The 57,671-nt window shown below is 36.9% G+C and carries 59 protein-coding genes and 2 pseudogenes (1 of these 61 running past the window's edge); 39 read left to right on the top strand and 22 right to left on the bottom strand.

Annotated elements, in window-relative coordinates; translation table 11 throughout:
- Both AHA02nite_RS05635 and AHA02nite_RS05630 read right to left on the bottom strand, forming a co-directional pair.
- Positions 1–287, bottom strand: the 5' portion of a protein-coding gene (locus AHA02nite_RS05635) for a thiol-disulfide oxidoreductase DCC family protein (RefSeq protein WP_146815233.1). Its footprint begins 103 nt before the window's first position; the window shows 287 of its 390 coding nt (coding positions 1–287); the start codon lies at positions 285–287; the stop codon falls past the left edge of the window.
- Positions 288–302: 15 nt separating this feature from the next.
- Complete coding sequence (locus AHA02nite_RS05630) at positions 303–602, bottom strand: TIGR04104 family putative zinc finger protein (protein ID WP_146815231.1); 300 nt, start codon at positions 600–602, stop codon at positions 303–305.
- A 93-nt stretch (positions 603–695) separates the two neighbouring features.
- Here AHA02nite_RS05630 and AHA02nite_RS05625 point away from each other — a divergent pair, with 93 nt between their 5' ends.
- The 3 genes from AHA02nite_RS05625 to AHA02nite_RS05615 all read left to right on the top strand — a co-directional run bounded on the left by AHA02nite_RS05625 (position 696) and on the right by AHA02nite_RS05615 (position 3,651).
- A complete protein-coding gene (locus AHA02nite_RS05625; protein ID WP_146815229.1) occupies positions 696–1,391 on the top strand; it encodes a response regulator transcription factor in 696 nt (231 codons plus the stop codon).
- Positions 1,375–2,709: a sensor histidine kinase gene (locus tag AHA02nite_RS05620; RefSeq protein WP_170235982.1), complete on the top strand. Its 1,335-nt coding sequence runs from the start codon at positions 1,375–1,377 to the stop codon at positions 2,707–2,709. The genes AHA02nite_RS05625 and AHA02nite_RS05620 overlap by 17 nt, the downstream gene beginning before the upstream one ends.
- Before the next feature lie 102 nt (positions 2,710–2,811).
- Complete coding sequence (locus tag AHA02nite_RS05615) at positions 2,812–3,651, top strand: PepSY domain-containing protein (RefSeq protein WP_170235981.1); 840 nt, start codon at positions 2,812–2,814, stop codon at positions 3,649–3,651.
- Between the two features lies 1 nt (position 3,652).
- Here AHA02nite_RS05615 and AHA02nite_RS05610 read toward each other — a convergent pair whose 3' ends face one another.
- Positions 3,653–4,138, bottom strand: a complete 486-nt coding sequence (locus tag AHA02nite_RS05610; RefSeq protein ID WP_146815223.1) for a hypothetical protein — start codon at positions 4,136–4,138, stop codon at positions 3,653–3,655.
- Between the two features lie 167 nt (positions 4,139–4,305).
- On the opposite strand from AHA02nite_RS05610, the gene AHA02nite_RS05605 reads away from it, so the two are divergent.
- On the top strand, positions 4,306–4,863 hold the full coding sequence (locus AHA02nite_RS05605; protein ID WP_146815221.1) for a PepSY domain-containing protein: 558 nt from the start codon (positions 4,306–4,308) through the stop codon (positions 4,861–4,863).
- A gap of 127 nt (positions 4,864–4,990) precedes the next feature.
- Entirely contained in the window at positions 4,991–5,551 is a 561-nt protein-coding gene (locus AHA02nite_RS05600) for a hypothetical protein (protein WP_146815219.1), read from the top strand.
- Positions 5,552–5,597: 46 nt separating this feature from the next.
- On the opposite strand, the gene AHA02nite_RS15065 is transcribed toward AHA02nite_RS05600, so the two are convergent.
- Positions 5,598–5,741 carry a hypothetical protein gene (locus AHA02nite_RS15065; RefSeq protein WP_170235980.1) on the bottom strand — a complete coding sequence of 48 codons (144 nt, stop codon included), beginning with the start codon at positions 5,739–5,741 and terminating at the stop codon, positions 5,598–5,600.
- A 288-nt stretch (positions 5,742–6,029) separates the two neighbouring features.
- Between AHA02nite_RS15065 and AHA02nite_RS05595 the strand changes: the two genes are divergently transcribed.
- Positions 6,030–6,512 carry a glutathione peroxidase gene (locus AHA02nite_RS05595; RefSeq protein ID WP_146815217.1) on the top strand — a complete coding sequence of 161 codons (483 nt, stop codon included), beginning with the start codon at positions 6,030–6,032 and terminating at the stop codon, positions 6,510–6,512.
- A 265-nt stretch (positions 6,513–6,777) separates the two neighbouring features.
- Here the strand turns inward: AHA02nite_RS05595 and AHA02nite_RS05590 are convergent, their stop codons facing one another.
- Positions 6,778–7,431 carry a hypothetical protein gene (locus AHA02nite_RS05590; RefSeq protein ID WP_146815216.1) on the bottom strand — a complete coding sequence of 218 codons (654 nt, stop codon included), beginning with the start codon at positions 7,429–7,431 and terminating at the stop codon, positions 6,778–6,780.
- Between the two features lie 137 nt (positions 7,432–7,568).
- On the opposite strand from AHA02nite_RS05590, the pseudogene AHA02nite_RS05585 reads away from it, so the two are divergent.
- From AHA02nite_RS05585 to AHA02nite_RS05570, 4 genes and pseudogenes are all read left to right on the top strand, one after another.
- Positions 7,569–9,996: pseudogene (locus AHA02nite_RS05585) on the top strand (penicillin acylase family protein).
- A 118-nt stretch (positions 9,997–10,114) separates the two neighbouring features.
- The gene (locus AHA02nite_RS05580) at positions 10,115–10,612 is read left to right on the top strand and encodes an RNA polymerase sigma factor (protein ID WP_146815215.1); all 498 of its coding nucleotides are present in this window, start codon (positions 10,115–10,117) and stop codon (positions 10,610–10,612) included.
- A complete protein-coding gene (locus tag AHA02nite_RS05575; RefSeq protein WP_146815213.1) occupies positions 10,602–11,915 on the top strand; it encodes a DUF4179 domain-containing protein in 1,314 nt (437 codons plus the stop codon). The genes AHA02nite_RS05580 and AHA02nite_RS05575 overlap by 11 nt, the downstream gene beginning before the upstream one ends.
- Before the next feature lie 94 nt (positions 11,916–12,009).
- Positions 12,010–13,632 (top strand): BCCT family transporter, encoded by a 1,623-nt coding sequence (locus tag AHA02nite_RS05570; protein ID WP_146815211.1) that lies wholly within the window; start codon positions 12,010–12,012, stop codon positions 13,630–13,632.
- Between the two features lie 32 nt (positions 13,633–13,664).
- Here the strand turns inward: AHA02nite_RS05570 and nfsA are convergent, their stop codons facing one another.
- Both nfsA and AHA02nite_RS05560 read right to left on the bottom strand, forming a co-directional pair.
- Positions 13,665–14,402, bottom strand: coding sequence for an oxygen-insensitive NADPH nitroreductase (gene nfsA / locus AHA02nite_RS05565; protein WP_146815209.1), 738 nt, complete (start codon positions 14,400–14,402; stop codon positions 13,665–13,667).
- Positions 14,399–15,880 carry a methyl-accepting chemotaxis protein gene (locus AHA02nite_RS05560; RefSeq protein WP_146815207.1) on the bottom strand — a complete coding sequence of 494 codons (1,482 nt, stop codon included), beginning with the start codon at positions 15,878–15,880 and terminating at the stop codon, positions 14,399–14,401. Before AHA02nite_RS05560 ends, nfsA begins: the two co-directional genes overlap by 4 nt.
- A 151-nt stretch (positions 15,881–16,031) precedes the next feature.
- Here AHA02nite_RS05560 and AHA02nite_RS05555 point away from each other — a divergent pair, with 151 nt between their 5' ends.
- From AHA02nite_RS05555 to AHA02nite_RS05535, 5 genes are all read left to right on the top strand, one after another.
- Entirely contained in the window at positions 16,032–17,408 is a 1,377-nt protein-coding gene (locus tag AHA02nite_RS05555) for an MFS transporter (RefSeq protein WP_246118821.1), read from the top strand.
- Between the two features lie 157 nt (positions 17,409–17,565).
- Positions 17,566–18,099 carry an HD domain-containing protein gene (locus tag AHA02nite_RS05550; protein ID WP_146815205.1) on the top strand — a complete coding sequence of 178 codons (534 nt, stop codon included), beginning with the start codon at positions 17,566–17,568 and terminating at the stop codon, positions 18,097–18,099.
- 63 nt (positions 18,100–18,162) lie between these two features.
- Positions 18,163–18,591: a YwpF family protein gene (locus AHA02nite_RS05545; RefSeq protein ID WP_146815203.1), complete on the top strand. Its 429-nt coding sequence runs from the start codon at positions 18,163–18,165 to the stop codon at positions 18,589–18,591.
- Between the two features lie 198 nt (positions 18,592–18,789).
- Complete coding sequence (locus AHA02nite_RS05540; protein ID WP_146815201.1) at positions 18,790–20,166, top strand: TrkH family potassium uptake protein; 1,377 nt, start codon at positions 18,790–18,792, stop codon at positions 20,164–20,166.
- A 48-nt stretch (positions 20,167–20,214) separates the two neighbouring features.
- Entirely contained in the window at positions 20,215–22,182 is a 1,968-nt protein-coding gene (locus AHA02nite_RS05535; RefSeq protein ID WP_146815199.1) for an EAL domain-containing protein, read from the top strand.
- Between the two features lie 183 nt (positions 22,183–22,365).
- On the opposite strand, the pseudogene AHA02nite_RS05530 reads toward AHA02nite_RS05535, so the two are convergent.
- The 3 genes and pseudogenes from AHA02nite_RS05530 to AHA02nite_RS05520 all read right to left on the bottom strand — a co-directional run.
- Positions 22,366–22,467: pseudogene (locus tag AHA02nite_RS05530) on the bottom strand (YjcZ family sporulation protein); the annotation flags it as partial.
- Positions 22,468–22,560: 93 nt separating this feature from the next.
- On the bottom strand, positions 22,561–23,733 hold the full coding sequence (locus AHA02nite_RS05525) for a S1C family serine protease (RefSeq protein WP_146815197.1): 1,173 nt from the start codon (positions 23,731–23,733) through the stop codon (positions 22,561–22,563).
- Positions 23,734–23,744: 11 nt separating this feature from the next.
- Positions 23,745–24,845, bottom strand: a complete 1,101-nt coding sequence (locus AHA02nite_RS05520; protein ID WP_218025402.1) for a hypothetical protein — start codon at positions 24,843–24,845, stop codon at positions 23,745–23,747.
- A 494-nt stretch (positions 24,846–25,339) separates the two neighbouring features.
- Here AHA02nite_RS05520 and AHA02nite_RS05515 point away from each other — a divergent pair, with 494 nt between their 5' ends.
- The 3 genes from AHA02nite_RS05515 to AHA02nite_RS05505 all read left to right on the top strand — a co-directional run bounded on the left by AHA02nite_RS05515 (position 25,340) and on the right by AHA02nite_RS05505 (position 26,013).
- Positions 25,340–25,564 (top strand): DUF1659 domain-containing protein, encoded by a 225-nt coding sequence (locus tag AHA02nite_RS05515; RefSeq protein ID WP_146815194.1) that lies wholly within the window; start codon positions 25,340–25,342, stop codon positions 25,562–25,564.
- Positions 25,565–25,578: 14 nt separating this feature from the next.
- On the top strand, positions 25,579–25,797 hold the full coding sequence (locus AHA02nite_RS05510) for a DUF2922 domain-containing protein (protein WP_146815192.1): 219 nt from the start codon (positions 25,579–25,581) through the stop codon (positions 25,795–25,797).
- A 75-nt stretch (positions 25,798–25,872) separates the two neighbouring features.
- A complete protein-coding gene (locus AHA02nite_RS05505) occupies positions 25,873–26,013 on the top strand; it encodes a YvrJ family protein (RefSeq protein WP_017187109.1) in 141 nt (46 codons plus the stop codon).
- Positions 26,014–26,049: 36 nt separating this feature from the next.
- Here the strand turns inward: AHA02nite_RS05505 and lepB are convergent, their stop codons facing one another.
- Positions 26,050–26,559, bottom strand: a complete 510-nt coding sequence (lepB, locus tag AHA02nite_RS05500; protein ID WP_146815188.1) for a signal peptidase I — start codon at positions 26,557–26,559, stop codon at positions 26,050–26,052.
- 315 nt (positions 26,560–26,874) lie between these two features.
- Here lepB and AHA02nite_RS05495 point away from each other — a divergent pair, with 315 nt between their 5' ends.
- Positions 26,875–27,042 (top strand): aspartyl-phosphate phosphatase Spo0E family protein, encoded by a 168-nt coding sequence (locus AHA02nite_RS05495; protein ID WP_146815186.1) that lies wholly within the window; start codon positions 26,875–26,877, stop codon positions 27,040–27,042.
- Positions 27,043–27,117: 75 nt separating this feature from the next.
- Here AHA02nite_RS05495 and AHA02nite_RS05490 read toward each other — a convergent pair whose 3' ends face one another.
- The gene (locus AHA02nite_RS05490) at positions 27,118–28,272 is read right to left on the bottom strand and encodes an aminotransferase A (RefSeq protein WP_146815184.1); all 1,155 of its coding nucleotides are present in this window, start codon (positions 28,270–28,272) and stop codon (positions 27,118–27,120) included.
- 76 nt (positions 28,273–28,348) lie between these two features.
- Here AHA02nite_RS05490 and AHA02nite_RS05485 point away from each other — a divergent pair, with 76 nt between their 5' ends.
- Together AHA02nite_RS05485 and AHA02nite_RS05480 are read left to right on the top strand one after the other, a co-directional pair.
- Entirely contained in the window at positions 28,349–28,696 is a 348-nt protein-coding gene (locus AHA02nite_RS05485; RefSeq protein WP_146815182.1) for a hypothetical protein, read from the top strand.
- Positions 28,697–28,773: 77 nt separating this feature from the next.
- On the top strand, positions 28,774–28,965 hold the full coding sequence (locus AHA02nite_RS05480; protein ID WP_017185880.1) for a hypothetical protein: 192 nt from the start codon (positions 28,774–28,776) through the stop codon (positions 28,963–28,965).
- A 38-nt stretch (positions 28,966–29,003) separates the two neighbouring features.
- Here the strand turns inward: AHA02nite_RS05480 and AHA02nite_RS05475 are convergent, their stop codons facing one another.
- Positions 29,004–29,600 carry an SCO family protein gene (locus AHA02nite_RS05475; protein ID WP_146815180.1) on the bottom strand — a complete coding sequence of 199 codons (597 nt, stop codon included), beginning with the start codon at positions 29,598–29,600 and terminating at the stop codon, positions 29,004–29,006.
- A gap of 106 nt (positions 29,601–29,706) precedes the next feature.
- On the bottom strand, positions 29,707–30,573 hold the full coding sequence (locus tag AHA02nite_RS05470; protein WP_246118819.1) for a metallophosphoesterase: 867 nt from the start codon (positions 30,571–30,573) through the stop codon (positions 29,707–29,709).
- Positions 30,574–30,772: 199 nt separating this feature from the next.
- Here AHA02nite_RS05470 and fadH point away from each other — a divergent pair, with 199 nt between their 5' ends.
- A complete protein-coding gene (fadH, locus tag AHA02nite_RS05465; RefSeq protein WP_146815178.1) occupies positions 30,773–31,540 on the top strand; it encodes a 2,4-dienoyl-CoA reductase in 768 nt (255 codons plus the stop codon).
- 48 nt (positions 31,541–31,588) lie between these two features.
- Here the strand turns inward: fadH and trhA are convergent, their stop codons facing one another.
- Positions 31,589–32,227 carry a PAQR family membrane homeostasis protein TrhA gene (trhA, locus tag AHA02nite_RS05460; protein ID WP_146815177.1) on the bottom strand — a complete coding sequence of 213 codons (639 nt, stop codon included), beginning with the start codon at positions 32,225–32,227 and terminating at the stop codon, positions 31,589–31,591.
- 144 nt (positions 32,228–32,371) lie between these two features.
- Between trhA and cbpB the strand changes: the two genes are divergently transcribed.
- The 3 genes from cbpB to AHA02nite_RS05445 all read left to right on the top strand — a co-directional run bounded on the left by cbpB (position 32,372) and on the right by AHA02nite_RS05445 (position 34,840).
- The gene (gene cbpB, locus AHA02nite_RS05455) at positions 32,372–32,821 is read left to right on the top strand and encodes a cyclic-di-AMP-binding protein CbpB (protein ID WP_146815175.1); all 450 of its coding nucleotides are present in this window, start codon (positions 32,372–32,374) and stop codon (positions 32,819–32,821) included.
- A 99-nt stretch (positions 32,822–32,920) separates the two neighbouring features.
- Entirely contained in the window at positions 32,921–33,637 is a 717-nt protein-coding gene (gene dapD, locus AHA02nite_RS05450; protein ID WP_146815173.1) for a 2,3,4,5-tetrahydropyridine-2,6-dicarboxylate N-acetyltransferase, read from the top strand.
- A gap of 90 nt (positions 33,638–33,727) precedes the next feature.
- A complete protein-coding gene (locus AHA02nite_RS05445; RefSeq protein ID WP_146815170.1) occupies positions 33,728–34,840 on the top strand; it encodes an N-acetyldiaminopimelate deacetylase in 1,113 nt (370 codons plus the stop codon).
- A gap of 395 nt (positions 34,841–35,235) precedes the next feature.
- Here the strand turns inward: AHA02nite_RS05445 and AHA02nite_RS05440 are convergent, their stop codons facing one another.
- The 3 genes from AHA02nite_RS05440 to AHA02nite_RS05430 all read right to left on the bottom strand — a co-directional run bounded on the left by AHA02nite_RS05440 (position 35,236) and on the right by AHA02nite_RS05430 (position 38,058).
- Complete coding sequence (locus tag AHA02nite_RS05440; RefSeq protein WP_146815168.1) at positions 35,236–35,436, bottom strand: hypothetical protein; 201 nt, start codon at positions 35,434–35,436, stop codon at positions 35,236–35,238.
- Between the two features lie 389 nt (positions 35,437–35,825).
- Positions 35,826–37,160 carry an FAD-dependent oxidoreductase gene (locus AHA02nite_RS05435; protein ID WP_146815166.1) on the bottom strand — a complete coding sequence of 445 codons (1,335 nt, stop codon included), beginning with the start codon at positions 37,158–37,160 and terminating at the stop codon, positions 35,826–35,828.
- Between the two features lie 73 nt (positions 37,161–37,233).
- Positions 37,234–38,058, bottom strand: a complete 825-nt coding sequence (locus AHA02nite_RS05430) for a mechanosensitive ion channel family protein (RefSeq protein ID WP_146815164.1) — start codon at positions 38,056–38,058, stop codon at positions 37,234–37,236.
- Between the two features lie 213 nt (positions 38,059–38,271).
- On the opposite strand from AHA02nite_RS05430, the gene AHA02nite_RS05425 reads away from it, so the two are divergent.
- The 5 genes from AHA02nite_RS05425 to AHA02nite_RS05405 all read left to right on the top strand — a co-directional run bounded on the left by AHA02nite_RS05425 (position 38,272) and on the right by AHA02nite_RS05405 (position 43,931).
- The gene (locus tag AHA02nite_RS05425; protein WP_146815162.1) at positions 38,272–38,814 is read left to right on the top strand and encodes a peroxiredoxin; all 543 of its coding nucleotides are present in this window, start codon (positions 38,272–38,274) and stop codon (positions 38,812–38,814) included.
- Between the two features lie 88 nt (positions 38,815–38,902).
- Positions 38,903–39,343 (top strand): TlpA family protein disulfide reductase, encoded by a 441-nt coding sequence (locus AHA02nite_RS05420; protein ID WP_146815160.1) that lies wholly within the window; start codon positions 38,903–38,905, stop codon positions 39,341–39,343.
- A gap of 185 nt (positions 39,344–39,528) precedes the next feature.
- Complete coding sequence (locus AHA02nite_RS05415) at positions 39,529–41,280, top strand: ABC transporter ATP-binding protein (protein ID WP_146815158.1); 1,752 nt, start codon at positions 39,529–39,531, stop codon at positions 41,278–41,280.
- A 15-nt stretch (positions 41,281–41,295) separates the two neighbouring features.
- The gene (locus tag AHA02nite_RS05410) at positions 41,296–43,119 is read left to right on the top strand and encodes an ABC transporter ATP-binding protein (RefSeq protein ID WP_146815156.1); all 1,824 of its coding nucleotides are present in this window, start codon (positions 41,296–41,298) and stop codon (positions 43,117–43,119) included.
- Between the two features lie 143 nt (positions 43,120–43,262).
- A complete protein-coding gene (locus tag AHA02nite_RS05405; protein WP_146815154.1) occupies positions 43,263–43,931 on the top strand; it encodes a potassium channel family protein in 669 nt (222 codons plus the stop codon).
- Positions 43,932–44,008: 77 nt separating this feature from the next.
- On the opposite strand, the gene rnjA is transcribed toward AHA02nite_RS05405, so the two are convergent.
- The 3 genes from rnjA to def all read right to left on the bottom strand — a co-directional run bounded on the left by rnjA (position 44,009) and on the right by def (position 46,847).
- On the bottom strand, positions 44,009–45,676 hold the full coding sequence (gene rnjA / locus AHA02nite_RS05400; protein ID WP_146815152.1) for a ribonuclease J1: 1,668 nt from the start codon (positions 45,674–45,676) through the stop codon (positions 44,009–44,011).
- Between the two features lie 4 nt (positions 45,677–45,680).
- On the bottom strand, positions 45,681–45,890 hold the full coding sequence (locus AHA02nite_RS05395; protein ID WP_146815150.1) for a DNA-dependent RNA polymerase subunit epsilon: 210 nt from the start codon (positions 45,888–45,890) through the stop codon (positions 45,681–45,683).
- Between the two features lie 399 nt (positions 45,891–46,289).
- The gene (def, locus tag AHA02nite_RS05390) at positions 46,290–46,847 is read right to left on the bottom strand and encodes a peptide deformylase (protein WP_146815148.1); all 558 of its coding nucleotides are present in this window, start codon (positions 46,845–46,847) and stop codon (positions 46,290–46,292) included.
- 246 nt (positions 46,848–47,093) lie between these two features.
- Here def and AHA02nite_RS05385 point away from each other — a divergent pair, with 246 nt between their 5' ends.
- The 5 genes from AHA02nite_RS05385 (at position 47,094) to lpdA (ending at position 52,997) form a co-directional block, all read left to right on the top strand.
- On the top strand, positions 47,094–47,750 hold the full coding sequence (locus tag AHA02nite_RS05385) for a YkyA family protein (protein WP_170235979.1): 657 nt from the start codon (positions 47,094–47,096) through the stop codon (positions 47,748–47,750).
- A 484-nt stretch (positions 47,751–48,234) separates the two neighbouring features.
- Entirely contained in the window at positions 48,235–49,278 is a 1,044-nt protein-coding gene (gene pdhA / locus AHA02nite_RS05380) for a pyruvate dehydrogenase (acetyl-transferring) E1 component subunit alpha (RefSeq protein WP_146815372.1), read from the top strand.
- 3 nt (positions 49,279–49,281) lie between these two features.
- Positions 49,282–50,259, top strand: coding sequence for an alpha-ketoacid dehydrogenase subunit beta (locus AHA02nite_RS05375; RefSeq protein WP_146815144.1), 978 nt, complete (start codon positions 49,282–49,284; stop codon positions 50,257–50,259).
- 27 nt (positions 50,260–50,286) lie between these two features.
- Entirely contained in the window at positions 50,287–51,582 is a 1,296-nt protein-coding gene (locus AHA02nite_RS05370) for a dihydrolipoamide acetyltransferase family protein (protein ID WP_146815141.1), read from the top strand.
- Positions 51,583–51,587: 5 nt separating this feature from the next.
- Positions 51,588–52,997: a dihydrolipoyl dehydrogenase gene (lpdA, locus tag AHA02nite_RS05365; protein ID WP_146815139.1), complete on the top strand. Its 1,410-nt coding sequence runs from the start codon at positions 51,588–51,590 to the stop codon at positions 52,995–52,997.
- Positions 52,998–53,220: 223 nt separating this feature from the next.
- On the opposite strand, the gene AHA02nite_RS05360 is transcribed toward lpdA, so the two are convergent.
- Positions 53,221–54,759 carry a glycine betaine uptake BCCT transporter gene (locus AHA02nite_RS05360; RefSeq protein ID WP_146815137.1) on the bottom strand — a complete coding sequence of 513 codons (1,539 nt, stop codon included), beginning with the start codon at positions 54,757–54,759 and terminating at the stop codon, positions 53,221–53,223.
- A 180-nt stretch (positions 54,760–54,939) separates the two neighbouring features.
- Here AHA02nite_RS05360 and AHA02nite_RS05355 point away from each other — a divergent pair, with 180 nt between their 5' ends.
- The 4 genes from AHA02nite_RS05355 (at position 54,940) to AHA02nite_RS05340 (ending at position 57,516) form a co-directional block, all read left to right on the top strand.
- Entirely contained in the window at positions 54,940–55,851 is a 912-nt protein-coding gene (locus tag AHA02nite_RS05355) for a polysaccharide deacetylase family protein (RefSeq protein WP_146815135.1), read from the top strand.
- A gap of 172 nt (positions 55,852–56,023) precedes the next feature.
- Complete coding sequence (locus AHA02nite_RS05350) at positions 56,024–56,134, top strand: GapA-binding peptide SR1P (RefSeq protein WP_146815133.1); 111 nt, start codon at positions 56,024–56,026, stop codon at positions 56,132–56,134.
- A gap of 161 nt (positions 56,135–56,295) precedes the next feature.
- The gene (locus AHA02nite_RS05345; protein WP_407642726.1) at positions 56,296–57,231 is read left to right on the top strand and encodes an NAD(P)H-dependent flavin oxidoreductase; all 936 of its coding nucleotides are present in this window, start codon (positions 56,296–56,298) and stop codon (positions 57,229–57,231) included.
- A 12-nt stretch (positions 57,232–57,243) separates the two neighbouring features.
- The gene (locus AHA02nite_RS05340; RefSeq protein ID WP_146815129.1) at positions 57,244–57,516 is read left to right on the top strand and encodes a UPF0223 family protein; all 273 of its coding nucleotides are present in this window, start codon (positions 57,244–57,246) and stop codon (positions 57,514–57,516) included.
- Positions 57,517–57,671: the final 155 nt, after the last annotated feature.

The following is a 57,671-nucleotide window of genomic DNA, read 5'->3' as shown; positions in this document are numbered from 1 at the left end:
TCTCTAATTGGCTTAGGGATAATTCGAAGCACATAAAGGTACTTCCAAGCGCTGTCCATCTTTTTAACAATTTGGAGGGCACCTGAAGACTTTGTGTACATTTTACCGTTTGTCATAACGATAATACTGTCTAAGTCGTGTTGATCTAATTGGCTTGTAACCCGTTCTCCAAAATCACTTTGTAAAGCAGCAAAGCGGAAATTGTCTCCTGAATCGTGCTTAATTAAAAATTGCACAACCCCGTTACAAAGGTTACAAACACCGTCAAAAAAAATAACAACTTTCATAAAATCCCCTTTCAATTACCACATTGGTTCCTCTTCATTCGATAGCTTATAAATAAATGGCGATAATAAGATCATCGCTGCAATAATGATACCTGCAAGAGCAACGATCCACATAAATGGAACGTCAACTGCATTAAGGAAAACAATCACAATAAATGCGACAATCGTAATATTAAAAGAACGTTTACGACTGCTAGCTGTGTAATATTGTGTTTCACCACAGCTTGGACATTGATGACCGACGCGAGATTTCCAACTAAACGGGAGAGCCTCTTTGTATTTGAATTCGTATTGACAATTTGCACAAGTTAACATGTTTGCTAGCACCTCTTTATGTAACGTTTACTTACCTTTATGGTATCATATTTAATAATAAGAGACGTTAAAAAACGTTTAGTAGGTGATTGGATGACACAAATTTTAGTCGTTGAAGACGAAGCGAAAATTGCTCGTGTGTTAGAGCTCGAACTTGATTTTGAAGGGTATGAGGTTACAAAGGCTGAGACAGGCTATGAAGCACTTGAACAGTTCCGTACTCAAAAATGGGATTTAATTTTACTCGATATTATGCTTCCAGAAATGAGTGGGATTGAATTGCTACGTCGGTTGAGAAAAGATGATGACAAGACGCCAGTCATTATGCTCACAGCTAAAGATGCGGTAGAAGATAAAGTAACGGGTCTTGATTCTGGTGCGCAAGATTATGTCACTAAACCGTTTCAAATTGAGGAGTTATTAGCTCGGATCCGTGTTCATTTAAGGAGCAATACTCAAGAAGTAGAGCAGGGCGATTGGTTGGCATTTGATGAGTTAAAGTTGAACCAATCAACTCGTGAAGTTTATCGCGGGGAGCGCTCAATGGAACTAACGCCAAAAGAATTCGATTTGTTAGTGTATTTAATGGAAAATCGTAAACAAGTACTAACGCGCGAACAAATTTTAGACACTGTTTGGGGCTTTGATTATGTAGGCGATACGAATGTAGTTGATGTGTATATTCGTTATCTTAGAAGAAAAGTCGATCTAACTGATGAAAAGCCGCTAATCCATACTGTTCGTGGTGTTGGTTATGTCATGAAGGATGCTTATGAAGCTAAGAAATAAAATATTCGTCTATACGACAGGGTTATTTATATTACTGTTAATTGCATTTGCGGGTGCGATTTATTATTTGTTTGCAGATCACACTTATGAACGTGAGTTAGATCGGCTTGAAGTGGAAGCTTCAAATATGGTTACCAACTTAACAGATGTCGATGCCAATATTCCAGTGGACGATTTGCTTCGTGCTTATGTGCCTTCTAATGGTTCAATTCGCGTGCTTGATTCAGATTATAATATGATGACGTCGGTTACATCAGGGGAACAAATGACGTTATTTGATGTGTCGATGCCAGAGCAGCGTGGGCGTTTCGTTCAACTTTTTCAAGATGATCAAACGTTAGCGATCGTCCAAGAACCGATGATTTGGCAAGATGGACAAGTTGTTTACGTGCAAGTGATCGAGAATTTATCACACATTGAAGAAACGTTAAACAATTTACAGCTCGTCTTATTGTTTGTTGTGTTAATTGGGGTTGTTCCAGTTGTTGTCTCGGGCAAGCTTTTGGCTGATTTAATCTTAGGGCCTATTCAATCACTGATTCAAACGATGAATGATATTAAAGAAAGTCAAACGTTTAAGCAAATTCCGCTTAAGCGTCAGTCGAAAGATGAACTATACACGATGACAGAAACGTTTAACGATATGATCGCGTTACTTCAAGAGCATTATGAAAAACAAGAACAGTTCGTTTCAAATGCTTCTCATGAACTGAGAACACCAATTACTGTGATTGAGTCTTACGCTAATTTAGTTAAGAGACGGGGGCTTGAACGACCAGAAGTTGTTGAAGAGGCAATTGAAGCTATTGCATCTGAGTCTACCCGCATGAAAGATTTAACAGAACAATTGCTGTTACTAGCTAAACGCGATCAAGATTGGCAAATTCGTTCTGATGAGGTTGATTTAAAAGATCTATTACCAACTATTAGCGAACATTTGTCACAAGGCTATCATCGTGAAATTAAAGTCGATGCTAACAAGTCATTTAAAATTCAAACAGATGAACAAAAGTTAACACAACTGTTATACATTTTGTTAGATAATGCGTTGAAGTATAGTGAAGCACCAGTTGATCTCATGTTGTCTGGTGAACAGAAACCTGTAATTACGATTCAAGATTATGGTGTTGGCATACCAGAATCACATCAATCAAGAGTGTTTGAACGTTTTTACCGCGTGGATGAAGCAAGAAATCGACAGACAGGTGGAAGCGGCTTAGGTCTCACACTGGCAAAAGAAATTACTGATGCTTTGAATATTGATTTACGATTAACGAGTATAGAAGGCCAAGGTACGACAATTAAGTTGTATTTTTAAACGTGTTTTAATTAAATTTTAATCTTTATACGGTATAGTGATTGTAACAATTATTCGATTTATAGTTTTTGAAGGTATTTTTACACATTAAGGATGATTAACATGAAACGAAGACAGGTCGTTTGGTTAGTAGGTGGTTTCGTATTAACCATTTTCATATTCGTCATAGCCCAACAATTTATTTTTTCTCCAGCTTCAGCTGAACAACTGTCACGTGAAGAAGCAGAGCAGCATGTAAATGAACGGTTTGCTGGTGAAATTAAAGGCATACGTGAAACGGCGTCACATTATGAATTTGAAGTTGAATTAAAAACGGGTGTTTATCGTGTTGCTGTTGAGAAGCAACGAGGTCACGTTGAACAGTTAACGCGTGAAGAAGCTTACGAATATGAAGATGAAGTAGAGTTACAACCAGAAACAGAAGTAGACGAAAATCAATCTGAAGAAGTCGAAGAAAATGAAATTACAGAGGAAATGGATGAACCTACTGAAGAAGATGAACCAACGATCTTATCTTACGATGAAATAACATCGATCGCATTAAATGAACAAGAAGGTAACGTTACCGAACTTAACTTAATTGATGAAGATGAGCCATATTATCAGTTAATTATTGAAGATGACGAAATGGTATATGAAATGATGATTGATGCGTATGAAGGAACTGTAGTCTCTTTACAATCTGAAGCTAAAACACCAGACACAGTCGTCTCAGAAGAAGAAGCGGTTGAAATTGTCTTAAGTGAAATTGAAGGGGACGTGACCTACGTTGAGCTTCGTGAAATTGAAGGTAGTTTATATTACTTTATGACAGTCATTCTTAATGAAGAAGAGCAAGCAATTGCTCAAGTTAACGCCTTTTCAGGAGAGATTCATTCAGTTGCTTGGGAAGAACGTGAAGAAGAAAATGATGGTGAGGAAAATGAAGAAGAGGAAGAATGATTTATTCTTCCTCTTCTTCTATGTCTTCTTCCATTCCATCTTCAAGATCTTCTAAATCAACTTCTTCCCATTCGAGATCATTTTCAATCGTCTCAAGATGATTAGAGTCGCTAACAATTTCATAAGCAGCAACACCGTCTTCAGTGAAGAACATGACAGCATCCTCAGACATTTCAATAATATAGTTATCAAAAGAAATAATGTAACTTGAGGCGTCAACCCTTGAATCAGTTCGTCTAATCTCAATGTCCGAAAAGTCATCTAAAATTTGTGAAATAACATCAGAATCTTCTACTTGTACTTCTTGTGAACCTTCAGCGCCACTCCCGCTTAAAATATTGATCTCCTCAACATCGTCTAATTGATTTAAGAAGACTTCGTCAAATGATTGAGCTTCAGGCTCTGGTTCTGAGTAAACGACCATAAATAGGACGATTACTAGAAGTCCTGCGATAATCGAAATAATTAATGTCTTTTTAGTATCCAACGATAACTCCCCCTTGTACTAGATCTTTTAGTTAGTTAATCATATTTTATCATAAATTTTCGGACAAATTTTAATCTTTTTTTAATGTTGTTATCTCCTTTTTCTCATGTTCGTTGATTAGACTAGTCATTGTAGAGTTGAAAACGAGTCATCGTTGGAGGAATTATATGCGTAAAAAAATCTTTTATAGCACATTTGCAGGCACATTCGTCTTAGGAAGCTTTTTCGGTTTTTCGACAGTTGAAACGAAAGAACAACCATATTCAGAAGCAAAAACGGATGCGGAGGCGAATGTGATGTTAGATGCGACAAAATTAATCGGACATAATGAATTACAACAAATCGTCTATGAACAAGTTGAAGGGACAATTGAAAACCTAGAGTTAAATGGACAAGAGCAATTTGAGATTACCGTATCACAAGGCAATTATATTTATGATTTAACGGTTGATGGCGTAAGTGGTAAAGTTGTCTCAATTGATAAGCAACGAGTAAATAGTGTGCAGTCTATTAGTATTGAGGAAGCTAAAAAATATGTCCAAACAACAATTGAAAAGTTAGATGCGATCGAACTAGCATTAGAGACAGTAAACGGTAATCCAGTTCAAGCAGACTTAGTAGAAGAGAAGGGTGACTTAATCTACTTAGTAGTAATCGAGTACGGGGGTCATGAGTATGACGTAAGTGTTGATGCTGTTTCTGGTGTTGTTTTAAATGTAAGTTAAACTTGCTTGTGTCATAAGACAGGCAAGTTTTTCTTTTTTAATAGACATGTTTGTACATCTTGTCTCTATTATAATAATATAGTAGATAGAAGATTGAGAATTCTTGTTTAGGTAGAGGGGGATTAGCTTGAAGGATTTTATACATAGATATGAATATTTAGAGAAGAAAAAAGAACTATACGGCAAAGAGAAAGTTTATGTAAAGAGTACAAACGTAGAGCCACGGCATTTGTATCAATATGGTGATCTTAAAGTCGTCATTCGTGATTTTGATTATTTAACAGAAGACGAAATTAAGCAAGCTTTTGACTATGAAGAGAAAAGGTTATACCCTGAACGGTTCATTCCTCAAGGCACGAACTGTTATGATGAAAATGGTACTTGCCCATTTTGGGATATTAACTTTAACGAAGATGCTGATGCTAATGGGTATTGTCACTATTTAACTCAAGGTGACTGGGAAGAAGAAGCTGACTCAATACTTTATAAAAAGTGCAAAGCTTGTGACATCAATACAGAACAACCAGAACCTAAAGAGACAGCAACACTATTTGAGCTATACGTTAATGGTGAAGTGTATGGTAGTGGTGACACAAACGAAGTACACCAGCTATTTAAACAATTTATTGAACGTGAAGATGTTGAGGATGAAGTTGATTTAAAATTAGTCAAAAAGGAAGAAAAATAAACTTGGACTAGCTCATCTAGTCCAAGTTTTAGTTAGGGCTCATATTCTATTTAAATAGCTTACGAAATGCTTTACCTGTTGTACGACCAGCAACACGACGACCGACGCGGCGCCCAACTCGGCCTTTTCGAACGGCACTGACATCGTTCCAGATGCGTAAAAACTTATAGATGCTCGATTTCAGACTCACTATAATCACCTGCCTGAAACAAAATTATTTATAACTATATTATATATGATTGAAGGCAATTTGAAAAACTGTTAATTATTTCGTTTTACTAGTAATGTTTATAGATGTCTGTTATAAGTATTTTATAAAAGAAACTATGAAAGAGTGTTTAAATGGTTGAGTTTGTTGGGTATTGTTCTAAATGTGATCGAAAAGTTTACTGTGATCATGGATTTTTGGACGGTGAACATGTGAACGGACAATTGGTATGTTCATCTTGTAACAAATAATGTTGGGGGAGGTATCTTTTTGAGCGAACTGTATAAGATCGACGTGGAACAAAGTAACGGAAGCCAGCAATCAATGATGGATTATGAAGGGAAAGTCCTTCTAATTGTTAATACGGCTAGCAAATGCGGATTTACATCACAGTTTGAAGGTTTACAACACCTTTATGAAAAATACGAGAATGACGGTTTCGAGATATTAGGGTTTCCATGTGATCAATTTATGAACCAAGAATTTAGTGAACAAGGTGAAATTGAAAGCTTTTGTAAATTGAACTACGGTGTTACATTTCCAATTTATAAAAAAGTTGACGTTAAAGGGGATGATCAGAGCAATTTGTTCCAATTTTTAACGAGTGAGAAAAAAGGCTTTTTAGGTGGCGAAATTAAGTGGAACTTTACGAAGTTTTTAGTTGACCAAGACGGCAAAGTCATACGACGTTACCCACCACAAACAACACCAGCTAAAATTGAAAGTGATCTTATTAATTTAATAAAAAAATGAAAATTATTGAGTGAAGTAGTCTGATTGATTAAAATTAGACTGCTTTTTTTATGTTTTATAAGGCAAAAAAAGACTTCAGCGTTTTAACTTGTGCTGAAGTCCTTAGGTCATTGATTTTTAACAGGGGTGTGTCCGGCAATAACTCAGTCTCGTCCGACAATAAATAGACTTCATCCGACATTAAAGGCGTGTTGTCCGACAAAAAAGCACGTCGTCCGACAATAACTAAGTCTCGTCCGACACTTTTCCAAACTTTGACCTATTATTAAAATTCTTCTCGAATATTTCGATCACTAAAGATTAGAGCGTTATCGTTAAATCCTAGTGTGAAACTGCCGCCTGGAATGTCTAATTCTGAACGCATTAAGCTAATTATTTCTTTCATATGGTCTTCATCGTCTGATTCTTGTCCTCGATCTAATGTTACACGAATAACTGGTTTAGCTGACTGACCTTGTAGTGAAGGGATATCGTTGCGGTCAATATTTAAATGATGACCAATATCTTTCGGGTAAGTAATCCACATATCATAGACCATATCTGTTCCGAAACGTTCCTCTAGTTCAGCCGTTAGAAATTGTTCTAATTCATATTCCCAAGTTTCAGCTACGTAACTATCCATAAATTCATCGTATTGATTATGGTAATATACTAAAAATCTAAAATGATCATGTTCCTCAGTCTCTACAATCGCAGCATAACGAAATTGTTCATATACTCCAGTGTTATCAAACAGCGTATCAACTACTTCAGTTTGCTGATCGAAGTTTTCATCCAGGTATTGTTCAGCTTCTTCTATTACTTGTTCAGCTTCACCTGAATCTTCAGTTAATCCTAAGTAAGATAAATAGAAGACACCTACTAGTAAAAAGAACACAATAATTAGTCCTGCTATTAATGCTTTTTTCTTTGCATCCATAAGTTCACCTCATTCGATTAATCCAACGTTTATTATAAGGCTTTTTCATCCTGTTCGTAAATTAAAAGTTAAAAAGTACATATAAGTGTTAAATTTTTAGAATTTTTATATTATTATAATAAAAAGGAGGTTGTACCATGGGAGAGGCAATTAAAACGAATCGATCTAGAAAAAAGTTCGTAAAGTGGGGTTTAATCGTTTTATTAATCTTAACAATTGCAGTAGTCGGCGTACTCTTTTATGTTAACGCTTACATAGACAGATCTTTACCACAAACTGAAGGAGCTATTGCTGTAGCGAGTTACACCGAGGAGGTTTCAGAAGAGTTATCATTTGAAGGGGTGACACACGACGTTTCGATTATTCGAGATGAACAAGGTGTGCCGCATATTGAAGCGGAGACTGATGAAGATCTCTTCTTTGCTCAAGGATTTGCCACAGCACAAGACCGTTTGTTCCAAATGGAAATGTCACGAAGACAAGCTTCAGGTGAATTAAGTGAAGTAGTGGGTGACATGGCTGTTGATACAGACAAGTATTTTAGAACACTTGGCTTAAGGAGAGCTGCTGAAAAGTCGTTAGCTGAATATGATGAGGAGGAATTAATGGCGCTAGAAGCTTATGCAGCAGGGGTGAATGCGTATATCACTCATGCTGAAAGTGAAGATAGTATGCCTGTTGAATTCACATTAATGGGTTTAAGTGAGATGCGAGAGTGGACACCACTTGACTCTTTAACCATTGGAAAATTTATGGCCTTTGATTTAGGTGGTCATTGGGAGCGACAAGCGTTTAACTATTATGCTATGCACAACTTTCAAGAGGAAGAAGCGCTTGAACTGTTTCCGACATATCCAGAGAATGGTTCTTCAAACATTTCTGATGAAGAATATATTGATATTACAGCGAGTTTAACGAAAGCAGAAACACCTCATCCGTTTAACGGGAGTAACAATTGGGTTGTTGATGGTAGTAAAACAGAGTCAGGTAAGCCGTTGTTAGCTGATGATCCTCATCTAGATTTAGCGACTCCGTCTATTTGGTACCAAGTTCATTTAGACTCACCGAATTATAATGTGTCCGGTGTTATTTTTGCTGGTATTCCAGGTGTGATCTTAGGTCACAATGAAGAGATTGCTTGGGGTGTAACGAATGTCGGGCCAGATGTTCAGCAACTTTATATTGAACGAAGACATGAAGACGAACCAAATCAGTTTTTATATGATGACGAATGGTATGAAGCTGATGTAATACAAGAGACAATCTATGTAGATGGTGAAGACCCAATTGACTATGAGGTGATTGAAACGGTCAATGGTCCTGTTGTTTCTGAATTTGCAGAAGAAGCTGATGAGCACTTAAATGGTTCAGTCTTTTCGTTAAGGTGGACAGCTTTAGATGCGACAAAAGAGTTATCAGCAGTACTTCAAATGAATAGGGCGTCGAATTGGGAAGAGTTTGAGAAGGCGTTAGAAGACTTTCATGCACCTGCTCAAAATTTTGTCTTTGCCAGTCATGATGGGACAATTGCTTATAAGGCCAATGGTAGAATTCCTATTTATGATCATCCTGATGATGCGTTGTTGCCAATGCCGGGGTGGGATTCAACGTTTGCTTTAGATGATTATATTCCATATGATGAGTTGCCAACTATTGTAAACCCTGACAAAGGCTTTGTCGCTACGGCGAATAACCAGGTCGTTTCAGATGAGTATCCGTACCATATTAGTAATGTTTGGGCTCAGCCGTATAGGTATGACCGAATTCATGAAGTTTTAGAAGAAGGAGAGCAATTGACGGCTGAAGATATGAAAGAGTTACAAATGGATACGAAAAACCTTCAAGCGAGACACTTCATTCCAATCTATACTGATATTTTAGATGCGGTTGAGCTATCTGATGTTGAACAAGAAGCAGTAGACGTCATGTTAGAGTGGAATTTGTATGATGACCGTGAGTTAGCAGGTCCGTTAGTGTTTCATCAATTAGTTCGTGCAGTTGAGGAAGTACTGTTTGCTGAAGATATTCCAGAAGACGTACGGTCAATGTTTAAAGGAAGTGGACAAAATGTTGATCAGTTGATTCAGCGTGCTTATGATGGAGAAGAAGTTCATTGGATTGAACGTCACGGGAGGAGTAGAAGCGTTATTGGACGATGCGATTACGAAAGCCGTTGATGAGATCGTTGAGATACAAGGTGCCAATGTTGGTGATTGGAATTGGGGAGAATTCCATCGGGTCTATTTTGCCCATCCGTTATCAAGTACAGCCTTTCTAGACCGTTTCTTCAATAGTATTGATCCAAAACCTGTCGATGGAAGTAATGTGACGGTTATGGCTGCTTCATTTGGTGATGATGGTATTGTTAGTCACGGTGCAAGTTGGCGTTTTGTAACGGATATGGATGACCCTGAAGCTGGCTATCATATCGTCGGGCCAGGTCAGACAGGTCATTATCGTAGTGATTGGTATGATGACCAAATTGAAAATTGGATAGAAGGAAATTATCATGAAACGAGGATGGATGACTATTCAGGTGAAGAATTAATATTGACAGCTGAGTAAGTTATTGAAAGAGAGGTGCTTAATATTCTAAGCACCTCTTTAAAATTTTTAAAAAAATATCAATCGATTTTGTTTTTCACACGTCTAATGAGTAGATCTAGAGAAAGGGGCGCTTAGCTTGGGGAAAAAAAGAGATGAAGAACGGTTTATTAATGTCGTTCAAGCATTTCGCCATGACTTATATAAAACAGCATATGCTTTTTTAAAATCAGAAGAAGCAGCCCTTGAAGCTGTACAAGAAGTGACGTTTCGCGCATTTAAAAAAAGGAAGCAACTAAGAGAAACGCAATATACGAAGACGTGGCTTATTCGAATCATGATTAACTATTGCCAAGATGTTTTAAGGAAAAATGCTCGTTTTGTCCAAACGGTCTATGAGGATAACGATCGTGAAGCTGACTTCTCTGAACAACTATTATTAGATTGGGCGATTCAAGAGTTGGATTCAAAAGAACAGACGCTCATTTTTCTTAAATATTTTCATGGTTATACATATACTGAGCTTTCACATTACTACGGAGTTGCTGAAGGAACGTTGAAATCACGAATTCACGTCTGTTTGGAGAAGTTACGTCAAACTCTTTCTGAGAAAGGAGGTTATCAGAATGGATCGTAATACTGAAAAAAGGGTAGAAAAATGGGCAGAAAGTTATCAAGAGACGACCGTTTCTGATGAACTGTTGAAAGAGACGATTGATGAAGGTTTTAAACAAAACTTGAAGAGAAAAAAGCGGACGGTTCGTAATTGGCGTTCAGCAATAGCAGCAATTATTTTTGCTTTTACTTTTATTGTCGGTGTTAATACGTCACCTGTCTTTGCTGAACAAGTCGGGAAGATTCCAGGTTTTGAACATATAGTTGAACTTGTAAAATGGGATAAAGGTCGACAAGCAGCATTGTCACATGGGCATTTTGAAGAGATCGGTCGGACAGTTTCACATGGTGAAGTCGACTTGACGATCGATGGTGTCATACGAGATCAATATGGCCTTGTAATTTATCATACTATTGAAACAGAACAACCATACGAACAATTGAGACTGACAGATGTTGAAATAAATTCAGCTGATGGAGAAGATTTGCCGATTGCAACACTTTCATTTGGTATGCCATCACAACAAGATGTCACAACTTATACAGAGGATAGTGAAGTGTTCTTTAGTGAACCAGTTGAACAAACAGAATTTGTGTTGAAAGGTAAAGTAAAGGCGGAGGGTGGACTTGAAAAAGAGTTTAAAGTATCTTTTGAAGCTGATCATCAACCGGACCCTGTTCATTACGATGTGAACGAATCGTTTAAAGTCGGTACAGATGACTATATGATTTCTGAAGTTATGGTTAACCCACTTCGAACTGAAGTCGTTGTACAAATTCCTGATGACTCTGAATGGGCATTACTACGCTTTGAGGACTTGAGGTTGTTGAATGAAAATGGCGTGGCTTGGGCGAGGATACAAAATGGCGTTACAGGCAGTGGTAATTGGCACTCCAATGAAGACGGGACTTTTTCAGTATTTCTTCAAAGTAACTACTTTGAAACGTATGAAGAGCTGACGCTAGCACTTGATAAAATGCAGGCTGTACCAGTTGACAACACGTACCTTGAGTTAGATCTTGAATCAGAAGAAATTGTGCATGACCCGCTCGGTGCATTTGAAAAAGTTGAAAGGTACTCAAAGAGTGGTTATCGTCTTTATTTAGAAGGTGACGAGTTTAGATTTGGGCCATTCGGTCAAGTGTATGACAATAAAGGCAATGAAATTTCAAGTAGTAGCCACTCTTATAGTAGAGATGATCAAATGCAAGTGTTGACTCATTCTCTTGATGACAATGTGACACCAGAGATGAATCCGATTAGAGTTAATATGGTTTTTTATCCAAATTGGATTAATGAACCAACGCAAATTGATCTTAACTAACCTCCGACTTGTTCGGAGGTTTTTAATTTGCACTAATAAATTCGACCATTTGATTTATGCTATATAACACAACATTAAAGAGGAGACTTTTATAATGGGTAGAAAATTAGTTGATTGGCCGACGTTTATAATATCTTTTGTTGTCATATTATCAGTCGTTGTCCCGCTTGTTTTATTTCCAGAAGCGGGCGCTGAAGTCATTGCTGATGTGAATGCATTCATGTCAGATACGTTCGGGTTTTTATATTTATTAATGGGACTAGCAATCTTTTTCTTTTTAATTTTCGTAGCTTTTAGTCAAAATGGGCAAGTGAAATTAGGTGAAGAAGATGAGAAGCCTGAATTCAGCACGCCTGCATGGGCAGGGATGTTATTTAGTGCTGGGATTGGTTCAAGTATTCTTTATTGGGGTACAATTGAGTGGGCTTATTATTATCAAGGACCACCGTTTGGACTCAGCCCAACTGATGAACAATTAGAAACGATTCAATGGGCTTCAACGTACGGGATTTTTCATTGGGGGCCTATTGCCTGGGCTATATATGCTTTACCAGCCCTTCCAATGGCGTATTTTTTCTACGTAAGGAAAACACCAATTATTAAAATTAGTGAAACGCTAAGACCACTTTTAAAAGGTTGGTCTGATACTTTCTTAGGTAAAATTATTGATGTACTATTTATCTTCGGATTAATAGGTGGGGCAGGGACGACGCTAGCTCTTGGTACACCCCTTATTTCACGTGGTGTCTCAGATCTAACTGGACTCGAAGACGATATGTTTTTAAGAACAATTGTTTTATTAGTTGTAACTGCGATTTTTGCTGTTAGTGCATATGTCGGATTAAAAGAAGGCATAAAGCGATTGAGTAACATCAACTTAGCGTTGTCGATTTTCTTACTTGCTTTTGTGTTTATTACAGGTCCGACTTTATTTATTGCTGAGACGACTACTAACAGTGTGGGGCTAATTTTAGACAACTTTTTTAGAATGAGTACATGGACTGAACCGTTTGCTGTATTACAAGGGTTTGAGCCGACTGGGTTTCCTGAGGCATGGACGATTTTCTACTGGGCTTGGTGGCTTGTATACGCTCCGTTTGTTGGCTTGTTTATTGCAAGAATTTCACGGGGACGTACGATTCGTCAAGTAATCGCAGGTACGATGATTTACGGATCGATTGGTTGCTTACTGTTTTTCGGTATCATGGGTAATTTCGGACTTTATTTACAATTAAGTGGTTCATTTGATGTTATAACGGTGTTAAATGAACAGGGAGCACCAGCAGCGATCATTTCGATTATTAATCAGTTGCCATTTGCTGGTGTCATGGTTGCGTTGTTTGTCTTTTTATCAATTATCTTTTTGGCAACGACGTTTGATTCAAGTTCATACATTTTAGCATCTGTGACGCAAAAAGAAGTCGAAAATGGAGAACCACTACGTTGGAATAGAATGTTTTGGGCTTTTACGTTATGTCTATTACCGTTAGCTTTAATGTACTTAGGTGGTCTAGAAACACTCCAAACAGCTAGTATTATTGGTGGTTTCCCGTTAATCTTTATTATGTTCTTAATTGCTTGGTCATTTATGAAAACAACGACAGGAGACCTTATTGCTGATGATCAGTACGAGCCGAAAACAATCATACTGGATTATAAGAAGATTAGAGAGAAAATTCGCCGAAGAAGAAATCGTAAAAAAGGAAAAGAAGAATAAGAAAAAAGGATTAGGGAGTTTCCCTAATCCTTTTAACGGTTGTTCAACCCTTTTTGTTTAACGAAGTCTGTTACGTCCATGCGCATTGGCTTAGATAGCTTTCTTTCAACTTGCTTGCTCCAATTGTCTATTTTCGTGTTAAATGAACGATCTTCATAGTAGTGCTCAGTTGTTTCGTTAAATTGTTCAACATATTTTGTATGATCTTGATAGCCGTTTTCGTGATAAATGGCATTAAAATCGAATCGTGGTTTTACATCAGGCTCCTCATCTGGAACACCAACAGCCATTCCAAATAACGGGATGACATACTGTGGTAAGTTTAATAACTCATTTACACGGTTAATGTCATTACGTAAGCTACCTAAATAACAAATGCCAAGTCCGAGCGATTCACTGGCGACAGCGGCATTTTGAGCAGCTAATGTTGCATCAATGGTAGCCATTATGAAAAATTCTGTATTCTCGATATTGTCTTTCATCTTTTCTTGTGTTGTTTGATCTTGTGATTGATACATCCGGTTTAGATCTGCACAAAAGACAAAAAGGTGGCCATTATGTTCTACATATTCTTGACCGCTAACTTCTCTTAATTGTTGTTTTAACTTTTCATCTGTAATACCAATCACGGTATAAGCTTGATAATAGCTAGATGTTGAAGCAGATTGGCCTGCTTGGATAATCGTTTTAATTTGTTCATCGGTTAAATTCTCTTGTTTAAATTTACGAATAGAGCGATGATTCATAAGTAGCTCGATTGTTTCATTCATGTTGATGACTCCTTTGTTAGTTGTTGTAACGCTTCTGTAGTCTTTTCAATCTCTTCATGGAGTTGAGTATTTTGGTTCGTTTGTTCTTGCACCGTTGCCGTAATCTCTTCAACGGATGCTGTTGTTTGTTGTACTTTAGAAGCGATTTGTTCCATTGTATCATTAATTCGTAATGTACTTTCATTAACTTGCTCAGCAGTGTGACTGAATTGGTTCAGTTTATTTTGAAGGTCATTTGTGTCATCTTCAAATTGGTTGAATCGCTCACTACTTTGATGGATCGTTTTAATATTATCTTGTAAAACAGAAAGTAATTGGTTCATTTGTTCATCCGTTTCTTCATTTGTCTGCTTCATTTCATGTAAATTATCTGAGATGTTTGATGCTGTCTTGTCAGTGTGATCAGCTAATTTACGTATTTCATCAGCAACAACTGCAAAACCTTTACCGTGTTCTCCAGCACGAGCAGCTTCGATTGAAGCATTAAGTGCAAGTAGTCCTGTTTGCTCATTAATTTCTTTAATCGATTGAATGAATGATGCTGAAGACTCAACTTTTTCGGTTAAGTCTTTAAATGTAGCACGCATTTGATCCATACTAGACTCAAACGTTTTAATTTGATCAATCATTTGATCAGATTCTTCTTTGCCAGTTTGTGCTTGGCGAGATGTTTCATTAGTATTTTCCTGAATATCGTTTAAGTGATTCATCATGTTGTCCATATTCGATGCAGTCTGATGGATGGAATCATTTATAGAAGTTAGGTCATCAGCTTGTGTTTCAGTACTAGATGCGATTTCTTGAATAGCGCGATTCATTTCAGTTAAAGCTTGGCTATTCGTATCAGATTGAGACTCAATTTCTTCCATACTATTCTTAATAATGGTCGTTTGTTTTTCAATGTGTTCTTTTTGTTTTGCTTCATTTTGGAACCTTAATTCATTCTCGTGACGCAATTGTTCTAATTGATCATCTGTTTGTTTTGTAATTCTTTGAAGACCAAATAAAATGATCGCAGTAAACAAGATGAACGAAAGCGCTGTTTCATATCGTAAGTCTAAAAGGTCACCATGCATAATGACGAGACTGTGATAAATAGCCATGCTTGATGTGAAACCAATAATTAATAGTGGTAGTGACATATAAATAGCTGATGTTACTAAGATGAAGAAAATTAAACCGAAATTATGTGTTGAAACACTTGCTTCTAATACGATGAATCCAAGTAGTGCTGATAAGCCGATTACATATATGTATGGTACGACGTGAGTGGCTTTATCGGTAAAGACTAAAAATCCAGCAATGGCTAATATACCAAGTCCGCCAAATAAAACGGTGAAGATGACACTTGTTGGTAAGCCTGATGAAATATTAGCAATCGTGCTGACCGCTGTAATTATTAGCAGTAGCCAAAAAAGCAATTTGTTTTTGTTATGTAACGATTGTTGTTCAACTGTTCTCATATCCCCCTCAAACATTCAAACACCTCCAAATTTTCTTGCAATTAATATAACACTATTTTAACATAAAGGAAAATTTTTGGGGATTTTGTAGAAGTAGGCACAACTATTGCAAGATTAATAGCTAACCGATATGATAGATGAGGTGAATTGAGAGGAGTAATATTATATGGAAACAATAAAACAACAAAATGAAATAGATATAAAGAACCCTAGAATGTTATTGTTTTCAATTTGTTTCGTTTTAATGTTTTCGGTTATGAACGGAACAATGTTTAACATAGCAATCCCAGACATTGCTGAAGCATTTAATTTAATGCCATCAGAAGTAAGCTGGGTAATGACTGGTTACATTATGGTGTATTCAGTCGGGGCTTTAATATACGGAAAGTTAGCTGACACAGTAGCTTTTAAGAAGTTGATCACATTTGGACTAACGGTTTTTGCGATTGGTTCTATTATCGGATTTCTTGCACCGAATTATTATTTTGTACTTGTAGCAAGGGTAATTCAGGCAATTGGCGGTTCGATGATGCCTGCGATTGCTTTTATTGCACCTATTCGCTACTTCCCGAATGAAAGGGGTAAAATATTAGGGATTATTGCATCTGTCATGGCTTTTGCCTCTGGGATTGGCCCTATTTTAGGCGGTGTTATTGCTGGCTTTTTATCTTGGCAATTTTTATTTTTAACATCGGCTTTAATGATCGTGACACTACCATTTCTGCTTAAAAACTTACCAGATGAAGAGACGGTCAATGTAAGGTTAGATTATTTAGGGGCTAGCTTAGTCGGCGTAACGATTGCTTCAACGTTAATTGGAATTACATTAGGCTTTGTTTATTCTTTATATATCGCAATCGGGTTTGGTATTTTAGCGGTACTTCGTATGTTTAAGGCGAAAAATCCATTTATTCCACCACATTTATTTAAGAGTCGTAACTATTTGGTGGCGATTTTGACGAGTTTCTTAGCAGTAGCTTGTCTATTCGGTCTTATGTTCACTGTTCCAATTATGCTACGTGAAGTTTATAGTTTATCAACGATGGAGATTGGTTTAGTGATGTTCCCAGGTGCTATAAGCGCTGCGTTAATTGGAAGAAAAGGAGGGAGACTTGTTGATCAAAAAGGGGCTAGGAAAGTGTACCTAGCGAGCTTAGCTTTATTATCAACTGGTTTTCTAATTGTTTCATCTACAGTCGGTTTAAGTCCATTAATCATAAGTTTAATGTTGATTTTCCCGATGATGTGCTTCCCATTAGTTCAAGCATCAGGTGCAGATTTATTAGCAAACTTGTTAGCTAAACACGAAACGGGTGTTGGAATGGGTGTTTTTAACTTATTGAACTTTGTTTCGGGTGCTTTAAGTGGTGCTATTGCAGGTGTTGTGCTTGATCTATTTCGACCAGAAAATCCGGTGAATTTCTTGGCGTTATCTGGAGAAAGTGCTGTTTATAGTAACTTGTTCTTAACGTTTATGGGCCTTGTATTAATTGGTTTAATTGCGTTTAAACTAGTTTATCGTGATGGTGAGAAGATGGCTTAAAAGTTTATAAAGTATAAGAAAACGTGTTATAAGGGAGCCTTATAACACGTTTTTATGTTTAACATTTGTGTTGAAAGGTAACATGTACAAATAACAATTGAATTAGTACCGCATACTATGCTATATTAATCTTTAAAAACTTAAAGGGGTGGTTGTCGTGAAACGAGTGGAATTAGTCGATATTTTTAATCATCCTATTACACAAAAATACCTTAAACGTTCAGGGGTTCATCATGCTGTGTGCACAACTGAACGAGCTGTTAAATTGGCCAAGGCTCGAGGCGTTAATGTTGAGTTAGCTGCCAAGTCAGCTTTACTGCATGATATAGGCCATTATGAATGGTATAACGATGGAGAGTGGGATTATCAAGAGTATCGTAAACATGATATTCATGCGATTAAAGGTGCTGAAAGAGCACACAAGTTATTGATTCGTTTAGGAGAAGATCGTGAAACAGCTAAGGCTATTTCAGTGACAATATTACTGCATACGGATTCATACTTACCTTTCTCTGTTGAGGGTATGCGCACACCGTTACATGAAGTAGTCTATGAAGCTGATGAAATGGAAGAGCTACCAGGGGGCAAACATCATTATAAGACGATGACAATTGATGAAGCACAGAAGCGGTTAAAACAGCTTGACCAAGAAATTTTACAGAAAGAGAGCCCTCATCAATCAATTTCATAAATATACCTTTTGTCTTCCTTGAATTTCCTATATAATAAGGGTGGAATAAGAAAGGAAGGTTCGATGAAAACATTTAAATTAGTGTCGCTTAATATTTTGGAAAAGTCGGGAGAAGAATTAGTTAGTAAAGACATCGACTTCTTTGATGCTTTAATTATTGACCGTGAAGAAATCGAAGGGGCTCGTTGGTTAATTGAGGCATTTATCCCTAAAAAGCATTATGACTTCTTTAACCAAAAACTTGAGGCTGAACAGGAGCTAGTTACCCAAGTGCGAATTACGAAAGAATCGAATCCTAAAGCGACGATCTTAGCAAATGTTAGAGCCGTTAATGAAATAGAAGATCATATGAATGTTATCTTAATTGGCAATATGATTAACCGTGAAAGAGAGCAAGTAGAAGAGACTTTACAAGATTTAATTGAAGCAGGATACCAAGGTGTATCTTTACTAAATAAGTTTAAAGAAAAAAACCAAGAAAACTTGTTTTAAAAACGTATAAAGCTTTTTGGATGACCCTAATCTGTTATGGAGAACAGATAGGGTTTTATTTACACTTGAAGACTTTTATTAGATGTTGTCAAATCATTAGAATAGCTTCATAATAGTCTATATTTCATTTTTGAACATTTTGCGACATTATTTTTGATTTTTAGCAGGAATTTAGCAATTTAAGGAGAAAGTTGTATTATGAGCCGAATGGATCGACTGACACCAAATAAGTCAATTTTAGATAAACTAACACCTGTGCAACTTATTTCGTTGTATTATTTTATAGCAGCGTCTGTTGCAGCATTTCTATTATCACTGCCAATCTCACATAAAGATGGTGTTCAGTTAACTTTTATGGAAGTGCTATTCACTGCAGTTAGCGCTGTTACTGTTACTGGTTTAACAGTAGTGGAGACGGCTGATTCTTTTAGTGTGTTTGGTATATTTATGATTGCATTAGCACTCCAAATTGGTGGTTTAGGTGTAATGGCGTTAGGGACGCTTATTTGGATTGTGTTAGGCAAGAAGATTGGCTTCAAAGAAAGACGTCTAATTATGACAGATCAGAATACGAAGTCGATTGCAGGAATTGTTCGATTAGTTAAAGAGATGTTTATCGTCATATTAGCAATTGAGTTTATCGGATTTATTATTTTAGGTACATACTATTTAACGTATTTTGATAGTGCATTACAGGCATATTATCATGGCTTTTTCGCCTCGGTTAGTGCGACGACAAACGGTGGTTTTGACATTACAGGAGCATCTTTAGAACCGTTTGCGAATGATTACTTTGTGCAATTTATCAATATTTTATTAATAATTGCTGGTGCAATTGGTTTTCCAGTACTTATCGAACTTAAAGAGTACTTACAAATTTCACAAGAAGAGCGTAACTTAAAACGATTTTCACTGTTTACTAAGTTAACATCATTAACCTATTTTGTTTTATTAGCTTTTTCATTGATCGTTATTTTGATCTTAGAGTTCAATCACTTCTTTGCCGATAAAACATGGCATGAAGCGTTTTTCTATAGTTTGTTTCAGTCAACGACCGCTAGAAGTGGTGGGCTGAGCACGATGGATATGAATGAATTCACTACTCAGACGCAATTGTTTTTATCTTCAATGATGTTTATTGGTGCCTCGCCAAGTAGTGTTGGTGGCGGTATTCGTACGACTACTTTTGCTTTAGTTATTATATTCATTATTTCGTTTGCTAGTGGCAGAAATCGCGTGCGGATATTCGGGCGAGAAATTGAAGAAGAGGACTTATTTAAGGCCGTCGTCGTTACATTGTTAGCGATGTTAATGTTCTTCTCAGTTGTTATTGTCATTACAGCATTAGATGGGCATCTGTCGTTAAATAGCATTATTTTTGAAGTTAGTTCAGCGTTCGGAACTACTGGTTTATCGATGGGCATAACAAATGAGCTGTCCAATTTTAGTCAAATTTTATTAATGGGACTCATGCTAATAGGTCGTATTGGAATTTTGACATTTTTATTCTCGTTTAATCGAGGTAAAACGAAAGATCGTTACCGTTATCCAAAAGAGAAAATTAATATCGGCTAATTAACCTAGCACCAACAACGCTATGCAATTATAGTAGGGGGAAAAAAAGTGTTCAAAAAAGTAGATCAGCTACAATTGCCTATCCATGATTGGATTTTTGAAAATGTATCAGATGCGATTATTTTTGTTGATCAAGATGGATACATTGTAGCTGGCAATCAATTTGCAGAAGAATTATTAGAAGTAAAATTGAACGAGAATGATCCGTTATACGTACACGATTATATTGATTTAGAAGTAATCGCGAAACAAACGAATAATGAAGATCTTATTTGGACGAAAACGAACCCGGAAAAATTGGTTGTTATGAAAAGTGAACCAGTCGAACAGTATTGGTGCTACACGCTAAAAGAAGGTGGTTTAAAATCGAAGAAGGATTCGTTAATCTATACTTTAAACCACGCTAGAAGTAGCCCGTATGAAGGTATTATTATGCATGATCGAGGACAAATAATTGATTGTGACTTTGCTTTTGCTAGCATGATTGGTTATAAAAGATCTGAATTAGTAGGGAAATCCATTTTCGATATTGTACATGCAGATGATCATAACGCTTTATATGAAAATATGCAGATGTTGCAACATGATAGTCCCTACCCGTTAAGAGGGTTTAAACGAGATGGTTCTATTATTTATGCGGAAGTTTTGCCAGAACCATTTAATGAAGAAACAAGCCTGCGTGTTGCGATTGTTCGTAATATTACGGAACGTGTAGAGAATGAAAAGCAAATTGAGTTTATGGCTTATTATGATCAACTGACAGACTTACCTAACCGTAACTATTTTCAACTTGTACTTGAAGAGGAGTTAAAAAATGCAGAGGAGTCCGGGGAGCAATTAGCTGTTCACTTTATAGACGTTGATTATTTTAAACATATTAATGACACACTCGGTTATCAAGTTGGTGACTCATTATTAAAGGGGTGCGCCTCTAGACTAAAACAAATGCTAAGGGAAGATTTGTTCATTGCTAGAATGACGAGTGATGAGTTTTTAGTGTTGCAGCGTAAAGTCGCGGGTGAACAAGAAGTACGCTCTTTAGCAGAACAGGTGATTGATCAATTCCGAAAGCCGTTAATGGTTGATGGGTACGAAATATATACAACTGTTAGTATTGGTATTAGTCGTTATCCAGAATCAGCTGCAACAACAGCTTCAGAACTAATTGAGCATGCGGATTCGGCCATGCACGTTATAAAAGAAGAAAGCCGAAATGATTATCAAATCTTTAAACAATCTTTGAAAGAAGGCTTTAAAGAACGCTTTAAGCTTGAGACTGAATTACATAAAGCATTAAAGGATGGGGATTTCGAATTACATTTTCAACCGCAGTATGATTTGAAATCTCAAGAAATCATCGGTTTTGAAGCGCTATGCCGGTGGCCACATAAAGAGATGGGAGCTATTTCACCTGATCAGTTTATCCCAATTGCAGAGAAGACAGGGTTAATTTTAGATATAGGTGATTGGGTGATTTATGAAGCTTGCCGACTAAACAAAAAGTGGCAAGGTGAAGGGTTACCGAAAGTTAAAGTAAGTGTTAATCTTTCTGCAAGACAGTTTTTGCAACGCCATTTAGTAAGTCGTGTTAGCGAAATACTTGAAGAGACAGGTCTAGAGCCTCAATATTTAGAATTAGAAATTACTGAATCAATGGCTATGTCTAATGAACGGTATATTATTGATACACTTAATGATTTCAACGACCTTGGTGTCAAAGTTGCATTAGATGACTTCGGTACAGGTTATTCATCATTGAAGTATTTAAGTCAGTTTCCATTAAGTAAAATAAAAATTGATCGCATGTTTATTCAAAATCAAACGAAGCAAAATATGGCTATTGTTAAAACGATCATTCATTTATCTCATGCGCTTAACTTGAAAGTGATTGCTGAAGGGGTAGAAAAAGAAACCGACCTAGATTTTCTACTGAGTGAAAAATGTGATCAAGTTCAAGGTTTTTACTTTAGTAAGCCGATGCCAGAATCACAAATAAAAACATTTTTAAATGAATAAACTGAAAAAGCTGATCGCTATTAATGCGGTCAGCTTTTAATTTAAGGGGACTATTCAAATTTGCGAATATTAATTGTGTAAGAGGTTATCGCCACTCCAACTATGACGATAAGCCTCTTGCACTTTGAGGGAGAAAAGGTTGATGCGAGCAGTCATCTAACCTCTCGATACACTTGTAAGGTGTTAGCAGTAGAAAGTTGCACCCACGATAATTAATAAAATGAAAAGTACAACGATCAACGCAAAGTTGTTATAGCCATGGCCATATCCATGCTGTGAGTAACCTGGTTTGAACATAAAATCACCTCCCAAGACATGTAATATATCTATATGGTGACTTATGTTTATTTGAATGGTTACTCACCCAAAAATAAACATTTAATTTGAATGGCTCGTTTTAGATAAAAGCTCACGTTCTAAATTTAGAATTTTTAATTGGTCATTTTCGTAGCCAACTTCATAAATTGTTTCAAAATGGTGTGTCTCACGTGTGTCTTCATCTGTTCTAATTTCATGATCTGAATTCACTTTGAATGTCGCAATGCCATCTTCAACAGATAAAGTGTCTCGTGAATTAATATCAATATCAATTGAGTGTACGATTAATTCTCTAAATTCTTGATAAGAATAATTTGATTGTAATTCACTACCCAATAATGAATAAGCTGTGAAGTAATCACGTACATTTAATGTCTCATAGAAATAACTGATTAAATATTCACTGTCATCCTCTAAAGTATTTGGGTCAATATCTTGATATAAAGTTGGGTCACCATCATAGCTTAATTCATCGTCATTAGCTGTGTCAGACCACATTGATACACGCTCATAAATTTGGCTAATTGGGATACTGAAGCCAATTGTACCTTCATTAGTTGCAGCTGTGTTAATACCAATTATTCTACCAGTCTCTTCATGAATTAATGGACCACCACTGTTACCATCAGTAATGTTAGCTGATATTTGATATAAATTATTGTAATCGTATTGCTCATCAACTGATAGGTCTCTTTCTGTTCCTGACAGGTGACCTAACGTAACTGTATTTTGAAAGCCGTGCGGACTTCCAACAGCTAATATTTCATCACCAATATTAGGTTCAAAGTTTGGATCAATTTCTAAAGTTGAACTGTTCGCTAATTGAGGTACACGAACAACTGCGATATCTTCGGAATTTCCAATACCAATTACAGCCCCAGGATAAGTATGGGCTTCTGATGTTTTAACATAAACTGAATCAGCATCTTTTACAACGTGGGCATTTGTAATAATGTCACCGCGGTCGTTATAAACGAAGCCAGAACCTAAATTAGTGCCAAATGGGCCTGTCGTTTCGATTTGAACGACGCTTTTTTGAGCTTCGTGAATTATTTCTTGCAAGTCATGGCCTTCGTTTGATTCATCATCTGCGACATGTTCAACAATAGCTTGATCTGAACCGATTGCTGTTTCTGTCCAGTTGTCATAATAAGAGACTAAAGCATATGTTCCAACTAATAGGATCACCATTGAAAGAACGATCGGTGCCGTTTTTTTCAGTTGGTATTTCATTTCGTTCACCTCTATTCTTGACCGTCCAGGTACCAAGAGATTTGTTCAATTGAAATTGTAATTTCGTCTAAGTCGATATCTTCCGGTATGTCACTATGCGTATGATCGATCTGACCTGTTTCATCAGGGTATAGTGTATCAGGGAATGCGTATGTTTCGTTTTCTAGAATTTCTTCTTCATCTTCATCTAGTAATTTGTATGTTACTGAAATTGAATGAATAGGTCTTGTAGCTACGCTTAAAAGTTCCCCAGTCACTTGCATCTCGTCATAATCGTTAACATTTACTTCAACTTCGACTACATCAATGGCGTTATTTTCATTTTGCTCTTGTTCTAGTTCATATTGATTTAAAGCTTGCGCAATACGTTCTTGTTGTTGTGTTTCAAAGTCTGATTGTTGATTTTCAATGGTTGATTTCAAACTGATGAGACGTTCATTATCAGGTGCATACCGTAATCCATCTTCAATGATGGAAATAGCGGCAGTAAATTGATTTGTTTGTAACTTTTCATTAGCTTCGGTTGCTGTATGACTAACGATGCGTTCCCTTAACATCTCTTCAAGTGATTCAGCATCTTCATGTTCAAGAGACTGAACTTGCCATAGAAGAATTTTAAGCTCTTCAGCTCCAGGGTCATCAGCCAGACGTTGTTCGACTTGGTTCATCCGAACTTCATTTCGCTTATCGAGTATCGAGTCTAATAAGAAGTTAATAATTTCACCATTGTATGAACTTAATTGACTCTCAGCTTCTTCGGTAATTTGGACTGCCTGTTGGAATGCGCCTTGGTCAACGAGCGTATCAACGTTATTTAATTTTTCGTTAACTTCAAGTGCTACTGACATAAAATCATAGTTAATTTCAGCAGCTTCATAATTAGGATTATGTTCAAGTGATTCTTCAAACAGACTTTGCGCCCGGCTATATTGGCCTTCTAAAGCATGCTCAACCCCTTCATCGTATAGTGATTGAGCGGTAGAGTTATTGTACTCTAAATAGAAGTGTAAACCTATAGCGGCAATTAACATACAAACAAGCGTAACAATAGGTGTTAACCACCAACGGTTAATCCCTTGTCCTTGTGCACGTTCGTCTATGTCTTTAGGCAACTGCGCTCCACATATTACGCAGTATGATTCTTCAGCTTTTGTTTTTGATCCACATCTTGGACAGTACATCATAATCTATCACCTATTGCGTTCCTTTCTTATATGTAAATTTTAACACGAATATTGTAGAAATTGAGTAGTATTTAATAACTAAATGTTACAATTTGTTCAAAAATGTTGTTTGTACTTCATTAATTTTAAGTTTCATGAGATGATAATATTCAAAGGCTAAATTTTTTGCTAAAATAGTAATAGTAAAACTCGTAAATGATGAACTAGGAGGTGCACCGCTGTGGAAGCAATTGAACTAACTATGGGTATTGTTTCGTTAGGTGTCATTGCATACTTTATCGGATCTTGTTATATCGATAACGTTAAAAACTAATTAAAGCAACATCCTTAATATTAGACGAATGAAAAGTGTGAAATGTTTCAAAACATTTCACACTTTTTTTATTTATGAACGATTATGGAAGTGAAAGGAGGTTGACAAGATGGAAAATGTCCAAAAAATTAACAGTCAACTGCAGTTACTATTTGTAACAGGAATTGATGAACATGGGGAAGAGGTGATCTCACGTCGAAGTTATAACAACGTTAAGCCTGAGGCAGAAGACGACGCTGTAATTGCTGTAGCACAAGTTCTATCTCAGCTTCGACAAGACCCGCTATATGAGGCATTACGAAATGATCAGTCTTTATTACTAGATAATGAATAAGAGGGGGAATTTAAATGAGTAAACGTTTAGAACTAAGGTTTAGAAATGAACAAGGACGATTGGCAACTATTAGTGTTGAAAATCCTGTAGAGCCAGTAGATCCAGAGCAGGTTAAGCAAGCTATGGACACAATTTTAGAACAAGATATTTTCACTTCTGCATCATATCCTTTAACTGAAATCGCCCATGCACAAGTAGTTGAACGTAACGTAGAAGAAGTATCTTTAGATTAATGATGTATTGAAGAGGGAGGTGGCACCATTTGTGTCACCTCTCTTTTTACAAGGATCAGAAAGGTGGAGAGAGTATTGTTTGAGACATTGATTACTTGGGTTCCTGAGGTTGGCTTCCCGATTTTGGTGACTTTTTATTTGTTACATCGAATTGAGAAGAAACTTGAACAGCTCAACGACTCAATTATGAACTTACCAATATTAGTCGATAAATAAACAAAATCCCGTCACAATTTAGTGGCGGGATTTTGTTTATCTCGTAAACGACATGTTGCCAAAAGGAAAGATAATCACTTCTGAACGGCCAATAATGTCTTCACCTTCAATTAACCCAAGACCATTTCGGCTATCTTTACTAATTTCACGGTTGTCACCCATGACATAATACTGCCCATCTGGTATTTCAATTGGATCGATATTGCCTGTTCCCTCTAATTCGTGGTCGGTTAGATAATCCTCATCAACAGCTTCTCCATCTATATATAAAACGTTGTCTCGTGCTTCAAGTGTTTCATTTGGTAATCCAATAACACGTTTAACATAATTTTTATGAGGGTGTTGGATAATGACGATATCACCACGATCAGGCTCGTCGATAATATATACAGCCTTGTTGAATATGACGCGCTCTCCACTTTCTAAAGTAGGGTCCATGCTAGCACCTTCAACAACAGAAGTTGCAAAGACAAAAGTGCGTAAAATAAATGCAATGACTAAAGCAATTACGATCGCTTTTGTCCATTCCCATATTTCTCTTTTCAAAGGGACTCTTCCTTTCTCACAATGCTTACTTATAATTATATGTACTTTTCTTACAATAGCTTGTTATATATATCCTATCATATAATTAGTATATTCGTTAAAGTAATTTCAACATACCAAATGTTTTATAAATATACTAGTTAAAGGTTAATGACTTGTTTAATATTTTGTTAACATTATATTAAAATCATTTAACAAATTAAATTTATTTTGATTAAACCTTTGACATATCCGAATTTTGGCAATAAAATATTCTAATTAGGTTAACGTGTTTTTTGAGGGGGAAATGGTCCATTGAAAGATCAATAGCGTTTAATATATTTAGAGAGAAGAATAGAAGTCTTGCGTAAACAGATGATTGATGTAGCATCTGAACAAGGGTATACGAGTTGTGAATCAGTGAGGCTATCACAAGAGTTAGATTCATTAATTAATGAATATTTAAAACTAGATCCTCAAAGCCGAAAACAAATTATTGATTAATGAATAAAGCATAATATACGCTATAAGGAAATTGAAAAGCCCACTGTCGGTCCAGTGGGCTTTTCTGTGTTTAAGTTATTGTTTAGAAAGAAAGTCTTCTAATCGATTTAAACCTTCTTCAAGCACTTCCATGTTATAAGCGTATGAAAGGCGCATGTATCCTTGGCCGTATTCACTGAATGCGTCTCCCGGGACAAGTGCTAATCCAGCCTCATCTACTAAACGTAAACCTAAGTCGAATGAAGTGTGGTCGGAAACTTTAAGCTTAGGAAATACGTAAAAGGCGCCATCTGGCTCAACAACGTCTAATCCCATTTGTTTCAAACGCTTTAGCACGTAAGCGCGTCTCTCTGCATAAGATTGACACATTATTTCACTATCATTTTTCCCTACGGTTAAAGCTTGTAATGCAGCATATTGGCTAATTGAAGTTGGACAGGACACGTTATATTGATGAACCTTTAGAATATGCTTACGAATACTGCGGTCCGCTAGTAAATAACCGATTCTAAACCCAGTCATAGAATGCGACTTAGATACACCTTGTATGACAATCGTCTGTTCACGAACTTCTTCAAAACTTGCGATTGATACGTGAGGTTCATTGTAGGTCAGTTCACTATATATTTCATCAGCTAAGATGAAAATTGGTTGGTCTTTTAACAATTGAGCAATCTCTTCTAATTCATCTTCTGTTAATGTGACTCCAGTAGGGTTAGATGGGTACGGTAAAATCACGCATTTTGTTTTGTCTGTAATGTGTTCTTTAATCAGCTGTGCTGTCATTTTAAAATCGTTGTCACGTGTGTCTATATGAACTGGAACACCACCAGCTAGTTTAATGAGTGGTTCATAACCAGGGTATACAGGACCAGGTAATAACACTTCTTCACCAGGTTTAATAATAGTTCTTAACGTTACGTCGATTGCTTGTGAAGCTCCAACGGTCACAATAATTTCATCTTCAGAGTCGTAATTAAGGCCGTACTTCTCATTTGTGACATCATGAATGGCTTGGCGTAGAGGTAAAATACCAGCATTTGGTGTATAAGTTGTTTGGTTATCGTCGATTGCTTGTTTTGTCGCTTCTTTAATATGTTCTGGTGTATTAAAATCTGGTTGGCCAATTGTTAGTGATACGACATCTTCTTTTCCAGAAACTAAATTGAAGAACTTGCGAATACCAGATATTTCGATATTTTTAACGTTGTTGTTAATGTATTGTTCCATGTAAATGCACCTAGCTTTCTCTATTATGTTTAAAAGAGGCTACAACCGTTGATAATGGTTGTAGGAGGGGATGTGGATGTTTAATCAATTATATGATTTTATCATGGGCAATCTTTTATTTGTTGTATTGTTTTTAGTTATGATGATCTCGCTATACTTTTTAATTAAACCGTTAATCCAATTTTGGATGAGCAAGCAGTGCTTACATACACTAACTTATTGGATTGCAAGTACTACGATGTTCATTATAATAGTTGGATACTTATATTTTACTAATCATTCAATTGTTAGTAGTGCTACAGGAATGAAAGAGTTAACATTAAGCTTACTGATTGCGGTCAGTGGATTTGGATTATGTTTGATGGTCTACTCAGTCAGTAAAAGTTTATCACAATTTATTCGTAACAGAAATACGACATCTTAATTGAATTTTCGACAAAAATAGTTTCATACCTTCTTATGTTTGTCATATAATGGTACAAGTATAAGGGGGATTTTGAAGTGGAGTTTATAATATTTGCTTTATTATTAGTCTTAATTTTGTTCGTTTTAAATATCGTTTCAAGTGTGTGGTCTTATCGCGATGCTAAGCGCAAAGGGAAAAGTAATGAATATGCGATGATTGTATTGTTCGGGACAATTTTCTTTCCGTTTATTGGGTTTATCGTCTACTTAGTTATAAGGAATGATTAAAAAAGGATTCGTGCTGAATGCACGAATCCTTTTTGTTATTAATCTAACAAGATGTTTAAGTCATCAATAATTTGGTCCATTTCTTCAGAGCTTGTTCCAGAATAGTTATTAATAGCTGTTCCTTCTGGGTCGACGATAAAGAATGATGTCCCGTGACTAACTTGGTCATGCCCGTCTACTTTTGAAACGAGTAGTTTGAAAGAACTCGCTGCAAAGCTTTCAATTTCCTTTTGCGAGTATCCCGTTAAAAAGTCCCAATTCGAATAATCTGCATCAAATTGATTGGCGAATGTTTTTAAAGTATCAGGGTCATCGTATTCTGGGTCAACTGAGAAAGAAACAAACCGTACGTCAAGGTCTTGGTCTTCAGCTTCTTGTTGGAGGTTTGCCATATTTGATGTCATTGGTGGGCAAACTGTATTACAATTTGTAAATATAAAATTAGCGACCCAGTATGTACCTTCTAAGTCATCTAAGGTTACTGTTTCTTCATCTTGGTTTGTGTATTCGAAATGTTCAATGTCAATATTAATTTCTGAGTCAATTTCACTTGCTTCGCTACCATTACAACCAGCAAGAAGTATTGCAATTGCGATTAAACTTAACCCGTATATTATTTTGCGGTGTTTAAACATTTTTGATCAACTCCATTTCCTCGTCAACTCATATTGTAACATGTCGAATCATTAAAATAAGACCGAAAGTGTAGCATATTTTAACAATTTATTGACAAGGGTTAAATTAAGCTTGTTTTAAGTTGTAGACGTTGATCTCAGGGCGGCATAAAAACCGAAATGGAAGGCGTGTTGTCCCGACTCCTCGTGATGTGAAAAGTTGCAATCGATCCCCTAATGTATGTTTTCCTTCAACATATTTCTGCCCTAATGCTGGTGTTACAACATAACCGTAAAACGGGATTTGAACTTGTCCGCCATGGCTATGTCCTGACAGTTGTAGGTCAAAAGGTAAGTGAACAATATCATCAGCATAGTCCGGTTCATGGCATAACAAAACGTTAAAACTTCCTTCATTCTCATCGTTAATTAACTGATCAGGTCTAGGATTACCAAGTAAAATATCATCTAAACCGGATAAATTAATATAATCATTTTCTATTTCTATTTGTTCTGTGTCATTTTTCAATAATTTAAACCCAGAATCATTCATTACGTTTAAAATCGTTGTTGTTCCATAGCCACCATGGTCATGATTGCCATAGATCCAAAACTTTCCGAATGGAGCTTCTAATCGACTTAATTGGTCAATGATCTCTCTATATTTGTCGCTTGAAATGAGTGATGGATCATCAGTTAAGTCCCCAGTAAAAACGATTAAGTCAGGTTGCTGGTTTTGTATAGCATTGACTAATTTCTTTAAATCTTTGTTTCGATATTGAAAACCGATGTGTGTATCGGTAAATTGAACGATTTTAAAATTGTTAAACGAACTAGGGATTCTGTGGGAGCGGACATCGTTGTTTTGTACTTTAAGCCAAAATGGTTCTACATCATGTGCGTAATAGTAACCACCATAGACTGTTGCAACCGTCCCGAGAGTCCCAATGGTTGCTCTTTTTAAAAATGATCTTCTTGTCATAAATCTCGTCATAGTGATAGCCATCCCTTATGTATTCTTGGTATTCATTATACCATGTTTACCACCAGTGTTGGCCTTGTCATGAAAATGTAAATGATATTGACATAAAATTTTGAAAAATGTTTGTTAGTTCGTTACAATAGACAGAGGAGAATGAATATTCATTCATTCTAAAAGTCAGTTAGTGCTTACAAACAAGGAGAGGTATTAGATGAGAAATGAAGTTGTAATCGTAACAGGTGGTTCGAATGGTATGGGCAAGTATATGGCGAAGAAATTTGCCCAAGAAGGTGCGTTAGTGGCTATTACAGGTCGAAAAGAAGATAAGTTAAACGAAGCGAAAGCTGAAATAATGCAAGATGCTAAAGGCGATGTTATGACGGTTGTTATGGATGTTCGCAATTTGAATGATGTCGAGCGAATGGTTCAAGATGTGACAGACCATTTCGGCCGTATCGATCACTTAGTAAACAATGCGGCGGGCAACTTTATTGCGCCAGCTGAAAAATTATCACCGAATGGTTGGACATCAGTTATTGATATCGTCCTTAACGGTACATATTATTGTTCTCATGCTGTTGGAACGTATTGGATTGAAAATGGCATAAAAGGGACAATTTTAAACATGGTAGCAACTTATGCATGGGATGCAGGACCAGGTGTTATCCATTCAGCGTCAGCCAAAGCAGGTGTACTAGCGATGACACGTACATTAGCTGTTGAATGGGGAAGACGTTACGGTATTCGTGCTAATGCGATTGCTCCAGGTCCAATCGATCGTACTGGTGGAGCCGATAAGCTGTGGGAGTCAGAAGAAGCAGCAAAACGAACGATTAAATCCGTACCACTTGAGCGCTTAGGTGAGCCTGAAGAAATTGGAGATCTCGCTTACTTTATGTTGTCAGATAAAGCAAAGTATTTAAATGGTGAAGTGATCACATTAGATGGTGGACAATCACTGAACCAGTATCCGTTTTAAAAAATAAAACCGGTGAGGTAATACTCACCGGTAAAATCAATTATTTTATTAAGCCAACACAACATAAAACAGGATGGCAAAAAAGTGAAACGCGCTACCAGCTATGACAAATATATGCCAAACAGCATGGTGATATGGAAAGCCTCTCCACATGTAAAAAATACTTCCGACAGAATATAACACTCCACCAATAATTAAATAAACTAACCCGGTCAATTCCATCTCCGCTGATAATGGACGCCAAACGAACACGATAAACCAACCAAGGATAATGTAAAGTAAAGTAGAAACGACCATAAATCTATGTACGAAAAATACTTTGAAGACAATCCCTAAAATCGCGACTCCCCAAACGACGCCTAACACTGTCCAGCCGACAGGCCCTCTTAATAAAATGAGTAAAATCGGTGTGTAAGTTCCAGCAATGAATAAATAGATCGACGAATGATCAAGGAATAAAAAGACATCTTTCGCTTTACCTGGTTTTAAACTGTGGAGAATAGTTGAAGATAAATACATTAGTAACATCGTCGTTCCGTAAATAGTAACTGAAACAACTTGCCACGGGCTACCGTTTAACGAAGCAAATACAATTAAAATGACAAGTCCCGCAATACTTAATGCAGCACCAAGGCCATGAGTTATCGCATTTGCAGCCTCTTCTTTTCGTGAATAATCATATGGCATAATTCTCATCCCTCTTTTCTATTTAACCAGTATAGCTCATTTTAAATCTAAGTTAAACATTATTCATTTTTCAAGATTTATGTTAAAATATTTCTTGGAAACGAGACAATTTCCAATTGGTTTCGTTTGATGAGGAGGACAAACATGCTAGAAACAAAAGAGTTTGATTTAGCGACAACTCTTGTGCAGGAAAAGATGGTCGATGCTGAAAAGGTAGCACACGTACAAAACAGTAACCCACTAGAACATGCACTATTAGTTCTAACTAAAACAGGTTACAATGCAGTACCTGTCTTAGATTTCCACGGCAAATTCGAAGGCATTATTAGCAAGTCACATATTCTAGAAGCTATGTTTGGTGTTGAAAAAATCGAAGTTGAACTATTAGAAAAGAAAACGGTTAGTGATTGTATGGATCGCGAAATACCTACACTATTAATCGATGATACGATCGAGCAGGCATTGCATGAGTTGATTGATTATAACTTTGTCTGTGTTGTCGATGAAGACCAACAAATGCAAGGAATTATAACGAGAAGACAATTGTTAAAAGAATACCGTAACGAATATTACAGAAAACGTAACAAATCATAATGAAAGATTTTTAGTCAAAGGTTAATAAATTGCTTGTAACAGGCCTTAATCCTTTGATAAATTAAAATAGTAAAAAGAACATAGATGGAGGATTTTACGATGAACCAAATGGATGCAAACGAAATTATTAACTTTATTTCAAACGCTAAGAAATCAACACCAGTTAAAGTATACGTTAAAGGTGATTTAGAGAATGTTGAGTTCCATGAAGATGTGCAAGCATTTATTACAGGAAGCTCAGGTGTCATCTTTGGTGAGTGGAGTGTTGTTAAAGAAGAATTAACAAAGCATGAAGCGGCAATTGAGGATTACGTAATTGAAAATGATCGTCGTAATTCAGCAATTCCAACATTAGACCTTAAAAATATTAATGCACGTATTGAGCCAGGTGCGATTATTCGTGACCAAGTTGAAATTGGTGATGGTGCCGTTATTATGTTAGGTGCTTCAATTAACATTGGTGCTGTTGTTGGCGAAGGTACAATGATCGACATGAACGTTGTATTAGGCGGTCGTGCAACTGTAGGTAAGAACTGCCACATTGGTGCAGGTTCTGTTCTAGCAGGTGTAATTGAGCCACCTTCTGCAAAGCCAGTTGTAGTTGAAGATGGAGCAGTTGTTGGTGCTAATGCAGTTATTCTAGAAGGTGTAACAGTAGGTGAAGGAGCAGTTGTTGCTGCAGGTTCAATCGTAACTGAAGATGTTGCGCCAAACACTGTTGTAGCAGGCACACCAGCTAAGAAGATTAAAGACATCGATGACCAAACTCGTAACAAAACAGAAATTAAACAAGAACTACGTAAACTAGACAACTAAAAAGTCATCGTTCATAATTAAAAGCGGAAGTCACATTGATGATTTCCGCTTTTTTAGATTTGGATACATAAAGTGAAAGGTTTGAAAACAATGACGAATGCTAATTGGATTAAAATAAGAAGAGATTTACACCAAATTCCTGAATTAGGTTTTCAAGAATTTAAAACACAACAATATTTACTCGACTATATTGAAACACTTCCTCAAGAACATATAACAATCACTAAATGGAAGACAGGTATTTTCGTTTTCGTTAAAGGAACAGTAGGGGAGAAGACAGTTGCTTACCGTGCTGATATAGACGGTTTACCCATTACTGAAGAAACAGGTTTAGATTTCGTTTCACAGCACGAAGGAAGAATGCATGCTTGTGGACACGATTTACATATGACAATTGCTTTAGGTTCATTAACACAAATTGTTCAAGAGCGAATTGAGCACAATGCATTATTTGTGTTTCAACCAGCTGAAGAAGGACCGGGTGGGGCACAACCAATGCTTGCAAGTGAGGAAATGAAGCAGTATGACATTGATTATATTTTTGCTTTACACGTTGATCCAAAACGACCAGTCGGAACAGTTGCATCAAAAGAAGGGCTTCTATTTGCGAATACGAGTGAATTGTTTATCGATTTTCACGGAAAAGGTGGTCATGCAGCCTATCCACATGAGACGAAAGATATGATGATGGCAGCAAGTGCGTTTAACGTGCAATTACAGCAAGTCGTTGGACGTATGGTGAACCCATTAGAGGATGCTGTTGTAACATTAGGGAAAATGGAAGCAGGTACTGTACAAAATATCATCCCTGAACATGCTCGTGTTGAAGGGACGATTCGTACAACGGCGGCGAAGACAATGCCAGAGATTAAACAATCAATCGAGCGTATTTTACGTGGAATTGAAGTAAGGTATGAGTGTCAAACAAGTGTCGATTACGGTGCGAATTATTATATGGTTCATAATGACGGGGAGTATGTTGAGCGTTTTAAAGATGCTTTAAGTGATACGAATATCGAGTTCATCGAGGCGGAAGAAGCAATGACAGGTGAGGATTTCGGGTATATGTTAAGAGATTTACGCGGCTTTATGTTTTGGTTAGGTGTTGACTCAGAACATGGATTGCATAACAGTAAACTAAACCCGAAAGAAGATGCTATTGAAGTTGGAATTGAAGCAGTTGTTAAAATGATGAAATCATAGTTTTTATTTCTTTCGGTTTGTTTTAAACACCGCTCCATCAAAATGCTTCGCTTTTACCCACAGGGCACAAGTGCAACATCTGCTCAAACTTCCCAAGGTCGTTTGTCGCAGTGTTTTCTATGCAGGGGCACGGCTCGAGCCAGGCAACTTCATCGAAACTGCATCTTTGAAACTTGCACCGAGGAAGCCTGCTTCGGAGCATTGCTTGTAGACGCAGGTGCATCACTCGGCCCAAAGAACGGGGCCTGTGGGGTCTCGAGACTCGTGCTGTTCCCGCTGGAGTCTTCGCATTTTAATTCCGCTAAGTATCTGCTACTAATATGAAAACTCGCAGATTCGCATTCATTTTAACAACACTCTATCCTTTGGTCACAGCCTCTTTGTATGGTGTTGTTTTATTGTCTCAGTAAGTATAGTATCTTTAATCCATCCGAACTACCAGACATACTCATCCACTTTGGATATTTTAATGGAATGATCGTTATTAAAAATTGAATTAAGTTATAGAGTATGAGGCCGATCAAAAATGCTGTTAGAGTATTAGAAGTAGTTAACGTAGAAATCCCTCCGAAAGCTAAGGCGAGAAGTAAAGACATCAGGGGGCCTCCAATTAAAGCGAAAAGTTTCTGTCTATTACTTAAGCTATTTTCCCATGAACAATAACCATTCAGCGACAAGTTCAAGGAAAAATGAACCCTACCAATTTTAAAATTAATTTTGCTCTTGTTTTTGTTACCTAAATAGATTTTCGCGTGAGATTTTGACGTTGTTGTAACAGCAATTGAGTGGCCTAATTCGTGGAGCATAGTACAAAAAGGGAAGAGGACGATGTATAAAAAGAATACTAAATTCATCGTTTTCACTCCTAGAATTCATAAGTTGATTAAATTATAGCATGTATGAAAGGTATTTACTTTATTTTCAAAAAAATGAGTTCACTTTATTAAGTGAACTCGGATTTATACTAGACTTAGATAGTTAATAATTATAACGTTCTCCGCGCAGCTTGTTGTATTGGATCCCAAACACCATTGTATGGTGGGGCATAAGCCAAGTCTAAATTTAGAAGGTCTTCGGTAGTCATGTTGTGGTAAAGGGCGGTTGCTAATACATCAATCCGTTTATCCACGCCCATAACACCGATTACTTGCCCACCTAAAAGACGTTTAGAGCCTTTGTCAAAAACGATTTTTACTGTTACATTTTGACCTTTTTCGTAGTAGCCTGCAATTGCATTTGTTTCTACTTTAACAGAGTCATACGGTATATTTAATTGTTTGGCTTCTTTTTCTGATAATCCCGTTCTACCAATATCAAGGTCAAAAAACTTTAAAATTGATGTTCCGACAATTCCTTGGAAAGCTCGATTATGACCAATCATGTTCATTCCAGCAATCATACCTTGCTTGTTAGCAGTTGTTCCTAAGGGTACGAAATCGTTTAATTGTTTGACTCTATGATAATGACTAGCACAATCCCCAGCTGCATAAACATCATCTATATTCGTTTCCATATAGGCATTGACGATGATTTCACCTTTAGGGCCAAGGTGAAAGTCATCTGAAACCATGTCTGTATTAGGTTTTACACCAACATTGATTAATACCATATCTGTTTCATATTCATTTTTGTCTGTTATAACAGTATCGACATATTCTTGGCCTTTAAAAGACTGGACTGATTCATTAAAAACTAATTCCACACCTTTTCGTTTAGCTTCTTCATGGATTAATTCAGCCATATCTTCGTCAAATGGGTTCATAAGTTGGTTACCACGTTGAATAATTCGAACGTCAATACCGATTTCTTTAATATTTTCTGCAAGTTCTAATCCGATAAAACCGCCGCCGACGATGGTAACAGTTTTAGGTTGGTAGTTGTCGATATAACCTTTAATCTCTTTGGTATCAGGGATATATTTCATCGATATAATGCCATTTAAGTCTAATCCTTCCCAGTCAGGTTGAACAGGACTCACACCTGTGGCAATGAGTAATTGATCATATTCTACTTGAAAAGGTTCTCCAGTATCAGTCTGAACTCCGCTTACAGTTTTGTTCTCATAGTCTAGTTGTGTCACTTCATGATGAATACGAGCATCAATACCGTATTTGTCTCTGAACACTTCAACAGGACGAGCGATGACATCGTCTGTTGATTCAACTTGACCACTTAATACGTAAGGAAGTCCGCATTGACCATAAGAGTAATACTCGCCTCGCTCTAACGTTACTATTTCATCATGCTCATCGCCACCGCGTTTTATTTGCATGGCGGCACTCATTCCTGCTGCATCGCCACCAATAATGACATACTTCATATTCACACCTCACTTATATCTTCTTGCTTATTAAATAGAGCCCATGACAATCATGAGCTCTAACCCTTAAAATTTACTGTTCATTTTTGTTTAAAACGACGTGGTGTGGGAACGGAATTTCTATGCCTGCTTCATCAAGCGCTTCTTTCATTGCTTTACGTAGATCGCGTTCAACACCCCATTGTTCCATTTTTTCTGTTTGGGCTATAACACGTAAAACAACTTCTGAAGAGCCAAAGCTTTGTACTCCGACAACGTCAGGTCCTTCTTTAAGACGTCCATCACCTGTGAACTGATCGCAAACGTTTTGTAGTACACGGATCGCTTCATCAATGTTTTCACTATACCCTATGTTCATGTCGACTAATGCACGCATATTACCACGAGTATGGTTATTGACGACTTGGATATTACGGTTAGGAATGTAGTGCAATGTACCGTCAAAGCCACGTAGTTTAGTCGTTCTTAAACCTAATTCTTCAACGATACCATCATGACCGCCAGCTGTTACATAGTCATCTACGTCAATTTGTTTTTCGATTAAAATGAAAAAACCTGTAACAATGTCACTAACTAATCCTTGTGCACCAAAGCCAACTGCCAAACCAACGATACCAGCACCGGCTAGAATTGGTCCTAAAGGAATTCCTAAAATACCTAAAAACGTAACAATGAAGAAGAACAATAAAACGTATGTAAAAACATTTACGAGAAGGTTTTGTAATGTTTTTGTACGTCCTTCACTTAACTTCTGTCTTTTGGCCGTTTGCTCAACACCTGAAGTTACTGCTTTCTTACCTAATGGAGCTACGATTAAGTAAACAATGATTAATAAAAGTAGCTGTCCACCAATAGTCATAGCTGAATCGATTAAGCTGTCTACATTGATTAGATCCATAATAATGCTCCTAACTTTTTAGTTTCTTTTAATTATATACCACAAACCGACAAGTTTTAACCTTATGTTTAACTACAAAAAGAGATGGTTATAATGGTACCGTATGACAAGATTTTGTCATCTCTATAATTATGTTGACGATTCTTGTACGTTTGTTATAATTTATAATGGTTTTTGTAAAAAGACAAATACATAATAATGGAGGTATTCACTATGGCAGAACGCATGGTAGGAAAACAAGCGCCACGTTTTGAAATGGATGCAGTAATGGCTAATAAAGAATTTGGTAAGGTTTCTCTTGAAGAAAATATGAAAGAGGATAAGTGGACAGTTCTATTCTTCTATCCAATGGATTTCACTTTCGTATGCCCAACTGAAATTACAGCGATGTCTGATCGTTATGATGAGTTTGAAGATTTAGACGCTGAAGTAATCGGTGTTTCAACTGATACAATTCACACGCACTTAGCTTGGATTAATACTAGCCGTGAAGACAATGGTCTAGAGCAGTTAGCTTATCCATTAGCTGCTGATACGAATCACCAAGTTTCTAAAGATTACGGTGTTTTAATTGAAGAAGAAGGAATCGCGTTACGCGGTCTATTCATTATTGACCCTGAAGGTGAGCTAAAGTATGCTACTGTCTTCCATAATGATATTGGTCGTGACGTAGATGAAACTTTACGTGTACTACAAGCACTACAAACTGGTGGTCTTTGCCCAGCTAACTGGAAGCCAGGCCAAACGACTCTATAAGTTATAAATTGTTACATTTTTAGAGGGGTCTAACATAGTAAGGTGTTAGCCCCTTTTATTTTCGTGATATATATAGGAGGTTAGAGTAATGAAACTACGTACACCGATGCCAGAGATTACTGGCGCAACAGAATGGATTAACGGCGAAGTGACACGTGAAGATCTCGTTGGTGATAAGCCAACTTTATTTCACTTTTGGTCAGTCAGTTGTGGCATGTGTAAAGAAGCAATGCCTCAAGTTAACCAATTTAGAGATGATTATGCAGATGAGTTAAATGTAGTCGCTGTTCATATGCCTCGTTCTGAAAAAGATTTAGATCTAGATCAAGTAAAAGAAGTGGCAGAGGAGCATGGCATTACGCAACCTATTTTCGTTGACAGTGAGCATAAGCTAACAGATGCATTCGAAAATCAATATGTACCAGCTTATTATGTGTTTGATGCTGAAGGTAACCTTCGTCACTTCCAAGCTGGTGGAAGCGGCATGAAGATGTTAACGAAACGCGTTAACCGTGTATTAGGAAAATAAATGAGTAAAAAGCTGATTAGTCTGTGACTAGTCAGCTTTTTTTTGTGTTTTTAATAATAGGGAGAAAAATTATAATTTATATTTTTTTCAAAAAATTTAATAAAAGGGGTAGAAATTTATTTCGTATCCCGATATATTTATAAAAGCAGCATTTTTTGATTAAACAGAAAGTGAGGGAGAAAAGCTTGGACATATTTAAAAAACTAAAACAGTATTATTGGCCTTATAAAAGGTTCTTAATACTATCGTTAATTTCGATGTTATTTGTAACGGTAATTACCGCTGCATATCCAGTTGTACTTCAGCTTACAATTGATGAAGTTATTTATCCAGGTAACTTTGAATTAATACCTATGATCGTAATAGCATTTATAGTGTTAATGGGGATCAAAGCTTTAACTGTATATACTCAACAGTATTTAGGAGACTTATTCGGTATTTCAACCGTTTATGAAGTTCGTGATGACTTGTATAAAAAGTTACAGCGACTTTCCTTTAAGTATTACGATAACGCAAAGACAGGTGACTTAATGTCTCGATTAACAGCGGACGTTGAAGGGTTTCGATTCTTCTTATCATTCGGTTTCGCTGAAATGTTACGAGTTTTCTCAATGGTTACGGTCAGTTTAGCTGTCATGCTTTATTACTCCGTACCTTTAGCTCTAGTAACGATTGCAGTAATGCCGTTCTTAGCTGTTTCGGTATACATGTTTGATAAACGAGTACACCCAGCATTTTTAGGAATTCGTCGATCATTTGGTCGTATGAACACACGTGTACAAGAGAACATCTCAGGAATGAATACAGTTAAATCCTTGTCACGTGAAGACTTTGAAATCGGCCGTTATGAAGATAAAGGTGAAAATTACCGCGAACATTATATTAACACCGCTAAGATTTGGGCTAAATATATGCCATTTATGGAGTTTGTCGGTAACGTTTCGGTTGTTGCTCTATTAGCGTATGGCGGTTACCTCGTCATGCAAGGAAACTTGCAACCAGGTGAATTAGCTGCATTCTTTTCCCTAGTTTGGATGTTCTTAGGACCACTCATGAACTTTGGTTTCGTTGTTAACATGTTCTCACAAGCAAAAGCATCGGGAGAACGTTTGTTAGAAGTTCTTGAGTCAGATTTAGAATTAGACGATGAACTCGAGCCTAAGGGTGAAGAAATTAAGGGGCATGTAACATTCAAAGATGTGACATTAACTTATGTTGAAGATGATGATGAAGCATTAAAAGACGTATCGTTTGATGCACCACCAGGAAAAATTATCGGATTAATTGGAGCAACTGGCTCTGGTAAATCGAGTATTACACAATTAATGACACGCTTCTATCAACCAGAAAAGGGCGAGGTATTAATTGATGGAAAACCGACAACAGAATACTCGTTAAAAGACCTACGTAAACATATTGGTTTCGTGTTACAAGAGCCATTCTTATTTTCAACAACGATTAAAGAAAATATTGCTTACGGTAATCCAGAAGCGTCTATGGATGACATTATCGATGCTGCTAAACGTGCACAGGCGCATGACTTTATTATGGATATGCCAAATGGTTATGACACGTTACTAGGTGAGCGTGGAATGGGATTATCTGGTGGACAGAAACAAAGAATCTCGATTGCACGTGCATTATTGATTAATCCAAGCATCTTAGTGCTTGATGATGCGACAAGTGCAGTAGATATGCAAACAGAGTTTAAGATTCAATCTGCACTAAAAGAAGTGATGCATGACAGAACGACATTTATCATTGCACACCGTATTTCATCTTTAAAGCATGCAGATGAAATTTTAGTATTAGAAGATGGTGAAATTGTTGAACGTGGGGAGCATGACTTTTTACTACAAAACAATGGACCATACCAACGTATTTATGACATTCAATATCAAGATAAAGAAGCAATACTAGGAAAGCAACATGTATAGAAGGAGGGAGTAACTATGGCTACTGAAACGAGGAAAGAAAGCCCTCACTTAAAACGATTTCACTATACGCAAGATGTTGCCGTTGATAAGCCGTTTAACTGGCAACAGCTTGTAAGACTTTTAGAGTATTTAAAGCCTTATGCCAAAACGATCTTACCGATTGCAGTCATTGCGATGTTAGTATCAACAATAGTTAGAATTCTAGTACCCATTTTAATTGGTACAGTGGCATTTGACATGGCCATCGAAAATAATGACGCTAATCTGCTTATGCAGTTAATTGTAGGGATCGCCATTTTATATGGACTAAGTTACATTGGTAATATGATCCGCATTAAGTATGTCAACTTGCTTGGGCAAAATGTTATATACGACTTACGTAAACATTTGTTCTCGCACGTTCAAAGACTATCGAATCGATTTTTCGACAATCGTTCAGCAGGAAGTATTATCGTAAGAATTATGAACGACATTAACTCATTACAAGAGCTATTTACAAATGGAATTATTAACTTGATTATGGACGTTATTACGATCACAACTATTATCATTATTTTGTTTGTATTAAGTCCAGAGTTAGCAGCTGCAGTAATTGTTATAATTCCAATAATGTTCTACATTTCAACACGTTTACGTAAGAACATTCGTCGTTCTTGGCAACAAGTGAGAATTCAGCAATCTCGCTTAAATTCTCACTTAAATGAGAGCATTCAAGGCATTCGAATTACACAGTCATTCGCTCAAGAGAAAGAGAACACTGAGTTTTTCGATGGTGTTAATACTGATAACTTCAAAAACTGGAAGAATGCAACAAGAAAGAGTGCGATGTTTAGACCGTTTGTTGAAATGAGTAATGCATTTGGTGTTGCAATTCTTTTAGCATTTGGTTCATTCCTAATCATTAATGGTAATGTAACAGTCGGTGTATTTATTACATTTGCTTTATTTATGAACATGTTCTGGGAGCCAATCTCTAGACTTGGTCAAATGTATAACCAACTGTTAATGGCCATGTCAGCATCTGAACGTATTTTTGAGTTTTTAGATGAAGAGCCGAATGTAAAAGAAAAAGAAGATGCTAAGTCTCTAGATGATATTGAAGGGCATATAGAATTCGATCAAGTGCAGTTTGCTTATGATGAAGAACGAATTGCCCTGCATGAAATATCACTAGAAATGAAACCAGGTCAATCAGTCGCGTTAGTTGGTCATACCGGTTCTGGTAAGACGACGATTGCTAACTTAATTAATCGATTCTATGACCCAACTAAAGGTGCTGTTAAGGTCGATGGCCATGATCTACGTGACGTGAAACTTGATGATTTGCGTCAGAAGATTAGTGTAGTACTACAAGATACGTTTATTTTCTCAGGTACAATTATGGAAAACATTCGTTTCGGTCGACCTGATGCAACTGACGAAGAAGTTATTGAAGCGGCTAAAGTGGTTGGAGCGGATGATTTCATTCAACGTTTAGCTGAAGGATATGAAACAGAAGTAGAAGAAAGAGGTAACATCTTATCAGCAGGTGAACGTCAATTACTATCTTTCGCTCGTGCACTATTAGCTGATCCGAAAATTATCATTCTAGATGAAGCGACAGCTAGTATAGATACTGAAACAGAAGTGAAAATCCAAAAAGCTTTAAAGAGATTGTTAAGTGGACGTACGTCGATTATTATTGCGCACCGTCTATCAACGATTCGTGATTCAGATAACATTATTGTGTTAGAACATGGCAAGATCTTAGAGCAAGGTAACCATGATGAATTGATGAAGAAGCAAGGTGAATACTACGGTTTAGTTAAATCACAATTTCAAATGTTAGATGATCTATAAGACAAATAGCTGGCTTCGGCCAGCTATTTGTTGTTTGTAGGTTTAAATTGCCTAACTTTGCCTATATTTTCACCATTATTTGTTACAAATGCGTTATAATATGATAGACTACTTGAAGATTGTGTAGTTTAGGAGGAAGGCAGATGGGAAAGCGCTTATATGCAGTTATCGGACTTGGCCGTTTTGGCGGAAGTATATGTAAAGAATTAAGTCGTGAAGGAATGGAAGTATTAGCGATCGACAATGATGAAGAGAAGGTTAATGAATTTAAAGAAGTTGCCTCTCATGCTGTCATTGCGGATTCAACAGATGAAATTGCCTTAAGAGATTTAGGTTTTAGAAATATTGACCACGTTATTGTTGCAATCGGTGATAATGTTCATGCGAGTATTCTGACTACATTAATAGTGAAGGAATTAGGTATTTCAACAATAACAGTGAAAGCACAAAACGATTATCATGAAAAAGTGTTAGAAAAAATTGGTGCAGATGAAATTGTACACCCAGAGCGTGATATGGGTAGAAGAATTGCACATAGTATTATTTCAAGTAATATTTTAGATTACTTAGAGCTATCAGATGAACATAGTGTTGTAGAAGTAAAAGCGGGAGATCGAATGGACGGTGAAACAATAATCGATTTAGATATCCGTGCGCGTTTTGGTTGTAACGTTGTAGCGATTAAGCGTGGCAAAGACATTAACGTATCACCAATGGCAGATGATGTGATTGAAAAAGGAGATATTATCATAGTCATTGGCTCTGATAAAGACATTCACCGCTTTGAGAAAGCGTTGGTTATTGAAGATTAAACAAAATAATAATAATAAACCCCATAGCGATTGCTATGGGGTAATTTTTTTCGGCTATTTGGATAGGAATTGTTCAATTATACTTCCATAATAATTGGTAAAATCATTGGTCTACGTTTCGTTTTGTCATATAAGAATGGTTGGATCGTATCGGTAATTTCATTTTTAATCTCAGACCATTGCGTTGTCTTACGTTCCATTACTTTTTCTAAATGGTTCGCAACTAAACCTTGAGCATCTTTAATCAAGTCTTCAGATTCTCTCATATAGACAAAACCTCTTGAGATAATGTCAGGTCCAGAAGCAATCTTAAATTCTTTCATGTCAATACTGACAACGACAATAACTAAACCTTCTTCAGATAGAATTCTTCTATCTCTTAAGACAATGTTACCGATATCTCCGATTCCACTACCGTCTACATAGACAGAGCCGGATGGAATCTTTCCTGCTACACCGACTTTATTTTTGCCAATAGCTAACACGTCACCATTATCCATAACAAAGCTGTTTTTACTTGGTACACCAGTGTCTTCAGCTAAATTAATATGTTCTGATAACATGCGGTATTCACCGTGAATTGGCATAAAGTATTTCGGTTTCATTAGGCGTAGCATTAGTTTCTGTTCTTCTTGTCCACCGTGTCCTGACGTGTGAATGTCATTTAATGATCCGTGAATAACATTCGCTCCAGCACGATATAGCTTATTAATATTACGATTAATGCTAATCGTGTTGCCAGGGATTGGTGAAGAAGAAAAGACCACTGTATCATCTGGTTGAATTTGTATATGACGGTGTGTACCGTTTGCAATTCTTGATAATGCAGCCAATGTTTCACCTTGTGAACCAGTACATAAAATAACTAGTTCATCACTAGGTACTTTATTTATTTGGTTCGGTTCAATAAATGTGTCTTTAGGTGCTTGAATGTAGCCCAGTTTTTGACCGATCTTAATCGCATTCTCCATACTGCGCCCAAATACAACAATTTTACGTCCATTTTGGATTGCTGATTGGACAACTTGTTGTAGGCGGTAAATGTTTGATGCGAATGTAGCGAAAATTATTCGGCCTTCAACGTTGTCGAATATTTCTTGAATACTCTTACCGACAACACTTTCTGATAGTGTGAATCCAGGGATTTCACTATTAGTACTATCAGATAGTAAGCAAAGTACACCCTCAGAACCGATTTCAGCCATTTTTGATAAATTGGCTGGTTCACCAACTGGAGTAAAGTCAAACTTAAAGTCTCCTGTATGAACGATGTTACCAGGTGGTGTTTTGACGACGATTCCGAACGCATCAGGAATACTGTGTGTCACTCGGAAAAATGTGACTGACGTTTTGCGGAATTTAATGACATCGTCTTCTTGAATTTCATTTAAGTTAGCGCTACGTAATAATCCGTGTTCTTCTAACTTGTTTCTAAGTAATCCGATTGCTAGCTTTCCACCGTAAATTGGAATATTCATTTCTCTTAGTAAATATGGAATCCCACCAATGTGGTCTTCGTGTCCGTGTGTAATAAACAACCCTTTAATTTTATCTTGGTTTTGGATTAAGTACGTATAGTCAGGGATGACATAATCAATTCCTAACAATTCGTCTTCAGGGAATTTAATACCAGCATCAATTAAGATAATTTCATCTTGGAATTGAATACCATACGTATTTTTACCGATCTCACCAAGACCACCTAAAGCAAAAATTGCAACTTGATCGTTTTTAACAAACTTCATTTCGTTACAAATTCTCCACTTTATAGTTTTCGGATTGTTGTTCGTAAGCTAGATGTTCCTCACTTAGCTCTTGGACATGTTCGATATTGTAATTACGGTCTGCTAGCTTTTTACGGACTTCACGTTTGCTTTCAGCTTCAATGTACATTGATTTTGTTTCTTCACGTACAGGTGATTCTGAAATGTCTTCTTGATATAATACTTTAAAAATCATTAATTACTCTCCTTACTTTGATGTTTTAGAACGTGTATTCCTATCCGTATAGCTATATAAAATGCAATTTTGCATTATAAAACAATGTTAAATATGTTAGTTAAACTAGTTAATCTTTATTAATATCAATAGTATTTAAGCCTTGTTTTGATCTTAATAATCTTTTTAGGCGGTTTTTAATCTTTTCACGTAAACGTTTTAACATTATATCATACATCTCCTTTCAGTATGATATAGAGGACGTTTCTACATAAAGACTGTAATGTATAGTGTGTATTCTTTTGTTTATTATCCACTTCTTACCTTTATTATATACTGTTAAGGACTATAATTAAAATGATAAATATAAAAAAGTGCTGAAATATAAATTCAGCACTTTAAAAAAGACGGATTAAAAATTTATAATTCTTCTGCTGATACGGCATCAGCTGGAGGAGTTAAAGGGTCCTCTTGATTAATGTGATCGTAAAACATAACCCCGTTTAAATGATCGATTTCATGCTGGAATACGATTGCTGCGTATCCTTTAAGTCTTAGTTTAACTTCTTCACCTTCTAAAGTAGTAGCTTTTACTGTAATACGTGCATAGCGTGGTACAATTCCTGGTACATCACGATCAACGCTTAAACAACCTTCTCCGTTTGGTAAATAAGTTCGCTCAACCGAATGACTCATAATTTTAGGATTAAATAAACCATAACTAAATTCACGGTTATTAAAATCAGTGAAATGAACAGCAATCATACGTTTTGTAAGTCCTATTTGTGGTGCGGCAAGACCAATACCAGGTCTTAGGCCATATTTTTCTGCTATTTGTTCGTCTTGACTGTTTTTTACGTATTGTAACATCTCATCTAATGTGTGTTTGTCTTCATTAGTAGGGGGAAGTTCAACTTCTTTAGCTCTCTGTCTTAAAACTTCATGCCCTTCACGTACGATATCGTCCATCGTAATCATTTATTTCATCCCTTTCTCAACTTATGTATATACCTTAGTTAGCTATGGTCATTTTATCACAATTTTTTTTAAATCATAATTAATCCGTAATATTTTTGTTCTATAAAATATGGTATACTGTTTTTTAGAATGTGCCTATTATACAAAATGAACAAAAAATGTAAAGTATACTTCATTTTTTGTTTAGCTAAGATGTATAATAGGTATCGGAATAAAGAGACGAGGTTAAGAAAGAGGGATCAGTCGATGAAAAAGATATTATTAACAGCCATTCTAGCATTAAGTTTAATCGTTCTAGCTGCATGTAATGGTGGAAATCAAGCAGCGGAAAATATTTATGACCACCTTGAAACATCAGTTGAACTAGAAGAAGAATTCCATGAAGCACAAAGCGAGCTAGTGGAAATCGAGCAACAAGAACATGAACTGTATAATGAAATGATCGAAGTTAATATGGATGAGTTAGATGAAATAGAAGGTACTGTAAATGAAGCGTTAGAATTATTAGAGGAACGCCGTCAACTAATGGAACAGGAAATGGACAGTATTGATGCTGCTAAAGAAGAGTTCGACCAAGTTGAACAGTACGTAGAAGATTTAGATGAAGAGGCTCAACCTGCAGCAAATGAAATGGTTGAAAAGATGGATGAACGTTATGAAGCTTTCGTAAGTCTGTATGACGCTTATATGCAGTCGTTAGATTATGACCAAGAGCTTTACGAGATGTTATTAGATGAAGAGCTAGAAAGTGAAACATTAGATGAACAAGTTGACCTTGTTAATAATAGTTATGATGAAATTACAGAAGCACAAGAGGCATTTAATCAACGTACGAGTGAGTTTAACGATATGAAACGCGACTTTTATGATGCGGTTGAATTAGAAGTGGAGTTTGTTGAGTAACAATAGGTGTTGTAATACAGTGCATACTTTAAAAGAGTATGCACTTTTTTTATGTTATTTTAATTTAATAGAACTTATGTGAATGCGCTTTTATATAGGAATTAGGAAACAGAAATATATTTTAACTTTAAGGTAATCTGTTATATTACAGAAGAGCTTATATAATATAACAGATTAATATATTGTTTTAATAGAATTTGATAAAAATACTAGCAAATCCCTTTGAAATAAAAGTGTTTGACTAAAGAAGTAGCTTTAAGATAAACTACTTTATAGGTGAATATTGTACTAATCACTTTGCATTGATCAATGTAACAGCTAATTTTGATTAAGGCTAATTAATAATGGGTACATATATAAAAGGTAGGATTAGTACTCTAAGAATTGGCAAACTTATAGTAAGTCAAATTTTTTTAAAAGGAAGGAAGAGGTGACTAGAGTGAGTTTTAAAAATCCACTTGAAGGTATCGAAGAAAAGTTTGAAATGATTCAAATTTTAGATGAAGATGGTCAAATTGTTGACGAAGACAACGTACCTGATTTATCTGATGATGATCTAGTCGAATTAATGCGCCGTATGGTTTATACACGTGTGTTAGACCAACGTTCGATTGCGTTAAATCGTCAAGGTCGTTTAGGTTTCTATGCTCCAACAGCTGGACAGGAGGCATCACAATTAGGAAGTCATTTTGCTATGGAGAAAGAGGACTTCTTACTACCAGCTTATCGTGATGTTCCTCAATTGATTTTCCATGGTTTACCACTTTATCAAGCATTTTTATTCTCTCGTGGTCATTACCACGGAAACCAAATGCCTGAAGATGTTAATGCAGTAAGCCCACAAATCATTATTGGTGCGCAAATTACTCAAGCAGCTGGTGTTGCTTATGGGTTTAAACATAATGGTAAAAAGAACGTGGCATTAACGTACACTGGTGATGGCGGTGCCTCACAAGGTGACTTCTATGAAGGAGTTAACTTTGCAGGTGCATATAAAGCTCCAGCAATTTTTGTTGTACAAAATAACCAGTTTGCTATTTCAGTTCCAGTTGAAAAGCAATCAGCAGCTGAGACAATTGCACAAAAAGCAGCTGCAGCTGGTGTACCTGGATATTTAGTTGATGGTATGGACGTTCTAGCAGTGTACAAAGTGGTTAAAGAAGCGCGTGACCGTGCTGTTAATGGTGAAGGTCCAACGTTAATAGAAACAATGACTTATCGTTACGGTCCACACACAATGGCTGGTGATGACCCAACTCGTTACCGTACAGATGATATGGATGACAAATGGGAGAAGCGTGACCCACTTGTGCGTTTCCGTAAGTACCTAGAAGGAAAAGATCTATGGTCAGAAGAGAAAGAAAACGAAATTGTAGAGACAGCTAAAGAAGAAATTAAAGAAGCAATCAAGAAAGCTGACAAGCAAGATAAGCAAAAAGTTACAGACTTAATATCAATTATGTACGACGAACTTCCACAAAATTTAGAAGAGCAGATGGAAGAATATAAAGAAAAGGAGTCGAAGTAAACCATGGCACAAATGACGATGATTCAAGCAATTACTAATGCCCTTCACACGGAATTAAAAAATGACGAAAACGTCCTTGTGTTCGGTGAAGACGTCGGCCAAAACGGCGGTGTATTCCGTGCAACTGAAGGTTTACAAGAAGAATTCGGAGAAGAGCGCGTATTTGACACGCCATTAGCTGAGTCAGGTATTATCGGACTAGCAGTTGGTATGTCAACTCAAAATTTGCGTCCTGTTCCTGAAATTCAATTCTTCGGCTTCGTGTTTGAAGCAATGGATGCAGTAAGTGGTCAAGCTGCTCGTATGCGTTATCGTTCTGGCGGTCGTTGGAATGCACCAATGACAATCCGTTCACCTTTTGGTGGTGGTGTACACACACCTGAATTGCACGCAGATAGTTTAGAAGGTTTAATGGCACAACAACCAGGACTTAAAGTAGTTATTCCATCAAACCCTTACGATGCAAAAGGTTTATTAATTCAGTCTATTCGTGATAATGATCCAGTTATTTTCTTAGAACATATGAAGCTTTATCGTTCATTCCGTGAAGAAGTACCTGAAGAAGAGTACACAATCGACTTAGGGAAAGCGAACGTTAAGCGTGAAGGTAACGACATTACATTCGTTGCTTACGGCGCGATGGTACATGCAGCATTAAAAGCAGCTGATGAATTAAAAGAAGAAGGTATTGAGGCAGAAGTTATTGACCTACGTACAGTAGCTCCAGTTGATATCGATACTATTATTGAATCAGTAGAGAAAACAAATCGTGCTGTCGTTATTCAAGAAGCTCAAAAGCAAGCAGGTATTGCAGCTAGCATTGTTTCAGAGATTCAAGAGCGTTCTATTTTACACCTAGAAGCACCAGTTCTTCGTGTAACGGCACCTGATACAGTGTATCCATTCTCAGAAGCAGAAGAAGTATGGTTACCAAATCATAAAGATATTGTTGAGAAAGCGAAACAATCGATTAACTTTTAATGATAATTAGAATAGGAGGGTATAATCGTGGCCTTTGAATTTAAGCTACCGGATATCGGTGAAGGTATACATGAAGGTGAAATTGCCAAATGGTTTGTTAAACCTGGTGATGAAATTCAAGAAGACGATGTATTGTGTGAAGTTCAAAACGACAAAGCAGTTGTTGAAATTCCTTCACCAGTTGAAGGTACAGTTAGTGATGTACTAGTAGATGAAGGTGAAGTTGCGACTGTAGGCGATACAATTGTAAAGATCGACGCGGAAGGTTATGAAGATGAAGGTTCTGATGATGCTGAAGAAGAAGAGCCTAAAGAAGAACCAAAAGAAGAAAAACAAGAGGCTAAAACGGACTCGGATGAAAAAGTCGGTGGCAATGAATCAGACGTAGATGAAGATCAACGTGTTATTGCAATGCCATCTGTTCGTAAATATGCTCGTGAAAATGAAGTAGATATTCGTCAAGTATCAGGTTCAGGTAAAAATGGTCGTATCTTAAAAGAAGATGTCGATACATTCTTAAGCGGAGATCAAAAAGCAGAAGCTCCGACTGAAGAGCAAGCTGGAGAACAAACAGCTGAGGCAGCGAGTGAAACAAAACAAGAGCCTGTATTAGAAGGTCAATATCCAGAAACGCGTGAAAAGATTAGCGGGATCCGTAAAGCAATCGCTAAAGCAATGGTTAATTCTAAGCAGACAGCGCCACACGTAACATTAATGGATGAAATTGATGTAACAGAACTTGTTAATCACCGTAAGAAGTTTAAAGAAATTGCTGCTGAGCAAGACATTAAACTAACTTACTTACCTTATGTTGTTAAAGCACTAGTATCAACTCTGAAGAAGTACCCAGTATTAAACACATCATTTGATGATGATACTGAAGAGTTAATTCAGAAGCATTACTACAACATTGGTATTGCTGCTGATACAGATAAAGGTTTATTAGTACCAGTCGTCAAAGATGCTGATCGTAAATCAGTGTTCCAAATTTCAAGTGAAGTGAACGATTTGGCAACTAAAGCTCGTGATGGTAAACTATCTTCAGAAGAAATGAAAGGTGCATCAAGTTCAATCACCAATATTGGTTCAGCTGGAGGTAAATGGTTCACACCAGTTATTAACCATCCTGAAGTAGCGATTTTAGGAATCGGTCGTATTAGTGAAGAACCAGTTGTGCGTGATGGAGAAGTTGTAGCTGCTCCAGTATTAGCTATTTCATTAAGCTTCGACCATCGTATCATTGATGGTGCAACAGCACAGCATGCTATGAACCATGTAAAACGTTTATTACATGATCCACAATTAATTATGATGGAGGCGTAGATTTTATGGTAGTAGGAGATTTCCCGGTAGAGGTAGACACACTCGTAGTAGGAGCTGGCCCTGGCGGATATGTTGCAGCGATTCGTGCTGCACAAATGGGGCAAAGCGTAACAATCGTTGATAAAGGTAACTTAGGAGGCGTTTGCTTAAACGTAGGTTGTGTTCCTTCTAAGGCACTAATCTCTGCAGGTCACCGTTATGAACATGCGAGTGGCTCAGATGATATGGGTATCGTTGCAGAAAACGTATCAGTTGACTTTTCAAAAGTGCAAGAGTGGAAAGGTCAAGTTGTAGATAAACTAACTGGCGGTGTTGAAGGCCTATTAAAAGCGAACAAAGTAGACATCGTAAAAGGTGAAGTTTACTTCGTAGACAAAAACACAGCTAAAATTATGGACGATAAACAGTCTCAAACTTACAAGTTCAAAGACGTAATCGTAGCAACTGGCTCTCGTCCAGTCGAATTAAAGCCATTCCCTTACTCTGATCGCGTTCTAGATTCAACAGGTGCTTTAGAACTTGATGAAATTCCAGAGAAAATGGTTGTAATCGGTGGCGGTTATATCGGTACAGAGCTTGGTGGAGCATATGCTAGCTTTGGTACAGAAGTAACGATCCTAGAAGGTGAAAAAGACATTCTGGGTGGCTTTGAAAAGCAAATGACTCAACTTGTGAAAAAGCGCCTGAAGAAAAAAGGTGTTGACGTTGTAACAAACGCAATGGCACAAGGTGTTGAAGAGACAGATAGCGGTGTTAAAGTAACATATGAGCTTAAAGGTGAAGAGAAAACTGTAGAAGCGGATTACCTACTAGTTACAGTTGGACGTCGCCCTAACACTGATGAAATTGGTTTAGAAGAAATCGGCGTTGAATTAGATGATCAAGGTCTAATCAAAATCGACAAGCAGTGTCGTACAAACTTAGACAACGTTTATGCAATTGGTGATATCGTTGAAGGACCACCACTTGCACACAAAGCTTCTTATGAAGGTAAAATTGCTGCTGAAGCTATTAGCGGTGAAAAATCAGAAATCGACTACTTAGGTATTCCAGCAGTTGTATTCAGTGACCCTGAATTAGCTAGCGTTGGACATACTGAAGATAGTGCGAAAGAAGCAGGATTTGAAGCAGAAGCTTCTAAATTCCCATTCGGTGCAAACGGCCGTGCCCTATCACTAAATGATTCAGATGGTTTCGTGAAGCTTGTGACACGTAAATCTGACGGTTTAGTAATCGGTGCTCAAGTAGTAGGACCAAATGCAAGTGACTTAATTGCAGAATTAGGTTTAGCAGTTGAAGCTGGTATGACAGCTGAAGACTTAGCTCTTACCATCCACGCTCATCCAACATTAGGTGAAACAGTGATGGAAGCAGCTGAAGTTGCAATTGGTATGCCAATCCACATCGCAAAATAATGATCAAAAACCCCCTTGGCCTTGTGCCAAGGGGGGTTTTTAGTTGTTTTGTGTGTTAGTGGTAGTTTGAACGCTGATAAAGGTCCATGAGCGCCGATAAATCTCTATGAGCGCTGATAAATTTCAGCGAGCGCCGATAAAAAATCATGAGCGCTGATAAAAATCCCTGAAATACTTTTTCTAAACAGGCTGCCACAACCGAGGACAGCCTGTACATTTTACGCTATTCCTCACGCTTTTTCCTTCTCAACGGATAATTACGTGCTTCTTCCCTAAATGCTTTTACGAGTGAGAAGATAATCAATATGAGCACGAAGGCAAATGGAAATGCGGCAATAATCGACGCTGTTTGTAATGCACCTAATCCACCTTGCCATAATAACACAGCGGCTGTTGCTGACTGCACCACACCCCAAGATAACTTAACTCGTAAGTTCGGATTGAGACTTCCACCTGTTGTTTGCATTCCTAATACAAATGTTGCAGAGTCAGCAGATGTAATAAAGAATGTACTAATTAATAAGATTGTTAAAAGTGTAGTAATTAGTGAAAAAGGATAATTTTCTAAAACAGTAAATAACGCTCCTTCTTCTCCAACTTCTTCAACTACAGATTGAATGTTCATGTCATGGTGGTATTCTAATGAGATCGCTGAACCACCAAAGGCTGAAAACCATAACGCACCAAAGATTGTCGGAACTAGCAATACCCCAATAACAAACTCTCGAACTGTACGCCCTCTAGATACTCGAGCGATGAACATACCAACAAATGGTGCCCAAGCAATCCACCAAGCCCAATAGAAAATAGTCCATCCTTCTAACCATTCAGTGTTCTCAGGACTAAATGGTGTTGTTCTAAAGCTCATAGAAGGTAGGTTTTGTACATAACTTCCTAGTGTTGTTGTGAAATAGTTCATAATAAAGTTTGTTGGTCCGGCAAAGAGCATGAAAGCAAATAAAACAAACATTAATATAATATTTGTTGTACTTAAATATTTAATTCCTCGGTTCAATCCAGTTAAAGCTGAAAGCATAAATAATACGGTAACTACGGCTATGATGATTAATTGGAGGTTAACAGTATTTTCAAGGTTTTCGTTAACAAAACCTAAACCACTACTTATTTGTTGCGCTCCTAAACCTAAAGATGTAGCGACACCGAAGATTGTTGCAAAAACAGCAATAGTATTAACAACAGTACCGTAAGTGTTGTCCATCTTATCTCCAAATAATGGTTTTAAAGTACTACTAATTAGGCCAGGATAGTCTTTTCTAAATTGGAAATAAGCTAAAGCAAGAGCTAAAATTGCATATATGCCCCATGGATGTAATCCCCAGTGGAAGAAGCTATAACGCATCGCAACACGTCCAGCCTCACTTTGTCCTTCCACATCATACGGAGGAGCATTAAAGTGTGAAATAGGTTCTGCAGCCCCCCAGAACACTAAGCCAATCCCCATACCAGCACTGAAAAGCATTCCGAACCAAGTTAAGTAATTATATTCAGGCTCATCTCCGTCTTTACCTAAAACGATATTCCCGTATTTTGATACGACTAAAAATGCTGCAAATATAAGAAAAGAAGTAGCGGATAGTAAGTAAAACCACCCAAACTTTGAAACTAAAAAACCTTGAATATTACCTGTTACTTCGTTTAAATTCCAATTCGGCCACGTCTCTTCAGGTACAACACCCCAAACAATAAATAAAATAGCAATAGCAAGTGATATATAAAAAACTTTAGTTACCGATTCTCTCATTATGATCAACCTTTCTGTTCATCTTAAGATGCACGCAAGTCATACTAATTTGCTTTTAGTTTTATCCATGCTTGACTTTAAATTCATGGAAATTTTTTTTGATTAAATTCGACAAAAGTTATATTTATTTCCTAATGTAGTGTTATATAATGGATTTATACATACAGAGGGGGACCAGACATGAGAAAACTTATTTTGATCGTATTACTCGGAATGTTTATGGTGTTAGCAGCATGTAGTGATGAAGCAGAACAAACACCAGACGAACAAGATGATGAACCTGTTGAAGAAAAAGATGAAGATAAAGAAAATGGACAAGAAGAAGTAAGAGAAGAAGAGTCTGAAGAAGACCATGAAGAACAAGAACAAGAAGAAGAAAAGGATGAAGAATTAGAAGAGGAAGTAGAAGAGGTTGAAGAAGACCAAAAGCCTCAATATGAAATGTCAGACAGTTGGGCTTTTTCCCCAATAGATGATGCTAACCCTAGTGTCGTCTTACTAACGATTGATGACGCGCCAGATGGTCAAGCTTTAGAAATGGCAGAAACATTAAAAGCACTGGATGCTCCAGCAATCTTTTTCGTTAACGGTATTTTCATGGAAAGTGAAGAAGATCAAGAGATCGTAAGACAAATTCATGAGATGGGTTTTGCGATTGGAAATCACACTTATAGTCATCAAAACTTACAAAACATCTCAGAAGAAGAGCAACGTGAAGAGATTATTAGCCTAAGTGAACTGATTGAAGAGATTACGGGAGAAAAGCCTAAGTTCTTTAGAGCACCACATGGGGCTAATACTGATTTTGCACGAAATTTAGTTGAAGATGAAGGTATGCTCTTAATGAATTGGACGTATGGCTACGATTATTTTGAGCCTTATATGGAAGCGGAAAAACTTGCAGAGGCAATGATTACAGGTAAAGCACCAGAGGTCGATGTTCCTCACTCATTATTAAGAGATGGTGCAAACTTGTTAATGCATGATCGTGAATGGACAAATGAAGCGTTAGAGGAAATTGTTGAAGGCCTACGTGATCAAGGATACGGTATGTTAGATCCAGATTTAATTTTAACACCTTCAGACGATTAAAGAGCGGAACATTCCGCTCTTTTTTTTATGTTTATAATGTACTACTATATGATACTAAGTAAATTAGTATGATACAAATAATTAATTTATGTAACCTATTGCAATAATTAGTATGACATAATATACTATTAATAACTTAATTATTATATCACTGTCTGAAAGGGGAATTTGAATGGGTACAATTGTTTGTTCAAGCTGCCAGCGTGTGATTGATCATTTTGATTATGAAAAGGTAACGGTTTTATATAGTAGTCATTGTACTTGTAAAAAGGATAACAAATAAATAACATTGCAAACGCTTACAGCAATATGTAATAAGTATTAAGGTGCATGTTTACCATGTACCTTTTTCTTTTTTACTTTATTGGTATGGCTAATTAAAAAATGCTATACTACGTAGCAAGGGAGTGGTAATTGGTGGCAATACGTACTAAAGTGACAGACATGTTAAGTATTGATTGGCCTATCATACAAGGTGGTTTGGCCCATTTAGCTTATGCTGACTTGGCTGCTGCTGTCTCAAATGCGGGTGGACTCGGTCAAATTACGGCAATGAGTTTACCAAGTGATGAAGCATTAAGAGAAGAAATACATAAAGTAAAACAAATGACTGACCGACCTTATGGCGTTAATTTCGCAATTGGTCAAGGTTATAGCTCTTTTGAAAAGAGAGTTAACATCGCTATAGAAGAAAAAGTCCCTGCTATATCAATTACTGGTGGTAATCCTAAGCCAGTTTTAGACCAAGTGAAGGGCACAGGTATTAAAACATTAGTATTGGTAGCAGCTAAGCGACAAGCAATTAAAGCTGCTGAGCTCGGTGCTGATGCTGTCATGGTTGTTGGCCATGAAGGTGGTGGTCATTTAGGTCGTGATGATATAGGTACTTTTGTTTTAACACCTGAAGTAGTTGATGCGGTTGATATACCTGTTATAGCATCAGGAGGTATCAGTGATGGACGTGGTTTAATGGCAGCTTTAGCTTTAGGGGCAGAAGGTATAGAAATGGGGACGCGATTTATCGCAACGAAAGAATGTGTCCATGCTCATGAACATTACAAACAAGCATTATTAAAAGCTGATGAGCAATCTACCGTCTTAATCAAAAAATCACTAGGGCAACCAGCTCGGGCGATCAAAAACGACTGGACTGATCAAATATTACAACTAGAAGAACAAGAAGTGGGTTATGAAGGATTGAAAGATTATATTAGTGGGAATGCTAATAAACGTTATATTTATGACGGAGTCGAGTCAGAAGGGTTTGGTTGGGCAGGCCAAGTTGCTATGAGAATTCAAGAAGTTCCTACTGTACAACAGTTCTTCACTCAAATTGACGATGAAGTTAATAAAGTACAAGCAAAGTGGAATAACAGCTAGAGAGGTGATCAAATGAATTATCATTATCCAATTGATCCAGATTGGTCGACAGAGCAAGTGATGGATATCGTGCAATTTTTCAATACAGTAGAAGAAGCATACGAAGGTGAAGTAGAAAAAGAGAAAGTATTAGAGTATTATAAAAAATTCAAAAATATTGTGCCTGCTAAAGATGAGGAAAAAACAATGTTTAAAGAGTTTGAAAAACATTCTGGCTATATACCTTATAAAGTTGTCAAAAAAGCACAAGAAGCTGAACAGAGTGAAAATGTAACGATGAAATAAAAAAGGAGTCTGGGACAGAATTAATTGTTAATACAGAAAACCCGAACGATATCACATTTTGAATTCGTTCGGGTTTAGCTTCTAGTCCCGCTCCATCAAAATGCTTCGCTTTCCGTGGGCGGCTGGTGAGCCTCCTCGTGCTACGCACTGAGGCC

It is taken from the genome of Alkalibacillus haloalkaliphilus (assembly GCF_007991275.1).
Classification (GTDB): Bacteria; Bacillota; Bacilli; order Bacillales; family Alkalibacillaceae; genus Alkalibacillus; species Alkalibacillus haloalkaliphilus.
The sequence above is the reverse complement of the archived record's forward strand: the minus strand, read 5'-3'. Positions and strand labels throughout refer to the sequence as shown.

Bases quoted from the DNA above. Each gene is read 5' to 3' on its own strand.
- AHA02nite_RS05475 (WP_146815180.1), bottom strand. From the start codon at position 29,600: ATGTTTAAACACCGCAAAATAATATACGGGTTAAGTTTAATCGCAATT.
- AHA02nite_RS05510 (WP_146815192.1), top strand. From the start codon at position 25,579: ATGAGTAAACGTTTAGAACTAAGGTTTAGAAATGAACAAGGACGATTG.
- trhA (WP_146815177.1), bottom strand. From the start codon at position 32,227: ATGCCATATGATTATTCACGAAAAGAAGAGGCTGCAAATGCGATAACT.
- AHA02nite_RS05385 (WP_170235979.1), top strand. From the start codon at position 47,094: ATGAAAAAGATATTATTAACAGCCATTCTAGCATTAAGTTTAATCGTT.
- AHA02nite_RS05435 (WP_146815166.1), bottom strand. From the start codon at position 37,160: ATGAAGTATGTCATTATTGGTGGCGATGCAGCAGGAATGAGTGCCGCC.
- fadH (WP_146815178.1), top strand. From the start codon at position 30,773: ATGAGAAATGAAGTTGTAATCGTAACAGGTGGTTCGAATGGTATGGGC.
- AHA02nite_RS05605 (WP_146815221.1), top strand. From the start codon at position 4,306: ATGCGTAAAAAAATCTTTTATAGCACATTTGCAGGCACATTCGTCTTA.
- AHA02nite_RS05625 (WP_146815229.1), top strand. From the start codon at position 696: ATGACACAAATTTTAGTCGTTGAAGACGAAGCGAAAATTGCTCGTGTG.
- lpdA (WP_146815139.1), top strand. From the start codon at position 51,588: ATGGTAGTAGGAGATTTCCCGGTAGAGGTAGACACACTCGTAGTAGGA.
- AHA02nite_RS05570 (WP_146815211.1), top strand. From the start codon at position 12,010: ATGGGTAGAAAATTAGTTGATTGGCCGACGTTTATAATATCTTTTGTT.
- AHA02nite_RS05355 (WP_146815135.1), top strand. From the start codon at position 54,940: ATGAGAAAACTTATTTTGATCGTATTACTCGGAATGTTTATGGTGTTA.
- AHA02nite_RS05350 (WP_146815133.1), top strand. From the start codon at position 56,024: ATGGGTACAATTGTTTGTTCAAGCTGCCAGCGTGTGATTGATCATTTT.
- AHA02nite_RS05525 (WP_146815197.1), bottom strand. From the start codon at position 23,733: ATGAAATACCAACTGAAAAAAACGGCACCGATCGTTCTTTCAATGGTG.
- pdhA (WP_146815372.1), top strand. From the start codon at position 48,235: ATGATTCAAATTTTAGATGAAGATGGTCAAATTGTTGACGAAGACAAC.
- dapD (WP_146815173.1), top strand. From the start codon at position 32,921: ATGAACCAAATGGATGCAAACGAAATTATTAACTTTATTTCAAACGCT.
- AHA02nite_RS05555 (WP_246118821.1), top strand. From the start codon at position 16,032: ATGGAAACAATAAAACAACAAAATGAAATAGATATAAAGAACCCTAGA.
- AHA02nite_RS05445 (WP_146815170.1), top strand. From the start codon at position 33,728: ATGACGAATGCTAATTGGATTAAAATAAGAAGAGATTTACACCAAATT.
- AHA02nite_RS05575 (WP_146815213.1), top strand. From the start codon at position 10,602: ATGGATCGTAATACTGAAAAAAGGGTAGAAAAATGGGCAGAAAGTTAT.
- AHA02nite_RS05425 (WP_146815162.1), top strand. From the start codon at position 38,272: ATGGCAGAACGCATGGTAGGAAAACAAGCGCCACGTTTTGAAATGGAT.
- AHA02nite_RS05615 (WP_170235981.1), top strand. From the start codon at position 2,812: ATGAAACGAAGACAGGTCGTTTGGTTAGTAGGTGGTTTCGTATTAACC.
- AHA02nite_RS05630 (WP_146815231.1), bottom strand. From the start codon at position 602: ATGTTAACTTGTGCAAATTGTCAATACGAATTCAAATACAAAGAGGCT.
- AHA02nite_RS05545 (WP_146815203.1), top strand. From the start codon at position 18,163: ATGAAAACATTTAAATTAGTGTCGCTTAATATTTTGGAAAAGTCGGGA.
- AHA02nite_RS05360 (WP_146815137.1), bottom strand. From the start codon at position 54,759: ATGAGAGAATCGGTAACTAAAGTTTTTTATATATCACTTGCTATTGCT.
- AHA02nite_RS05485 (WP_146815182.1), top strand. From the start codon at position 28,349: ATGTTTAATCAATTATATGATTTTATCATGGGCAATCTTTTATTTGTT.
- AHA02nite_RS05620 (WP_170235982.1), top strand. From the start codon at position 1,375: ATGAAGCTAAGAAATAAAATATTCGTCTATACGACAGGGTTATTTATA.
- nfsA (WP_146815209.1), bottom strand. From the start codon at position 14,402: ATGAATGAAACAATCGAGCTACTTATGAATCATCGCTCTATTCGTAAA.
- def (WP_146815148.1), bottom strand. From the start codon at position 46,847: ATGATTACGATGGACGATATCGTACGTGAAGGGCATGAAGTTTTAAGA.
- AHA02nite_RS05405 (WP_146815154.1), top strand. From the start codon at position 43,263: ATGGGAAAGCGCTTATATGCAGTTATCGGACTTGGCCGTTTTGGCGGA.
- rnjA (WP_146815152.1), bottom strand. From the start codon at position 45,676: ATGAAGTTTGTTAAAAACGATCAAGTTGCAATTTTTGCTTTAGGTGGT.
- AHA02nite_RS05440 (WP_146815168.1), bottom strand. From the start codon at position 35,436: ATGTCTTTACTTCTCGCCTTAGCTTTCGGAGGGATTTCTACGTTAACT.
- cbpB (WP_146815175.1), top strand. From the start codon at position 32,372: ATGCTAGAAACAAAAGAGTTTGATTTAGCGACAACTCTTGTGCAGGAA.
- AHA02nite_RS05420 (WP_146815160.1), top strand. From the start codon at position 38,903: ATGAAACTACGTACACCGATGCCAGAGATTACTGGCGCAACAGAATGG.
- AHA02nite_RS05410 (WP_146815156.1), top strand. From the start codon at position 41,296: ATGGCTACTGAAACGAGGAAAGAAAGCCCTCACTTAAAACGATTTCAC.
- AHA02nite_RS05470 (WP_246118819.1), bottom strand. From the start codon at position 30,573: ATGACGAGATTTATGACAAGAAGATCATTTTTAAAAAGAGCAACCATT.
- AHA02nite_RS05560 (WP_146815207.1), bottom strand. From the start codon at position 15,880: ATGTTTGAGGGGGATATGAGAACAGTTGAACAACAATCGTTACATAAC.
- AHA02nite_RS05345 (WP_407642726.1), top strand. From the start codon at position 56,296: ATGTTAAGTATTGATTGGCCTATCATACAAGGTGGTTTGGCCCATTTA.
- AHA02nite_RS05395 (WP_146815150.1), bottom strand. From the start codon at position 45,890: ATGATTTTTAAAGTATTATATCAAGAAGACATTTCAGAATCACCTGTA.
- AHA02nite_RS05430 (WP_146815164.1), bottom strand. From the start codon at position 38,058: ATGGATCTAATCAATGTAGACAGCTTAATCGATTCAGCTATGACTATT.
- AHA02nite_RS05590 (WP_146815216.1), bottom strand. From the start codon at position 7,431: ATGGATGCAAAGAAAAAAGCATTAATAGCAGGACTAATTATTGTGTTC.
- AHA02nite_RS05340 (WP_146815129.1), top strand. From the start codon at position 57,244: ATGAATTATCATTATCCAATTGATCCAGATTGGTCGACAGAGCAAGTG.
- AHA02nite_RS05490 (WP_146815184.1), bottom strand. From the start codon at position 28,272: ATGGAACAATACATTAACAACAACGTTAAAAATATCGAAATATCTGGT.
- AHA02nite_RS05540 (WP_146815201.1), top strand. From the start codon at position 18,790: ATGAGCCGAATGGATCGACTGACACCAAATAAGTCAATTTTAGATAAA.
- AHA02nite_RS05375 (WP_146815144.1), top strand. From the start codon at position 49,282: ATGGCACAAATGACGATGATTCAAGCAATTACTAATGCCCTTCACACG.
- AHA02nite_RS05515 (WP_146815194.1), top strand. From the start codon at position 25,340: ATGGAAAATGTCCAAAAAATTAACAGTCAACTGCAGTTACTATTTGTA.